Here is a 57279-nt window from a genome sequence, read left to right as displayed (position 1 = left end):
TGAGCTTGTCGTCCTCGATGCCCCGCATCGCGTTGTAGTCCAGCACCACGCAGCCGATGCCCCGGTCGGTCGCCAGCACCCGTGCCTGCGGCTTGATCTCCTGGGCCGCGAAGACGCCCTTCACCGGCGCGAGACGGGGATCGCGGTTCAGCAGCTCCAGATAGCGCGTCAGCTGCTCCACCCCGTCGATCTCGCCGCGCCGCTTGATCTCCACCGCGACCGTCCCGCCGTCGGAGTCCCGGCAGAGGATGTCCACCGGACCGATCGCCGTCGGGTACTCCCGGCGGATCAGGCTGTACCCCGCGCCGAGTGTCTCGATCCGGTCGGCCAGCAGCTCCTGGAGATGCGCCTCCACACCGTCCTTGATGAGCCCGGGGTCCACCCCCAGCTCATGGGACGAGTCGTGGAGGACCTCCTCCATGGTGATGATCAGTTTCTCGCCCGCCTTGTTGACGACCGTCCAGACGCTGCCGTCGCCCTCCTTCAGCGTGCACGGAGGGGACATCCAGTTCAGTGGTTTGTACGCCCGGTCATCCGCGTGGATGGAGACGCTGCCGTCCGCCTTGATGAGGATCAGACGAGGGGCGGAGGGAAGATGGGCGGTGAGCCGGCCCGCGTAGTCCACGGAGCAGCGGGCGATGACAAGACGCATGGTCGGCAACGCTACTCGACGCGGACCCCCGCGCGCGATTCCCCCTACGCACCCCCGCCGCGCGGGCCCACCGCGCCTGGCGCAGACCGCTCGGGACACCTCCGCCCACCCCGCGGGATTCTGGCCGGTTGTCCTCCCCCTCTCCTGGTGCGGCACGCAGCCCGCACTTACCGTTGATGCGGGAGGTCGCCGAGCGCGTACTCTGTGTTGTCATGCGTCATGCGCATGACGTTACTTTTCGGTGCCTTCTTCCCTGCCCAAGGCCCCGGTTCCGGGGTCGCGAGAGGAGAACCCATGTCGCTCGACGTCTCACCGGCTCTGTTGGAACAGGCCGAGCGAGGCGAGGTCGACGAAGCAGCCTTCGTCGACTGCGTCCGGACCTCCCTGCCCTATGCCTGGGAGATGGTCAGTTCCCTGGTGGCCCAGCTGAAGGTGGACGGCGGCCAGTTCGCCGACAACCAGACGCCGCCCCCGGACGAGCAGGCACGCGGCCAGCTGCTGCGCGCGCTCGCGAGTGATGCGATCCGTGGTGCGCTGCAACGGCACTTCGGCGTGCGCCTGGCCTTCCAGAACTGCCACCGCGTCGCGGTGTTCCCGCTGGACCCCTCGGCCGACGAGCGGCTGGCCCGCTTCACCTCCATCCGGGGGCAGCTGCTCAATCAGTCGCCGACACTGCGCGACTGCTGAGATCGTGAGCTGCCGCTCCACGTCGCGGCAGGCGCGGTCGACGGGGAGCGGCAGTGGGCCGGTCAGGGCGAGCCGGGCGGGGCTCGGCCCCGCCGGGCCCCGCCCTCGCGCCCGGCCCGGGCGTCTCCTCCGGGGGACCGGGGGAGGCCCCGTGCTCAGCTCAGCAGGGGCAGTACGTCCTCACCCAGCCGCCGTACGTTCTCCTCCGTCGCCGAGAGATCGCCCGAACCCTCCACGAGCAGTGCGAAACGGCTGATGCCGGTGCGCTCCGAGGTCGCCGCCAGCCGGTCGGCGGCCAGCCGGGGCGGGCCCACGGGATGGAGCCGGCAGAGCAGTTCCGTGTACGCCACGGGATCGCGCATCGCGCGGGCCCGGCCGTCCACGGTGGTGTGCGCGTCCAGTCCCTGCTTCAGCCAGCCCGGCATCGACTTGAGCAGGGTCTCGCCGGCCTCGGCCGCGCTGTCGGCGAGCTGGACCACGCCCGCCGACACATGGGCGGCCCCCGCGACCTCGTCCGCCGGCCGGCCCGCCTCCAGGGCGTGGCGCCGCCAGAGGGCGACCATCTCCGCCTTCTCCTCGTCGCCGCAGTGCATGCCGAGGAGCATCGGCAGCCCGCGCTCGGCGGCCAGCCGCACACTCCCCGGCGAGGTGCAGGCGACTATGACCTCGGGCCCCCGGGGCGGGCCGCCGATCAGCTCGTCGGGCCGGGGCACCACCGGCACCTCGCGGAAGGGGAACCGCTCCGACGCGGAGCCCACGGCGGGCTCGCGCAGCCAGCGCAGCAGCAGGTCCAGGGAGTCGGGGAACCCCGTTTCATATGCCGCGAGGCCCGCTCCGAAGACTTCCAGATCGACCCAGGGCCCGCCCCGGCCCACCCCCAGCGAGAATCTGCCCCCGCTGGTGAGATGGAGCAGTGCGGCCTGCTCGCCGAGGGCCACCGGATGCGCGCTGGGCAGCACGCTCACGGCGGTCCCCACCCGTATCCTCCGGGTGCGGCCGAGCAGCAGGGCGGCGAGTGTCACCGCCGAGGGACAGACCCCGTACGGGACGAAGTGATGTTCGGCCAGCCAGACCGAATCGAGCCCGGACTCCTCCGCGACCTCGGCGGAGCGCACCGCCCGGTGCAGTGCCTCCCCCTGCCCCTGACCCGGGAACTGAGCGGCCAGGACAAACGTACCCACGCGCATCGACTTCTGCCTCCTTGCGGCCCGACGCGTCACTCCCCCTGTCCGCACTAACGTCTGACACGTGCCATGGGCACGGCCGCTCGTAAAATTCTTGCGATTTTCCGGTAACACCCCCGGTGGGGGCGGCGCCTTGTGGGGCGCACCGTACGTGTACCCGGTGGCGCGGCCCGTAGGCTGGACGCGTCAGGAATCGTCCCCACTTGCCCCGTGAGGTGTACAACGTGTCCCCGCGCCGCAACCACCCCAAGGGTGGCGACAAGCTCTCCGCACCGACCGGTGAACCGGGCGACCGGTACGGCGGCTTCGGCCGTACCGAGTCCTGGCAGGGCGAGGAGTGGTCGGTGCGCCATGTCGCCGGCGCGAGCGCCCTCGGCAAGCGCTACCGCTGCCCCGGCTGCGACCAGGAGATCCCGTCCGGTGTGCCGCACGTGGTGGCGTGGCCCGAGCACGGCGGGGTGGACGACCGGCGCCACTGGCACAAGGCGTGCTGGAACGCGAAGGACCGCCGCACCACGAGGGTGCAGCGGTCCCGCAACGCGCCCAGGCGCTGAACGGCCGGCCGGTCCGGGCGTCACCGCCCGCCGGGCCGGGTCAGACGTCGCGCTTGTTCAGGGCCACGAAGGCGGCGGTCAGCGCGGCGGCGGTGACACCGATCGCGATCCACAGCGGCTCCCAGCCCTGCGGTCCCGACTCCGTCACCGTGTTGTCGTAGAGCACCCCGAGCTGGTTGGGGATCGAGTACTCCAGCAGCGCGGTCTGGATCTCGCGCAGCGACTCCCCGTACATGAACATCCCGACCACGAGCGGGAGCAGCAGCACCCCGAGCATGATCGTGATCGCGCCGGCCGAGTGGCGGATCAGCGAGCCGACGGCCATCGCCAGCAGGCCCAGGCAGGCGACGTAGAAGCTGACACCGAAGGTGGCGCGGAACCACTCCTCGCTCGTGGGTGCGGAGCCGCTGCCGATCATCGACGTCTGGAGCGCGCCCACGACCAGGGTGAGCACCAGATGGACGGTGAGCACCAGCAGGAAGTAGACGATCGCCTTCGCGGCCAGCACCCGGCTCCGGGAGGGGCAGGCGGTCAGCGTGGTCCGGATCATCCCGGTGCCGTACTCCGAGGCGATCGTCAGCACCCCGAGCGTGATCACACAGAGGGAGCCGAGCAGGACGCCGAAGAAGCCGAGCGAGAGCACCGACTGGCCGGCCAGATCGGTCTCGCTCCCGCTGATGGCCACCGCGACCAGCAGACCGATGCCGACGACCAGGAGCGCCAGCACACCCAGCGTCCAGATCGTGGACCGCACGGACCGTATCTTGGTCCACTCGGAGGCGAGGGCGTCGCCGAGATGGGCCTTGCGGACCGGGATCGGCGAGGAGTAGGAGGCGACGGGCGCGCCCTGCTGCTGGTAGGGGGTGGTCATCGGGGGTCCTCGGGCTTGGACGGATCGGCGGGCACGGCGGCCGGGGGAGCGGCCGGGGCGGCGGCTCCCTGAGCGCTCGGGCCCGGATCGCCGGCGTACGGATTGCTCCCCGGCTGGGGCGGCGGCGGGGCGTACCAGCCCTGCTGCGGGACCTCGGGGATCTGCTGCTGGGGCGGCGGCGGACCGAAACCGGGCTGCGGCTGCTGCATCAGCCCGGCCTTCTCGTCGGCGGACGAGCGGTAGTCGACCGCGCCCTGGGTCATCCGCATGTACGCCTCCTCCAGCGAGGCCTGGTGCGGCGACAGCTCCCACAGCCGTACGTCACAGCCGTGCGCCAGCTCGCTGATCCTCGGCAGCGGGAGTCCCATGACCCGCAGGGCGCCGTCCGGCTCGGTCATGACCTGGCCGCCGGCCCCGGTCAGCGCGGAGGACAGCTTCTCGCGCAGCGGGGGCTCGGTGTCGGGGGTGCGCACCCGGGCGAAGTCGGCGGAGTTCGCCGAGATGAACTCGCCGACGCTCATGTCCGACAGCAGCTGTCCCCGGCCGATCACGATCAGATGGTCGGCGGTCAGCGCCATCTCGCTCATCAGGTGCGAGGAGACGAAGACCGTACGGCCCTCGGACGCGAGCTGCTTCATCAGATTGCGGACCCACAGGATGCCCTCGGGGTCCAGACCGTTCACCGGCTCGTCGAAGAGGAGCACCTGGGGGTCGCCGAGAAGGGCCGCCGCTATGCCGAGCCGCTGGCCCATGCCGAGCGAGAAGCCCTTGGAGCGCCGCTTGGCCACCTCGTGGAGGCCGACGACACCGAGGACCTCGTCCACCCGGCGGGCCGGGATGCCGGAGAGCTGCGCCAGCGACAGCAGGTGGTTGCGGGCGCTGCGCCCGCCGTGCACGGCCTTGGCGTCGAGCAGCGCGCCGACCTGGCGGGGCGCGTTGGGGGTCTGCCGGAAGGGGCGGCCCCCGATCGTCACACTGCCCTCGGTCGGGGTGTCCAACCCGAGGATCATGCGCATGGTGGTGGACTTGCCGGCGCCGTTGGGGCCGAGGAATCCGGTCACCGCACCGGGCCTCACCTGAAAGGAAAGGTTGTACACGGCCGTCTTGGCGCCGTAGCGCTTCGTCAGGCCGACTGCCTCGATCATTCTCCAGCCCCATCGACTTTCGGTCATCGGGGCACAGGCCACCAGGCCGCACACCCCCGTAAGAGTGAGGAGGATATCCATCCTCCGGCAGTTCCGGCCAAGCGGTAACGGATGGGTCACGATCCTGTCGGTGGTGCGGGCGGGCCCGGCGTGCGGGTCAGGCGTCCCGCTTCTTCAGCACCGCGTACCCCCCGGCCACCGCCACCACCACCCAGAGCAGCATGATCCCGAGTCCGCCCCAGGGCCCGTACGGAGCCTTGTCGCTGCCCAGCGCCTCGGGAACCACCTGCATGATCCTGGAACCCGCCTGGTCGGGGAAGTACCGCGCGACCGTCTTGGCCTTCGGCACCGACGCCAGGATCTGGGAGACCAGGAAGAAGAACGGCATCAGGATGCCGAGCGCCAGCATCGAGCTGCGCAGCATCGTCGCCACCGCCATCGAGAACAGCGCGATCAGCCCCATGTAGAGCCCGCCGCCGATCACCGCGCGCAGCACATTGTCCGCGCCGATCGACGTCCGCAGATCACCCAGGAGCGCCTGCCCCAGGAAGAAGGAGGCGAAGCTCGTCGCCAGACCCACGGCCAGTGCCAGACCCGTGGCCACCGCCAGCTTGCTGAAGAGGAAGGTCCCGCGCTGCGGCACCGCGGCCAGCGAGGTGCGGATCATGCCGGAGCTGTACTCCGTGCCGACCACCAGCACCCCGAAGACCACCATCGCCAGCTGCCCGAGCGTCATCCCCGAGAAGCTCACCAGCACCGGGTCGAAGGTGAGCTGCTCCCGGGTGGAGAGATTGTCGAAGGTCGCGTTGAAGAGCGCGCAGAGAGCGGCGCTCATCGCCACCGTCACCACGAACGCGCTCACCAGCGTCCAGGTCGTGGACGAGACCGAACGGATCTTGGTCCACTCCGAGCGGAGCACCGCGGGTACCGAGGCCATGGGTCAGACTCCTCCCTTACCGCTCTCCTGGCGCCGGCCCCACTGGGGCCCGGGCACCGCCGCCCGCGGCGGCCCCTCGCTCGTACCGTGTGCGTGGTACTCCACCACACCCGCCGTCATCTGCATGAACGCCTCCTCCAGCGAGGCCCGCTGGGCACTGAGCTCATGGAGCACGATCCCGTGCTCGGCGGCCAGCTCGCCCAGCCGCTCGGTCGACACCCCGTCGATCTCCAGGGCGCCGCCCTCGGCGCCCACCGCCGTGAACCCCGCCGTGTGCAGGACATCGCGCAGCCGCTCCGGCTCCGGTGAGCGCAGCCGGGCGTAGCTGCGCGAGTTCTCCTGGATGAAGGTCGCCATCGAGGTGTCCGCCAGCAGCCGGCCCTGCCCGATCACGATCAGATGATCCGCCGTCAGCGCCATTTCGCTCATCAGGTGCGAGGAGACGAAGATGGTCCGCCCCTCGTTCGCGAGCTGCTTCATCAGATGGCGAATCCAGTGGATTCCCTCGGGGTCCAGTCCGTTCACCGGCTCGTCGAACATCAGGATCTCCGGATCGCCCAGCAGCGCGGAGGCGATACCCAGCCGCTGGCCCATGCCGAGCGAGAACCCCTTCGACTTCTTGCGCGCCACCGCCGTCAGCCCGACGACATCCAGCACCTCGGACACCCGCGCGGTGGGGATGCGGTTCGCCTGCGCCAGACAGAGGAGATTGTTGTACGCGCTCCGACCGCCGTGCATCGCCTTGGCGTCCAGCAGCGCGCCGATGTACTTGAGCGGCTCCTCCAGATCGCGGTAGTGCTTGCCGTCGATCCGCACACTGCCGCTCGTCGGATTGTCGAGATCGAGCATCATCCGCATCGTGGTGGACTTCCCGGCGCCGTTCGGGCCGAGGAACCCGGTCACCACCCCGGGTCTGACCTGGAACGAGAGACGGTCGACGGCTACCTTGTCGCCGAAGTGCTTCGTGAGGCCATCCAGCTCGATCATGCGGCCACGGTAAGGGCACGCGAAGCCCCCCGCCAGTTGACCGGCGGGGGGCTCGGCGTAAATTTTTCTGTCGCGGCCCGGCCCCGGAGGGACGGGGCGCCGCGCCCGGGGCGCAGGCTCAGCGGGACTGCTGGGCCGGGACGCCGCGGGAGATCGGCTCGTCGTCGGCGGGGGTGCCCGCCGCGGCGACCGCGGCACCGGTCAGCGTGGCCAGCATCTCGCGGACGTTGGTCAGCTGGGCGTTGATGGAGTCGCGGCGGTTGGTGAGCGCCGCCAGCTCGCGCTCCGATTCGCTGCGGATGCGGTCGGCCTTGGCATTGGCGTCCGCCACGATGTCCTCGGACTGGCGCTGGGCCGTCTCCACGGTCTGACGGGCCCGGCGCTCCGCGTCCGTCCGCAGCTTCTCGGCCTCCAGACGGAGCTGCTCGGCGCGGTGCTCGATCTCCGCGAGACGCTTCTCGGCCTTGGCCTGACGCGACGCCAGATCGCGCTCGGACTGCTCCCGCCGCTTGGCGAGGTTGGTCTCGAAGTCGGCCGCGGCCTGGGCCGCCTTGGCGCGGGTCTCCTCGAAGAGGGCGTCCGCCTCCTCGCGCTTGGACTGCGCGTCCTTCTGCGCCTCGCTGCGCAGCTGCTGGGCCTCGCCCTTCGCCTTGTCGACGATCCGGACGCCCTCGTCCTCGGCCTTCGCCTTGCGGTCGGCGGCGAACGACTCCGCGTCGTTGCGCACCTGCTGAGCGGCGGACTCGGCCAGCTCACGGTGCTGCTCGGCGGCGCGGCGGGCCTCCTCGCGCAGGTCCTTCGCCTCCTCCTCGGCGAGGCGGAGGATCTTCTCGACGCGCGCACCGAGGCCGGCGTAGGACGGCTCGGCGTCGGAGACCTGGGCCTGGGCGTTCTGCGTTTCGAGGTGGAGCTCCTCGATGCGCTTCTCCAGGGAGGTGATCCGGGACAGAGCGCTATCACGGTCGGCAACGAGCTTGGTGATGCGGTCGTCCACCTGGCCGCGGTCGTAACCACGCCGCACGAGCTCGAAGCCGAAGGGGGAGGAAGTGTCGCTCATGGGGTTCCTGTCGAATGAGACCGGTGAGGTGATAGAGGGAATCCTAGGGGCCGGAACGGCGTGTCATCGAGCGGATACCGGTTTGATCTGGAGAATGTCCAGCCTTTTGAGTGGCTAGCCGCCGGAGGACTTGCCGCTGGAACGTGTAACCCCGGCTGTGGCACCGGCTTTGACGCCGCTTCCGGAACCGCCGGACGGCTTGCCGCCGACAGGCGGCGCTTCAAATCCAAGCGCCTCCAATACATCCTGTACGCGGGAAATCTCGGCCTGAATGTCCTCGCGGCGCCGCATCAGTACGTCGAGTTCGCGCTTTCCGTCCTCGACCAGTTGCCTGGCCTCGGCCTCGGCCTCGGCCTTGATGGTCTCACCCTCGCGGGTCAGCCCGGCCTTCTTCTGCTCGGCCTCCTTCAGCAGGCCCTCGGCCCGCTTGACCGCCGAGATCCGCACCCGGCTCGCCTCCGAGTTGGCGTCCGCCAGCAGCTCTTTGGCCTTCTGCTCGGCCTCCTCGCGCTGCTCGGTCGCCGCCTTCATCAGATGGTCGACGCGCTCGCCCGTGGTCCGCATCTGCTCGGAGGTCTCCCGGCGGGCCCGCTCGTGCAGCTCCTCGACCTCGCTCTCGACCCGGGTACGCAGCTCCTCGCCGCGCTCCCTTATGGCCGTGGCGTCCCGGCGGGCGCCGATGAGCAGCTCATCGGCGTCCGTACGGGCCTTCTCCACCAGGGTGTTGCCCTCGACGGTCGCCTCGGCCACCAGCCGCTCGGCCTCCTGGCGGGCCGCGCCCACCATGGTGTCGGCCTGCTCCTCCGCCTCCAGGGCGGCGCGCAGCGCCTCCTCCTGGGCCTTGTTGACGAGCTGGTCCGCCTGCTCGGCAGCGTCCTTGCGGAGCTTGGCCGCCGCTTCCCGGGCCTCGTCCACGGTCCGGTCGGCCGCCGCGCGCGCGTCGGCGCCCAGCCGCTCGGCCGCCGCCTCGGCGTCCGCCCCGGCCCTGCGGCCCTCGGCCCTGATGCGCTCGGCGGCCTGCTGGGCCGCGCCCACCGCCTCGGTGGCGTCCGCGCGCAGCCGCTCCGCCTCCGCGGTCGCGTCGGCCACGAGCCGCTCGGCCCCGGCGCGGGCCTCGGTGCCGATCCGCTCGGCCTCCGTGCGGGCCTTGCCGATGAGCTGGTCCGCCTGCTCCGCCGCGTCCGAACGCTGCTTCCCGGCGGCCTGCCGCGCCTCGTCGAGGGTGCGCGCGCTCTCGGTCCTGATCCGCTCGGACTCCGCCGTCGCCTCGCCCACGAGCCGCTCGGCCTCCGTGGTGGCGGTGGTCACCCGCCGCTCGGCCTCGGCGGTCGCGGTGGTCACCAGCCGCTCGGCCTCGGCGGTGGCCGTGCCCACGAGCCGCTCGGCCTCGCCGCTCGCCTCGGCGATGAGCTGGTCGGCCTGCTCGGCGGCGTCCGAGCGCCGCTTGTCTGCGGCCTGGCGCGCCTCGTCGAGGACCTGCTGGGCCTCGGCGCGCATCCGCTCGCCCTCGGTGGTGGCCTCACCGACGAGCCGGTCCGCCTGGGCCGCGGCCTCGGAGCGGATGCGGTTGGCGTCGTCCCGGGCGTCGGCCCGGGTGCGGGACGCGTCCTGCTCGGCGGAGGCGACCGCGTCGGACGCCTCCGTCCGCATCCGCTGGGCGTACTCGGAGGTGTCCGCGCGCAGCCGGTCCGTCTCCGCGATGGCGTCGCCGACGGTCCGTTCGGCGAGCGCGTTCGCCGCCTCGGCCTCCTCCTGGGCACGGGCCCGCACACTGGCCGCGTCCTCGGCGGCCCGCTCGCGCTCGGCGTGGGCGTCGGAGCGGACCCGGTCCGCCTCGTCCTGCGCCTCGGCGCGGGTGCGCTCGGCCGCGTGCTCGGCCGCCGACCGCAGCCCGGTGATCTCCTGCTCGGCCTGCTCGTGCAGCCCGGCGACCGACTCCCGCACCTGACGGGCGGTCTGCTCGGCGGCCGTCACCAGCTCGGTGGCCCGGCCGTCGGCCTCCTCGACCAGCCGGTGCGCCTCGGTCTGGGCCTCCTCGACCCGCCGGCGCGCGGACCCGAGCAGCTCCTCGCTCTGCTCGCGGGCCCGCTCCCGCTCCTGGTCGGCCTCCGCGCGCGCCGAGGTGAGAATCTCCTCGGCCTCCCGGCGGCGGCGCAGCGCCTCCTCCTGCGCGGCGGCCAGTTCCTCCGCGGCCTCGGCGCCGATGCGCTCGGCGGCGGCGGCGGCCTCGGCGCGCAGCCGGCCGGCGGTCTCCTGGGCCTCGCTCCTGAGCCGCTCGGCCTCGTTCGCGGCGTCGCTGCGCAGCGTCACGGCGAGGCTCTCGGCCTCCGCGCGGGCGGTGGAGGCGTCCGCCGCCGCCTCGGTGCGGAGCCGGTCGGCCTCCTCGTCGGCCTGCGCCTGGAGCACACGGACGCGCTCGGCGGTCTCGCCGCGCAGCCGCTCGTTCTCCTCGGCGGCCTCCCGGCGGAGCCGCTCGCCCTCGGCGCGGGCCTCGGCGAGGCTCCGCTCGGCCGCCTCCAGCCGGGACTCGGCCTCGCCCTGGAGCCTGGACAGCTCCCGCGCGGCCTCCTCCTGACGGGCCGCCACGGCCCGCTCGGTCTCCTCGCGCGCCTCGGCGGCGGCCCGGTCGGCGGCCTCGCGCACCTCGTCGGCCTGCTCCCGCGACTCCTCGCGCAGCCGGTCGGCCTCGGCGCGGGTGCGCTCCAGGGTCTCCTCGGCCTGCCGCCGCAGCGCGGTCGCCCGCTCGATCGCCTCGGTGCGCTTGCGCTCGCTGTCGGCGTTCGCGGAGGAGCGCAGTTCATCGGCGTCGGTACGGGCCTTGGTGAGCAGCTCCTCGGCGGTGCTCGCGGCCTCCTCGATCTGCTGGACGGCCTCCCGGCGGGCCTCGCCCCTGATCCGCTCGCCCTCGGCGACGGCCTCGGAGCGCAGTTGCTCCGCCTCGCCGCGCAGCCGCCGCGCCTCCTCCTGGAGTTCGACGGTCCTGGCGCGGTACTCCTCGGTGTCGTCCTTGGCCGTGTCCTTCAGCTCGTCGGCCTGTTCGGCGGCCTCGCCGCGCAGCCGGTCGGCCTCCGCCTCGGCCTCGCCCCTGATCCGCTCGGCCTCCTCGCCCGCCTTGCGGGTGGTCTCCCGGGCGTCGTCGGAGGCCTTGGTGAGGATCTCCTCGGCGGCCCTGGCCGCCTTGGCGAGCTGGGCGGCGGAGTCCTCGGCCGCGACCGTGCGGGCCTTCTCGGCGGCGGTGGCGAGCTGCTTCTCGGCCTCGGCGCGGGCGTCCTCCAGGACCTGCTCGGCCTCGGTCTTGAGCGCCTCGGTCTCGCTGGTGGCCTCGGCGACCAGCCGGGCGATCTCCGCCTTGGCGGTGCGGGTGCGCTGCTCGGTGTCGGACTCGGCGGCCGTGAGCTGCCTGGTGACGGCGTCCCGGGCCTCGGTGAGCACCTTCTCGGCCTCCGACCGCGCCTCGCGCAGCCGCTCCTCGGCCTCCTGCATCCGCTGCTCGGCGGCCCGGCTCAGCTCCGTCGCCTGCGCACGGGCCTGGTCGGACTCGGCGGCGGTCGACGAGCGCAGCTGCTCGGCGTGGGTGGCGGCCTCCTGCGCCTGGCTGGAGGCGGCGTTGAGCATCCGCTCGGCGTCCTTGCGGGCGCGCAGCAGGATCGCTTCGGCTTCGGAGCGGGCCGCCTCGGTCTCGGCGCCGATCCTCCGGCGGGTCTCGTCGGCGGCCCGCTTGGCCTCCGTGCGGGCCTGCGCGAGCGACTGCTCGGCCTCGGCGCGGGACTCGTCGAGCAGCCGGCGGGCCTGGGACTCGGTGCGGGCGCGGAGCTGCTCGGCCCAGGCGACGTTCTCGTTGACATGCGCCTCGACGGTGTGGCGGCGCTCGGCCAGCTCCTGGTCGAGCCGCTGGCGGCGCTGGTTCGCCTCGGCGTGCAGCTCCGCCTGGAGCCGGGCCTGGTGCTCGGCGTGCTCCTGGAGGATGCGCTGGGTCTGGGCGCGCGCCTCCCGCAGCTCCCGCTCGGCGTCCTGGCGCATCTGGTCGGCCTGCACCTGGGCGTTACGGAGCAGCTGCTCGGACTGGTACCCGAGGTCGGCGCTGTCGTACGCGGGGCGGGACGCGAGGTTGCGGCGCGCCTCATGGAGCTTCGCGCGCAACACCTCGACCTGGTAGCCGAGGTCCTCGGCGTGCTGGACGGCCTTCTCCCGCTCGGTCTTCAGCCGGTCCATCTCGGCTTCGAACCGCGAGAGGTGGTCGTCGTCAGCTCGGTGGCTCTCCTGGCGTTCGTAGCCCCGCACTGCGCGGTCCCATCCGTCCCCTGGTCGCAACTGACTCCACACAAGCACCGTTCGCCCGCGAACGGCCCCCCGGGGAATGGTGACAGATCACTGTGAGAGGCCACGCAACGGCCCCGACCCGGCCCCGGCCCGGAATCGCCCACTCTACCGGGCCGGGAATCCTCAGGTCAGTGCTCTGTTGCAGAGGTGACGAGTTCGGTCAGCACCCCATGGCAGTCCTTGGGGTGCAGAAAGGTGATCCGGGAGCCCATCGAACCGGTCCTCGGCTCGTCGTAGAGGACGCGTACGCCCTTGCCGCGCACGGCCTCCGCGTCCGCGTCCACGTCCGCCGTGCCGAAGGCGATGTGATGGACTCCCTCGCCGTTCCTGGCCAGCCACTTTCCCACCGGGGAGTCCTCCCGGACCGGTTCGAGCAGCTGAATCCAGGAGGCTCCGCCGTCCGAGGTGCCGTTGATCCTCAGCATGGCCTCCCGTACGCCCTGCTCCTCGTTGACCTCCGTGTGGAAGACCTCGAAGCCGTACGTGGCCCGGTAGAACTCGACAGTTGTGTCGAGGTCGTGACAGGCGATCCCGATGTGGTCGATTCGCGTCAGCATCCGCCCAGTGGAGCGCCGCCGGGCCGGTTACGCAACGTGCGCGCGATCACACCGACGGGCCGGTGACCCGTGGCCGAACCGCTCAGTACATTTGAAGTAAACCCTCGTTCACTCCTCGGCCCCCGGGCCGGAAGGGGATCGTGTCTGATGTCTGGAACGACCGGTACCACCTCGGTGATCGTCGCGGGCGCCAGGACGCCCATGGGACGGCTCCTCGGCTCGCTCAAGTCCTTCTCCGGCTCCGACCTGGGAGGTTTCGCCATCAAGGCGGCGCTGGACCGGGCCGGGGTCGCCCCCGACCAGGTGCAGTACGTGATCATGGGCCAGGTGCTCCAGGCGGGCGCCGGGCAGATCCCGGCCCGCCAGGCCGCCGTCGCCGCCGGCATCCCGCTGAGCGTCCCCGCCCTCACGGTCAACAAGGTCTGCCTCTCCGGGCTCGACGCCATCGCGCTGGCGGACCAGCTGATCCGGGCGGGTGAGTTCGATGTGATCGTGGCCGGCGGCCAGGAGTCCATGACCAACGCCCCGCATCTGCTCCCCGGGTCCCGCCAGGGCTTCAAGTACGGCGCCGTCGAGATGCTCGACTCCATGGCCCACGACGGGCTCACCGACGCCTTCGAGAACATCGCCATGGGCGAGTCGACGGAGGCGCACAACACCCGGCTCGGCCTCGGCCGCCAGGAGCAGGACGAACTGGCCGCCCTCTCCCACCAGCGGGCCGCCGCCGCGGAGAAGAACGGCCTCTTCGCCCAGGAGATCACCCCCGTGGAGATCCCGCAGCGCCGGGGCGAGCCGGTCGTCCTCGACCGGGACGAGGGCATCCGCCCCGACACCACCGCGGAGTCGCTGGCCCGGCTCCGGCCCGCCTTCGCGAAGGACGGCACCATCACCGCGGGCAGCTCCTCGCAGATCTCCGACGGCGCCGCCGCGGTCGTGGTGATGAGCCGGGCGAAGGCGGAGGAGCTGGGCCTGGAGTGGATCGCGGAGATCGGCGCGCACGGCAATGTGGCGGGCCCGGACAACTCCCTCCACTCCCAGCCGTCCCACGCGATCCTGCACGCCCTGGGCAAGGAGGGCATCGGCGTCGGCGACCTCGACCTGATCGAGATCAACGAGGCCTTCGCGGCGGTCTCCGCGCAGTCCATGAAGGACCTCGGGGTGTCCCCGGAAAGAGTGAACGTCAACGGGGGTGCCATCGCGCTGGGGCACCCGATCGGCATGTCCGGCGCCCGGCTCGTGCTCCACTTGGCGCTGGAGCTGGGGCGCCGGGGCGGCGGTGTGGGCGCGGCCGCCCTGTGCGGCGGGGGCGGCCAGGGCGACGCCCTGATCCTGCGCGTACCGGCCAAGGGTTAAGGAGCAGCGAGATGGTGGACGTCCCCCAGCTGGTCGCCCAGGCGAGAGAGGGCAGGCCGAGGGCGGTGGCCCGGCTGATCTCGCTGGTGGAGGGGGCGTCCCCCCAGCTGCGCGAGGTGATGGCGGCCCTGGCCCCGCTGACCGGAGGGGCGTACGTGGTGGGCCTGACCGGCTCGCCGGGCGTCGGCAAGTCCACCTCCACCTCGGCGCTGGTGACCGCGTACCGCGGGGCGGGCCGGCGGGTCGGGGTGCTGGCCGTCGACCCGTCCTCGCCGTTCTCCGGCGGGGCGCTGCTCGGCGACCGGGTGCGGATGTCGGAGCACGCGTCCGACCCGGGGGTCTACATCCGCTCGATGGCCACCCGGGGGCACCTGGGCGGTCTCGCCTGGGCCGCCCCGCAGGCGATCCGCGTGCTGGACGCGGCCGGCTGCGAGGTGATCCTCGTGGAGACGGTCGGGGTGGGGCAGTCGGAGGTGGAGATCGCCGCCCAGGCGGACACCTCGGTGGTGCTGCTCGCGCCCGGGATGGGCGACGGCATCCAGGCCGCGAAGGCGGGCATCCTGGAGATCGGCGATGTCTATGTGGTCAACAAGGCCGACCGGGACGGCGCGGACGCGACGGCCCGGGAGCTGAACCACATGCTGGGCCTGGGCGAGGCCCGCGCGCCCGGTGACTGGCGCCCGCCGATCGTGAAGACGGTGGCGTCGCGGGGCGAGGGCATGGACGAGGTGGTCGAGGCCCTGGAGAAGCACCGGGCCTGGATGGAGGAGCACGACGCGCTCACGGCCCGCCGCACCCGCCGTGCGGCGGGCGAGGTGGAGACCATCGCGGTCACCGCCCTGCGGGAGCGCATCGGCGACCTCCACGGCGACCGCAGGCTCGACGCCCTGGCGGCCCGGATCGTCGCCGGTGAGCTCGATCCGTACCGAGCGGCGGACGAGCTGGTGGCGGGGGTGACCGGCTCCTGAGCGTGCGCTGACGCACCGCGCCCCGGCGGCCCGGCCGGGAATCGTGTCCGGGCCGGGCCGCCGGGGCGCGGTGGGTGCGCTGATCAGCTGTCGTCGCGGTCGTCGTTCCGGTCGTCCGCGTCATCGCGGTCGTCCCGGTCGTCGCCGTCCTTGTCGTCGCGGTCGTCGCGGTCGTCGTCCCGGTCGCCCTTGCCGTCGCGGTCGTCGTCCCGGTCATCCCGGTCATCACGGTCGTCGCGGCTGTCGTCCCGGTCGTCCGCGCCGTCGTTGCGGTCGTCGTCCCGCGCCAGCGTCGCCTTCGCCGTGGTCGCGTCGACCCGGACCTCGTGCTCGCCGCCCTTCTCGCCGCGGATCTCGATCTCCCAGTGGCCGTCGTCGAACTCGACCTCGGTCACCGTGCCCGGGCGGAAGGAGAGCGCCGCCGCACTGGCCCGCTCGGCGTCCACGCCGGCCTCGCGCACCGCGTCGTCGCGGTCGTCCCGGCTGTCGTCCCGGTCGTCCTTGTCGTTCCGGTCGTCGTCGCGGTCGTCGTCCTGGACCGGCGCCGAGGCCTTGCCGCTCTCCGCGTCGACCCGCACCTCGTGGCCGCGGCCCCGGGTGTCCACGACCTCGACCTCCCACTGCCCGTCGCCGTCGTCGTCCCGGCCGACCGACTCCACCACGCCCGACTTCTTCTCCAGCGCGGCGCTCACCGCTTCGGCCGCGGTGATCTTCGAGGTGGGCGCCGAGCCGTCCCCGGACGCCGCCACGGCGGTGAAGGCACCCCCGCCCACCAGGGCGGCGACGGCGACGGCGACGGCGATCTTGCGCTTCATGAGGGGTCCTCCCGGATCGGGTTGCTTCGACGGGGACCAATCTGGCCGGGCGAGGCTGAACGCAACCTGAAGCCACCTGAAGCGATCTTCAGCTTCGGTTTGCGACCCTGTGCACATGCGTTTGTTGATCGTGGAGGACGAGAAGCGGCTCGCCATCTCCCTCGCCAGGGGGCTGACGGCCGAGGGCTACGCCGTGGACGTGGTCCACGACGGGCTCGAAGGGCTCCACCGGGCCTCCGAGGGCTCCTACGACCTCCTCATCCTCGACATCATGCTGCCGGGCATGAACGGCTACCGCGTCTGCGCCGCCCTGCGCGCCGCCGGCGACGAGGTCCCCATCCTGATGCTCACCGCCAAGGACGGCGAGTACGACGAGGCGGAGGGGCTCGACACCGGCGCCGACGACTATCTGACCAAGCCCTTCTCGTATGTCGTGCTGGTCGCCAGGGTCAAGGCCCTGCTGCGCCGCCGGGGCCGCTCCGGCGGCTCGCCCGTGCTGACCGTCGGCGATCTGCGGGTGGAGACCTCCGCCCGCCGGGTCTTCCGGGGCGAGGACGAGGTGGCCCTCACCGCCAAGGAGTTCGCGGTGCTCGAACAACTCGCCGTGCGCGCCGGGGACGTGGTCAGCAAGGCCCAGATCCTCGAACACGTCTGGGACTTCGCCTACGACGGCGACCCCAACATCATCGAGGTCTACATCAGCGCCCTGCGCCGGAAGCTGGGCGCCCCGCGCATCCAGACCGTGCGCGGGGCCGGCTACCGGCTGGTGGCCGCGCGATGAGATCCGTACGCGCCCGGGCCGCGCTCGGCGCCACCGTGGTGGTCGCCGTCGCGCTGATCGCCGCCGGCCTCTCCGTCCTGCTGCTGCTCCGGTCCAACCTCATCGGCGCCGCCGACCTCCAGGCCGAGGTCACCGCCCGCGAGACGGCCTCCCGGTTCGCTCTCGACCGCGAGCCCGACCTCTCCGACGGGGAGGAGCGGCCCCTCCAGATCGTGGCCGGGAACGGCTGTGTGCTCGCCGCGAGCCGGGGCCTGGAGAAGATCTCCGGCACCGGCAGCGACCAGCCGCGCGCACAGTCCTGCGACCGGGGCGACGACTCCGGCGACGGGGACCGGGACGACGACCGGGGCGAGGACGACCGGAACGACGACGAGCCCGATCCCGGCCAGATCGAGGCGGGCCCGGCCGCCTTCACCAGCGGCAGCGCCACGGTGCGCGGCGACACCGCCTCGTACCGCTTCGCCGCCGTCGAGGCGACCCGGGGCGACGACGGGACCACCGCCACCGTCTACGCGGGTGCGCCCCTCGCCACCGAGCAGGGCGCGGTGGAGACCGTGCGCGACGCCATGCTGGTCGGCCTCCCGGTGCTGCTCCTGGTCGTCGGATCGGTGACCTGGCTGGTGACCCGGCGCGCGCTGCGGCCCGTCGAGGGCATCCGCGCCGAGATGGCGGCCATCACGGCCTCCGCCGATCTCTCCCGGCGCGTCCCGGTGCCCGGCTCCCGGGACGAGGTGGCCAGGCTCGCCCGTACGACCAATGAGACGCTCGCCGCCCTGGAGTCCTCCGAGGAGCGCCAGCGGCGCTTTGTCGCGGACGCCTCGCACGAGCTGCGCAGCCCCATCGCCTCGCTCCGCACCCAGCTGGAGGTGGGCGCGGCCCACCCCGAGCTGCTGGATGTGCCGGGCGCGGTGGAGGACACCGTACGGCTCCAGCAGCTCGCCGCCGATCTGCTGCTGCTGGCGCGGCTGGACGCCGGGGAGAAGCCGGGTCTGGCCCGGCTGGATCTGGGGGCGCTGGTGTCCGAGGAGGCGTCACAGCGGATGAGCGACCGGATTCCGGTGATGGTGGAGGCGGTTCCGGGCCTGGAGGTGAGCGGTTCGCGCTCCCAGCTCGCCCGGGTGCTCGGCAATCTGCTGGACAACGCCCAGCGGCACGCGGCCACCGCCGTCTCCGCGACGGTCCGCGGGGACGGCCGGCAGGTGGTGCTCGCGGTCGCCGACGACGGCGCGGGGGTGCCGGAGGCGGAGCGGGAGCGGATCTTCGAGCGGTTCGTCCGGCTCGACGACGCCCGCACCCGGGACGACGGCGGCGCCGGGCTCGGCCTCGCGATCGCCCGCGATGTGGCCGAGCGGCACGGCGGCAGCCTCACCGTGGGCGGGGCGGCGGCCGGCGGCGCGCTCTTCGAGCTCCGCCTGCCCGCCGCCCCCGCCGGGCCCGGGCCGGAGGAAGGTTCCCACGACCTCCCGTCCGGATCTCGCCCGGCCCGCCGGCCCGGCCCGCCCGCTCCGGACGGAAGACCCTAGCTCTTGCCGCGCTTGCCGCGGAGGTGGTCGGCGACCGGGGCGAGCGACTGGCGCAGATCGGCCAGTGCCTCCGGCGTCATCAGGTCGATGAAGTGTTTCCGTACGGATGCCACATGGTGCGGTGCCACCTTCCGCATGGTCGTCATGCCGTCGTCGGTGAGGACCGCGTAGAGGCCGCGCCGGTCCGATTCGCAGTTCTCCCGGCGGACCAGACCGGCGCTCTCCATCCGGGTGATCTGGTGGGAGAGCCGGCTCTTGGACTGGAGGGTGGCGGCGGCGAGGTCGCTCATCCGCATCCGGTGCTCGGCCGACTCGGAGAGATTCACCAGGATCTCGTAGTCGTTGTTGGTGAGGCCGAATGGCTGGAGGTCCTTTTCGAGCTGGTGCATCAGCAGCCTGCTGACGTCCAGGTGGGCGCGCCAGGTGCACTGCTCGTCTTCGCTCAGCCAGCGAGTGGCCGTCTCGGTCTCCATATATGGATTCTACCTAAGAAGTTGAAATGCGGACAAAATTGGGGAGGAGAATTTCGGAGGCTCGGGGATCTCCGAGGGTGCCGCGCCGGACGCCCGCGATGGCGGGACCGCCCGGCCGCCTGCACAGGGGCTCAGTACGGTGCCCGCAGCGTACTGGGGGCGCAGGCGTTCGACGTCACACTCCGCAGATTACCGCTCACAGGCCGAAGCGGCGCTGGAGATCACCCAGCTGGCCCGGGAGCCGGGGCGCCGCCCCGGGATGACCCGCCCCGCCCCCGGCTCCCCCGGGCACCCCCGGCTGCCCGGGCGGCGCGCCCGTCGCGGTCTCCGGCAGCAGCGCCTCCGTCGACTGGAGCAGCACCGTCCCCGCGCCCGCGAACTCGAACTGGTGCTCCTCCCCGGAGGCCCCGCCGAGCCCCGTCAGCGCCCGCACCCCGCCCATCACCCCGGTCATATAGCCGTGGTCGTAGTGATGACAGGGGGAGGGGCAGTCCGCCCAGCCCACCAGCGCCTGCGGGTCCACCCGGATCGGCGGCTCCATGAACACCACCGGGCCGTTCGAGGCGGCCACGAACCTCCCCGTCCCGATCAGGGTGAGAAAGCCCGGCACGATCGACTGCTTCAGCGCCAGCGAGGGCTGGTACGCCAGCAGATTCCCGGCCCGGATCGTCAGATTCCCCTCGTCCAGGTCGAAGGAGTTCACATCGAACGCGCGGTCCGCGAGCAGCATCTTCCCGCTGCCCTCCGCCACCACCCAGTCCCCGGCGTGCAGCGGCGAGTGGAACGAGGTCCGCAGCAGCCGGTCGAGCCGGCCGTGGCCGATGCCGTTGAAGTCGATCCGCCCGTAATAGGCGATCATCTTCCCCTTCTGGAGGAACCACTGCCCGCCCTTCAACTCCACACAGAAGGTGTACGGGTTGACGTTGTCGTCACTCGGCAGGGTCATCGGGTCCCAGATCACCGGTGTGCTCACAGCTTCTCCTCCGACGCCTGGACGAACACCGCACCGCTGCCGCTCAGCTCCAGCTGGAACGCCTCGCCCGAGCCGCGCCCCACCATGTCGCGCCAGCCCAGCGCCGTGGAGAGCCTGTTCCGCACCTCGCCGTGGTGGGCCACATACGCCTGGGGATCGACATGGACCGGGCGCTCCGGCCGGATCGGCAGCTCGATCACCCCGCCGTGCGCCATCACCGCGACCGTGCCGTGGCCGCGCAGCGTGGTGGTGAAGAGCCCCTGGCCGCTCACCTGTCCGCGCACCATGCCCATGACCCCGCCCTGCGAGCCCAGGAACAGCGTCCCCTGCTCCAGCGAGCCGTCGAAGGCGAGCAGCCGGTCCGCCTCCACGCAGAGGGTGTCACCGGTGAGGCCGATGAGCTGGATGTGGTGGCCGCCGTGGCCGAAGAGAACGGTGCCGGCCCCCTCCACGGTCATCAGGGGTGTCGCCTCGTTCGCCACCCGGCGGCCGATCATCGACGCCAGACCGCCCTGGCCGCCCTGGGTGTTCGGGGTGAAGGAGACCTCGCCCCGGTACGCCAGCATCGCGCCGCGCTGGCTGTACAGCCGCTGCCCGGGGGTGATCGTCGCCTCCACCATCCGGGAGTTGATCTCGCGGAACGGCATCAGACCTCCCCTCCGACCGTGTTGCGCTCGCTCGGCTGGACGTAGACGAGCCCCTCGCCCTCGAACCGGATCTGGAACGCCTCGCCGCCGCCCTCGCCCATCAGCGTGCGGAAGGTCACACCGGACTGGAAGCTCTGCCGCAGGCCGCCCTGGTGGGCGATGTACGCGCCGGGGTCCACCGAGAGCGGGTACCGCTCGGTCACCCGGAGCGCCACCGCCGGGCCGTCGGACATGATCGCGACCTGGCCGCTGCCCTCGACGGTGGTGGTGAAGAGGCCGTTCCCGCTCGCCCCGCCGCGCAGCCCGGTGAAGCTGGTGCCGGTGCGCAGCGCGGCGTCCGCGCAGAGGAGGTTGCTGGACTCGACATGGAGTCTGTCGCCGTCCAGCCGCACGAGGTTGATCTCCGAGGCGCGGTCGGCGAACCAGCAGGTGCCCTCCCCCTTCACCTCCATCAGCGTCATCTGCTCGCCGGTGATCCGGCGGGTGACCATGCCGCGGATGCCCTCACCGCCGCCGGACAGCTTCTTGAAGGCCATCCGGCCGTCGTAGGCGACCATCGACCCGTTCTTCGCTTTGACGGCGTCGCCGGTCATGCCGACCGCGAGCACCTTGCTCCCCTGGAGCCGGAACGTTGCCACCCAGCGAAGGTAACCGGTCGATGCCGACCCCGCACAAAGCCCTGGCAAAGGCGGCTGAGACAATGGCGAGGCGCTTGTGAGCGCATTCACAAGATCGTCTCCCGTCGTCCCCTCCGAAGGTGCCTCCGTGGACATCAAGACCGCCTCGTCCCTCCACCGCCTCCGTCTGGTCTCCGCCCCGGAGGCCATCTCCTTCATCCTGCTGATGATCGCCTCGGTGCTGAAGCGCACGACGGAGTTCAACGCGGTTCCGGCGCTCGGCATGATCCACGGCATTCTCTTCGTCATCTACGTGCTGTTCTGGCTGGACGCCTGGAACCGCACCAAGTGGGACCTGAAGACGGCGGCGCTGTACTTCATCCTCTCCGTCATCCCCTTCGGCGGCTTCGTGGCCGAGCGCAAGCTCAAGCGCGCCGCCGACGACGAGGTGATCGCCTCGCGCGCCCGCCAGGTCGGCAACGCCACCGCGTAACCGGCGCACTTCCCGGTACGGGCGTGAGCGGGGCGGGCCGCGCTCACGCCCGTACGCATGTCCGCCGCCGTGCCCGTGGGGCGGGGAGGACCGAAGGGCGAGACAAGGCGTACCGGCACGTGGTCGCTGGGTAGGGTCGACGCGTGTCCAAGCCGCTCAGCCTCGCCTTCGACCCCATCGCCCGCGCCGACGAACTGTGGCGGCAGCGCTGGGGCCCCGTCCCCTCCATGGCCGCCATCACCTCGATCATGCGCGCGCACCAGATCCTCCTGGCCGGGGTCGATGCCGTGGTCAAGCCGTACGGACTGACCTTCGCGCGGTACGAGGCGCTGGTGCTGCTCACCTTCTCCAAGGCCGGTGAGCTGCCCATGTCCAAGATCGGCGAGCGGCTGATGGTCCATCCGACATCGGTGACCAACACCGTGGACCGGCTGGTCAGATCCGGTCTCGTCGGCAAGCGGCCCAACCCCAACGACGGCCGGGGCACCCTCGCCGCCATCACCGACAAGGGGCGGGAGGTCGTGGAGGCGGCCACCCGGGACCTGATGGAGATGGAGTTCGGACTCGGCGCCTACGACGCCGAGGAGTGCGCGGAGATCTTCGCGATGCTCCGCCCGCTGCGGGTCTCGGCGCAGGACTTCGAGGAGCGCTAGCGCGCCCCCGGCCGGTGCCGCCCCGGGCGCGGGACGGCCGGTACGTCCCGTTACGCTCGGGGCCATGAAACAAACCGTGCTGACCCGCTACCGGGTGATGGCGTACATCACCGCCGTCTGGCTGCTCGTCTTCACCGTCGCCATCGTGCTGAAGTACGGCTTCGAGACCGGCGACACCATGATGATCTCGCAGATCCACGGTGTTCTCTTCATCGTCTATGTCATCTTCGCCTTCGATCTGGGCTCCAAGGCGAAGTGGCCCTTCGGCAAGCTGCTCTGGGTGCTGGCCGCCGGCTGCATCCCCGTGGCCTCGTTCTTCGTCGAGCCGAAGATCACCCGTGAGGCGCGCGCGCTGATCGCGGACGGCAGCGCCGTGAAGGCCGGGGCGTAGGGGTCCCGAGCGGACCCCGGACCCCGGACCCCGGGCCCCGGGCCCCGGCACCCCGGACCCGCGGCACCCCGGCCCCCCGGCGGACCCGGTGGTCCGGCCCGCGCGGGCTCCCGCCGCCGCAGGCGCACGGCCTGCGGCGGAGCGATCCCTGTGGTGATCGTCCGCCCCTCCCGCCACTCCCACGGCGCGTTTCCATCGACATTTACTAGGACGTCCTAGTAAATTTGTTTCCATGGACGCTGAAGCGATGGAGGAAGGCCGCCGGCGCTGGCAGGCCCGCTACGACACGGCACGGAAGCGGGACGCCGATTTCTCGACGCTCTCCGGCGACCCGGTGGAGCCCGTCTACGGCCCCCGGCCGGGCGACACCTACGAGGGATTCGAGCGCATCGGCTGGCCCGGCGAGTACCCCTTCACCCGGGGACTCCACCCGACCGGCTACCGGGGCCGCACCTGGACCATCCGCCAGTTCGCCGGCTTCGGCAACGCCGAGCAGACCAACGAGCGGTACAAGATGATCCTCGCGGCCGGCGGCGGCGGGCTCTCCGTCGCCTTCGACATGCCGACCCTCATGGGCCGCGACTCCGACGACGCCCGCTCGCTCGGCGAGGTCGGCCACTGCGGGGTCGCCATCGACTCCGCCGCCGACATGGAGATCCTCTTCCAGGGCATCCCGCTCGGCGAGGTCACCACCTCCATGACGATCAGCGGCCCGGCCGTCCCCGTCTTCTGCATGTACCTGGTCGCCGCCGAGCGCCAGGGCGTCGACCCCGCCGTGCTCAACGGCACCCTCCAGACGGACATCTTCAAGGAGTACATCGCCCAGAAGGAGTGGCTCTTCCAGCCCGAGCCCCATCTGCGCCTCATCGGCGACCTGATGGAGCACTGCACCCGCGCCATCCCCGCGTACAAACCGCTCTCGGTCTCCGGCTACCACATCCGCGAGGCGGGGGCGACGGCCGCGCAGGAGCTGGCGTACACCCTCGCCGACGGCTTCGGCTATGTGGAGCTGGGGCTCAGCCGGGGCCTGCCGGTGGACACCTTCGCCCCCGGTCTCTCCTTCTTCTTCGACGCCCATCTCGACTTCTTCGAGGAGATCGCCAAATTCCGCGCGGCCCGCCGCATCTGGGCCCGGTGGATGCGCGATGTCTACGGCGCGAAGACCGACAAGGCGCAGTGGCTCCGCTTCCACACCCAGACCGCCGGGGTCTCGCTCACCGCGCAGCAGCCCTACAACAACGTGGTGCGCACCGCCGTCGAGGCCCTCTCCGCCGTCCTCGGCGGCACCAACTCGCTCCACACCAACGCCCTGGACGAGACCCTCGCCCTCCCCAGCGAGCAGGCCGCCGAGATCGCCCTGCGCACCCAGCAGGTGCTGATGGAGGAGACCGGCGTCGCCCATGTCGCCGACCCGCTCGGCGGCTCCTGGTACGTCGAGCAGCTCACCGACCGGATCGAGGCGGACGCCGAGCGGATCTTCGACCGGATCAGGGAGCGCGGGGAGCGGGCCCACCCCGACGGCCGGCACCCCATCGGGCCGATGACCTCAGGCATCCTGCGCGGCATCGAGGACGGCTGGTTCACCGGCGAGATCGCCGAATCGGCCTTCCGCTACCAGCGCTCGCTGGAGAAGGGCGAGAAGCGGGTGGTGGGCGTCAATGTCCACCACGGCTCGGTCACCGGCGACCTGGAGATCCTGCGGGTCAGCCACGAGGTCGAGCGCGAGCAGGTCCGGTCGCTGGCGGAGCGCCGGCAGCACCGCGACGACTCGGCCGTCCGCTCGGCGCTGGAGGCGATGCTCGCGGCGGCCAGGGACGGGACGAACATGATCGAGCCGATGCTGGCGGCGGTCCGCGCGGAGGCGACCCTCGGCGAGATCTGCGACGCGCTGCGGGTGGAGTGGGGCACCTACACCGAGCCGCCCGGCTTCTGAGGCCCGCGGCCGGGGGCCCGGCTCACCACCGCGGGGACGTGAGCCCCGACAGCAGCAGCAGGGTGAAGGCCCGGGCCCAGGCAGCGTCCACCGGCTCCGCGCTCACCAGCGTCCGGTGGACGACGGCGCCCGCGATCACATCGAAGACCAGATCCGCGTTGCGCTCGGCCGCCGCCGGATCGTCCTCGTACGGCAGCTCGCCGCGCGCCTGCGCCCGTTCCCGGCCCTGGAGGACCAGCCGCTTCTGCCGGTCCACGATCGCCGAGCGGATGCGCCGGCGCAGCGCCTCGTCCCGGGTGGCCTCGGCGACCACCGCCATCAGCGCCGTGCGCGCCTCGGGGCGCTGGAGCAGCGCGGCGAACTGGAGCACCATGGCCTCGACCTCGGCGGTGAGGCTGCCGAGGTCGGGCAGGGCGAGTTCGTCGAAGAGCACCGCGACGGCGTCCACCACCAACTCGCTCTTCCCCGGCCAGCGGCGGTAGAGGGTGGTCTTGGCGACCCCGGCCCGGGTGGCCACATCGCCCATGGTCAGCTTCGACCAGCCCAGTTCGACCAGTGCGGCCCGGGTCGCGTCGAGGATGGCGCCGTCGGCCCCGGCGCTGCGGGGCCGCCCCGGGAGTCCGGTGCGCGTCGGTTCACGAGCGGGCTGGCTGTGCATGACGGCGACCATACCGGTGGGTACGCCCCCCGGTGTGAGCCAGTTCACCGGGGGGATCTCACAGGTCGCGGGGGCGGGGGAGTTACGCTACGAGGCGTAGCGAAAGCCCTCACCGGCTCCGCGACAACCACTGGGCGCGGGGTGGGGACCCCGCGCCGCCGGAGCACGACTGTCCGGCCCGGTGGCCGCACTTTTCCCATGCGCGCGCGGAAGGGGGAGGATGTACTCATGCAGCCTAGGAACATGTCCATGAGCGGCGTCGTCGACCTCGCCGCAGTGAAGGCGGCCGGAGAGGCCAAGGCGAAGGCGGAAGCGGCCCGCGCCGAGTCCGCCCGCACGGGTGGTGCCCCCGCCGTGTCGCCCGCCAGTCTGGTGATCGACGTCGATGAGGCGGGCTTCGAGCGCGAGGTGCTCCAGCGGTCCGCCGAGGTCCCGGTCGTCCTCGACTTCTGGGCCGAGTGGTGCGGTCCGTGCAAGCAGCTCAGCCCGCTGCTGGAGCGGCTGGCACAGGAGTACAACGGCCGTTTCGTGCTGGCCAAGGTCGATGTCGACGCCAATCAGATGCTGATGCAGCAGTTCGGTATCCAGGGAATTCCCGCCGTCTTCGCGGTGGTCGCCGGCCAGGCGCTGCCCCTCTTCCAGGGCGCGGCACCCGAGCAGCAGATCCGCCAGACGCTCGACCAGTTGATCCAGGTGGCCGAGGAGCGCTTCGGCCTGACCGGGATCGCGGTGGACCCGGAGGCGGCCGGCGCCGAGTCCGGTGCCGCCGACGAGGCCCCCGTCCCGGCCGGTCCCTACGACGCGCTCCTGGAGGCCGCCGTGGCGGCCCTGGACGCCGGAGACTTCGGCGGCGCGGTCCAGGCGTACCGGAATGTGCTCTCCGACGACCCCGGCAACACCGAGGCCAAGCTCGGTCTGGCGCAGGCCCAACTCCTCGGCCGGGTGCGCGACATGGATCAGCAGAAGGTCCGCGAGGAGGCCGCCGGGAAGCCGGCCGATGTGGCCGCGCAGCTCGCCGCCGCCGATCTGGACCTGGTCGGCGGCCATGTGGAGGACGCCTTCGGCCGGCTGGTCGAGACGGTGCGCCGCACGGCGGGCGACGACCGGGACGCGGCGCGGGTGCGGCTGCTCGAACTCTTCGAGGTGATCGGCCCCGACGATCCCCGGGTGACGGCGGCCCGGCAGGCGCTCGCCAGGGTGCTGTTCTGAGCCATATTCCTCAACTCCCGCGCGGACGTTCCGTTCTGTCGGGAGTGTGGTGATTCACGGCGGTGGTGCTGATCGGGCACCACCGCCGTTCTGGCGAAAGGGTGACACCGGGCGCCCGCTCTTTCTCCGGATTTGATCATTCCGGTCCCTGTTACTCGTGGTAAGTCAACAGGATTTCTCTGTCCGTTTATCGATGGCATTGGCCCCTTCTGGTGCCACACTCGGCTTCACCCTGTGTGGCCGCTCGGCAACTGTCGTCGGTGGCGTGGTGATCGACCCGTTACCAGTGGGTAACGACCCCCCTTGTGCCCCGGCCGGGAATGGACCACGATCGGTGACGCTCGGTCCACTTCCGCACCAGCCCGGCACCCAGCCGCGCCCGCGGTCCTGGGTCCCCACCGGGCCGGCCGGCGCCAGTGACGCGGGCCGTGGACAGGGGGGTTCCCGCCGAACCGGGCGGGGCCTGTCCGATTCGGTTGTGCGTGATGCGTCAGGCGCGACCAGTGGTTGTCGCTCGGGGGTGATCGCCGGTGTTTCGGACGCGGTACGTGGCTGAAAGCGCGGGCGCTCTCCTTCCCGAGGACGTAGCACTTCTCCCATCCCAGGACGGACGTCCGCGTCCGGACCGGAGATGTACGTCCGAGAAGGAGGAAAGTCATGGAGTCTGTGACTCGTGGCGGAACCAGATGGAAGCGGTTCGCCCTGGTCATGGTGCCGAGTGTGGCCGCGACGGCCGCGATAGGCATCGGTCTGGCACAGGGGGCGCTGGCAGCGTCGTTCGCGGTGTCGGGCCAGGAGTTCAAGGTCTCGACCGGGTACCTCGACGGTGCCGGGTTCTCCCAGTACGGCGGCGTCGACGTCGGCTACAAGGAGATGGAGGGAGACGAGAAGGTCCCGCGCGCGGTGGCCGTCTCCACCTTCAAGAGCGCGAAGATCGAGGACATGTGTCAGTCGGTCGTCACCGACGTGCCGATTCTCGGGAAGATCACCCTCAAGCTGAAGGCGGGCGAGGACCGGGCCAAGCCCGTCCGCGCGGAGAACCTCTACCTGGACATCTCGCAGCTGGACGCGGACGCCAAGTTCACGAACATCGACATCGGTGTCGCCGCCAAGGACACCGACAAGCCCGGGACCGGCAAGGGTCCCGCCGTGGCCGATGGCACCGGCAACGGCTTCGCCCAGCAGGCCGACCGGGCCCAGCTGTGGGGCGTCAAGCAGAAGGCGTGGGCGACCACGGCCGGAAGTTTCACCCTCAACGGTCTGAGCATGCGCCTCCACCGCGGCAGCGGTGAAGGTGTCGAGTGCTTCTGACGGTGACCCCGTCGCGGGTGGGCGGGGAGCGCTCCCCACCCACCCGCTCACCTCCTCACACAGCAACACCAGTTCCAGGGAGCTGTTTTCATGAGCGCCGAGTCCATGGCCACGGAGCAGAACGAGCACTTTCTCCGCGTCTTCCGGCGTCGGTTCCGTGACTGGCGGGGCCAACGGCCCTTCTGGGCGGGCCTCTTCACCCTCCTCGGCGGCATCCCGATCGCCTACTTCCCCTACGCGAGCATGGAGTTCGGCAATCTGACGCTCTCCATGACGACCACCACGGGGTCGGGCGCGCTGATCATCGGTGTGCTGTTGGTCACCCTCGGGCTGACGATGTGGTTCCACCACATCGTGCGGGTCTTCGCGGGGGTCGCGTCGATCCTGCTCGCCCTGGTCTCGATTCCCATCGCCAATCTGGGCGGATTCATCGTCGGCTTCCTCTTCTCGCTGGTGGGCGGTGCCCTCTCGATCTCCTGGGCGCCCGGCGGGGAGCGGCCCGCCGAACCGGGGAGCAGAGCGCAGGCCGGCCCGGCCCGGCCGTGGGACGCGACCGGGTCCGACGCGAGAACACCCGGGACCACCACCGAACCCGACGGCGGGAGGAACAGTGCAGGGTGAGCCCACACGGTCGGCGGACACCGGGGACGACGGCGCCCGCACCAGAAGAGGTCCACGGCACGCGGCCCCCCGCAAGTCCCTGCTCGCCAAGCTCCAGCGCCCGGCCGGCAAGGCGATAGCCCTGGCGGCGATGCCGACCGCGGTCCTGGTGGGCATGGGGCTCACACCCCGGCCGGCGCTCGCGGAGGACAAGGACATCCCCTACGCGCCCGGCCCCTGTGTGACCCGCTCCGACGAGCCGTCCGCGCCGGCGTCCCCGCCGGATTCGGCGAAGCCCTCGCAGAGCCCTTCGCCGTCGCCGTCCGCCACCCCCACCGCTTCTCCTCCCGCTCCGACCCCGGGTGAGCCGTCCGGCGGGCCGTCGGGCGAACCGTCCGGCGGGCCGACCGCGGCCGGGGAGCCGGAGCCCGCCGGGAGCCCCTCCGCGTCGCGGTCCGGGGGCGCGGGGCCGGAGCACCCGGCGAGGGACCCCGCCCCCGGCCGGCCGGGGGCGGCCTCGGCGGCACCGGCCCGCTCCCCGTCCGCCGCCGGGGCGGAGCCCGGCGGGGAACGGCCCCGCGACCCGCTCGATCCGGGCGAGGCGCTCGGGGAGATCCTCGGCCGCCCGGGCGGCCAGCCGCCCCCCGCCTCCTCCCCGTCCACCGCCCCCGCCACCGGGAAGCCGCCCGGGAAACCCGCCCCGAGCCCGTCCCGGAATCCCTCCGGGAGTCCCTCCGGGAGTCCTTCCCCGAGTCCGTCGGCGAAGCCCTCCGCCGCGTCCTCCGGGCGGCCGGGGACCGACGAGGCCGCGGAGAAGACCCGGAAGGCCATCGAGGACGCCGCCGGCGCGGCGGGCGCGACCGTCGAGGAGCTGCCCGAGGAGGCCAGGGGCACCGAGCCCAGGAAGGACGAGGCCATCCCCGAGGGTGCCAAGCCCCGCTTCCCCTGCCCCACCCCCGACCCTCAGGCGCTCGCCGACGCCCGCGCCGAACCCGGCATCCCCCTGGTCCCCGACGACCCCTGGGTGCTGGAGAGTTCCCTGCTCACCCTGACCGGCCTGGACTACCACGGCATCGTGGAGGTCACCACGGGCGGCGGCAAGGTCAAGAAGGCCCTCAAGTTCACCGCGCGCGCCGTCGACATCAAGGATCTGCACCAGCTGGTGAGGGGCCCTATCGGCACCACCATCCACGTCGAGGCCCGCAAGGGCTCCACCTCGACCATCCGCGACAGCACGGTGACGATGTACACCGAGGAGCTGAAGGGCAATCTCTTCGGTCTGATCCCGGTCACCTTCAGCCCCCGGACCCCGCCGCCCGTCAATGTCCCCTTCGCCTTCTTCACCGATGTCCGGGTGGTGCAGGCCGGACAGTTCGGGGGGACGCTGACGGTGCCGGGGCTGAGCAACCACCTCACGGGCGGTGACGCGGGCCGCTGAGCCGCGGGGCGCCGGGAAGACCAGTGGGCCGTGCCCTCCCCGTACCGGCGGTACGGGGAGGACACGGCCCACGGCGGACGTGCGCGGCGGCTACGCCTCGCGGCCCAGGTGGTGCACCCGCACCATGTTCGTCGTACCGGGGACGCCGGGGGGCGAGCCGGCCGTCATCACCATGGTGTCGCCGTCGTTGTAGCGCTGGAGCTTCAGCAGCTCGGCGTCGACCAGGTCGACCATCTCGTCGGTGTTCGCCACATGCGGCACCACGAAGGACTCCACGCCCCAGCTCAGCGAGAGCTGGTTGCGTGTCGACTCCTCGGTCGTGAAGGCCAGGATCGGCTGACACGCGCGGTAGCGGGAGAGCCGGCGGGCCGTGTCGCCGGACTTGGTGAAGGCGATCAGGGCCTTGCCGTCCAGGAAGTCCGCGATCTCACAGGCGGCGCGGGCGACCGAACCGCCCTGGGTACGGGGCTTCTTGCCGGGGACCAGGGGCTGGAGGCCCTTGGACATCAGCTCCTCCTCCGCCGCCGTGACGATCTTCGACATCGTCTTGACCGTCTCGATGGGGTAGGCGCCCACGGACGACTCGGCGGAGAGCATCACCGCGTCCGCGCCGTCCAGGATCGCGTTGGCCACATCGGAGGCCTCCGCGCGCGTCGGACGGGAGTTGGTGATCATCGACTCCATCATCTGGGTCGCCACGATCACCGGCTTGGCGTTGCGCCGGCAGAGCTCGATCAGACGCTTCTGCACCATGGGGACCTTCTCCAGCGGGTACTCCACCGCCAGGTCGCCGCGGGCCACCATCACACCGTCGAACGCCATCACGACGTCCTCCATGTGGGCGACGGCCTGCGGCTTCTCCACCTTGGCGATGACGGGGACCCGGATGCCCACCTCGTCCATCACCTTGTGGACGTCCTTGATGTCATGGGCGTCCCGGACGAAGGAGAGCGCCACCATGTCGCAGCCCATCCGCAGGGCGAAGCGCAGGTCCTCGATGTCCTTCTCGGAGAGCGCGGGGACATTGACCGCCGCGCCGGGCAGGTTGATGCCCTTGTGGTCGGAGATGACACCGCCCTCGACCACGATCGTCTTCACCCGGGGGCCCTCGACCCCGACCACGCGCAGCTCGACATTGCCGTCGTTGATCAGGACCTGGTCGCCCTTGGAGACATCGCCCGGCAGCCCCTTGTAGGTGGTGCCGCAGATCGACTTGTCGCCCGCCACGTCCTCCGTGGTGATGGTGAACTCATCGCCGCGGATCAGCTCCACGGGCCCCTCGGCGAAGGTCTCCAGGCGGATCTTCGGGCCCTGGAGGTCGGCGAGCACGCCCACCGCGCGGCCGGTGTCCGCGGATGCCTTGCGGACGCGGTGGTAGCGGTCCTCGTGCTCGGAGTGGGAGCCATGGCTCATGTTGAAGCGGGCCACGTTCATTCCGGCCTCGATGAGCGTCTTCAGCTGCTCATACGAGTCGACGGCGGGGCCCAGTGTGCAGACGATTTTGGAACGGCGCATAAGGCTGATCCTATCCGTTTGTTTCGAGTCGGAATATTCAGGCCGATGGAATGGACAAATGGGCGGGACTCCGCTCAGCCGAGTGGCCCATCGGACACCAGCGCAAACGTCTGACGGGCGATCTCCAGCTCCTCGTCCGTCGGCACCACCGCCACCGCGACCCGTGCGTACGGTGCGGAAACGATCCGGGCCTCGTCCGACCGCTCCGCGTTCAGCGCGCCGTCCAGCGCGAGCCCCAGCTCCTCCAGACCGGCCACGGCGGCCTCGCGCACCGGCGCCGCGTTCTCCCCGACCCCGGCCGTGAACGCGATTGCGTCGACCCGGCCCAGTACCGCGTAGTACGCGCCGATGTATTTCTTCAGACGGTGTATGTAAATGTCGAAAGCGAGCCGGGCCCGCTCATCGCCCTCGTCGATCCGGCGGCGGATCTCCCGCATGTCATTGTCGCCGCAGAGGCCGACGAGACCGCTCTTCTTGTTCAGCAGTACGTCGATGTCATCAGCCGACATCCCCGCCACCCGCATCAGATGGAAGGTGACGGCGGGGTCGATGTCGCCGGAGCGGGTGCCCATCACCAGCCCCTCCAGCGGGGTCAGCCCCATCGAGGTGTCCACACACCGCCCGCCGGCCACCGCCGACGCGGAGGCGCCGTTGCCCAGGTGCAGCACGATCACATTGACGTCCTCCGGCGCCTTGCCCAGCAGCCGTGCCGTCTCCCGGGAGACATAGGCGTGCGAGGTGCCGTGGAAGCCGTAGCGGCGGATGCGGTGCGCGTCCGCCGTCTCCACGTCGATGGCGTAGCGGGCCGCCGACTCCGGCATCGTCGTGTGGAACGCCGTATCGAAGACCGCCACCTGCGGCAGATCGGGCCGCAGCGCCCGCGCGGTGCGGATGCCGGTGATGTTCGCCGGGTTGTGCAGCGGCGCCACCGGCACCAGCCGCTCCACCTCCGCGAGCACCTCGTCGTCGATCACCGTCGGCTCGGTGAACCGCAGTCCGCCGTGCACCACCCGGTGGCCGATCGCCGCCAGCTCGGGCGAGTCCAGCCCCAGACCGTCGGCGGCCAGCTCGCCGGCGACCGCCTTCAGCGCGGCGCCGTGGTCGGCGATCGGGGCCGTGCGCTCCCGCTTGCCGCCGCCCGCGCCGCCGGTGAGCGGGGTGTGCACCAGCCGGGAGGTCTCCTCGCCGATCCGCTCGACCAGGCCGACGGCCAGCCGCGCGCCGCCCCTCATGTCGAGAAGCTGGTACTTCACCGACGAGGAGCCGGAGTTGAGGACGAGGACTCGGGTCGCTGTCATGGGGCCTTCTGTGTGGTGCGGGTGTGCTGCGGAGGTCATGGGATGAGGACCGGGATACGGATACGGATACGGATACGGATCAGGGCCGGGGTTCCGGCTGGGCCTGGATGGCGGTGATCGCCACCGTGTTCACGATGTCGCTCACCAGCGCTCCCCGGGACAGGTCGTTCACGGGCTTGCGCAGCCCCTGGAGCACCGGGCCCACCGCCACCGCGCCCGCCGAGCGCTGCACGGCCTTGTAGGTGTTGTTCCCGGTGTTGAGGTCGGGGAAGATCAGCACGGTCGCCCGCCCCGCCACCTCGGAGTCCGGCAGCTTGGTCGCGGCCACGGTCGGCTCCACCGCCGCGTCGTACTGGATCGGGCCCTCGGTGCGCAGCTCCGGGTGGGAGCGGCGGACCAGCTCGGTGGCCTCCCGGACCTTGTCGACATCGGCGCCCGAGCCGGAGGTGCCGGTGGAGTAGGAGAGCATCGCGATCCTCGGCTCCACGCCGAACCGGGCCGCCGTGGCCGCCGACTGGACGGCGATGTCGGCGAGCTGCTCGGCGTTCGGGTCCGGGTTGACCGCGCAGTCCCCGTACACCAGCACCTTGTCCGCCAGGCACATGAAGAAGACCGACGACACGATCTTGGCGTCGGGCTTGGTCTTGATGATCTCGAACGCCGGGCGGATGGTGGCCGCCGTGGAGTGCACCGAGCCCGAGACCATGCCGTCCGCGAGGCCCTCCTGCACCATCAGCGTGCCGAAGTAGTTCACGTCGGCGACCACGTCGTACGCCAGCTCCACCGTCACACCCTTGTGGGCGCGCAGCTCCGCGTACCGCTCGGCGAAGCTCTGGCGCAGCTCGGAGGTGTTCGGGTCGATGAGCTGGACGCCGCCCAGGTCGATGCCGAGGTCGGCGGCCTTCTTGCGGATCAGCTCGATGTCGCCGAGCAGGGTCAGATCGCAGACGTCCCGGCGGATGAGCACATCGGCGGCCCACAGCACCCGCTCCTCGCTGCCCTCGGGCAGCACCACCCGCCGCCGGTCCGCGCGGGCCTGCTCCAGCAGCTCGTGCTCGAACATCATCGGGGTGACATGGCCGCTGCGGGCCACCGCCAGCCGGGCCAGCAGCTCACCGGTGTCGACATGGCGCTCGAAGAGGCCGAGCGCCGTCTCGGCCTTGCGCGGCGTCGAGGCGTTCAGCTTCCCTTCGAGGCCGAACAGCTCGGCCGCCGTGGGCCAGCTCGTGGAGGGCACCGAGATCACCGGGGTGCCGGGCGCGAGCCGGGAGGCGAGGGTGAGGACCTCGTCGCCGGGGCGCTCGTCCAGGGTGAGCAGCAGGCCCGCGATCGGCGGGGTGCCGGCCGAGTGGGCGGCCAGCGCGCCGACCACCAGATCGGCGCGGTCGCCGGGGGTGACCACCATGCAGCCGGGGGTCAGCGCCTTGAGGAAGTTCGGCAGCATCGCACCGCCGAAGACGAAGTCCAGGGCGTCCCTGGCGAGCCCGGAGTCGTCGCCGAGCAGCACGGTGCCGCCCAGGGCGTGGGTGATCTGGGCGACGGTCGGGGCGGAGAGCGCCGGCTCGTCGGGGAGTACGTAGCAGGGGACGGGGAGCCGCGCCGCGAGCCGCTCGGATATGACCGCGCGGTCGGCGGGGGAGACCCGGTTGACGACCATCGCGAGCACCTCGGCGCCCAGGGCCTCGTACGCCCGGTGGGCGTTGCGGGCCTCGGCCCGCACCGATTCGGCGGTCTGGCCCTTGCCGCCGACGACGGGGATCACGGAGGCGCCGAACTCATTGGCGAGCCGGGCGTTGAGCGCCAGCTCGTCGGGGAGCTGGGTGGCGGCGAAGTCGGTGCCGAGGACCAGCACCACCTCGTACTCCCTGGCGACCTGGTGGAAGCGGTCGACCAGCCGGGAGACCAGCTCGTCGGTGCCCTTCTCGGCCTGGAGCGCGGAGGCCTCGTGGTAGTCGAGGCCGTAGACGGAGGCCGGGTCCTGGGTGAGCCGGTACCGCGCCCGCAGCAGTTCGAACAGCCGGTCGGGTCCGTCGTGCACCAGGGGGCGGAAGACCCCGACCCGGTCCACTTGGCGGGTGAGGAGCTCCATGACTCCCAGCTCGACGACCTGCCGGCCGTCCCCCCGGTCGATCCCGGTCACGTACACGCTGCGCGTCACGCGTGCTCTCCTGTCCGTCTTCGCTCGCTGGTGCTGTCGTACGGGTCCCGTACGGACACCTCTACCGTGCGACCGCTCGCACAAACGGCCGTACAAAAAAACCGCTGGTCGGCGGCTTTACCTCTTGACAATACCTCCGAGGCTGGATAAGGCGCCTGCCGGACCGGTGTCATCGGGGACGGAGGGGGCACCCGGGCGGTAGGGCAGCGCCCCGTGGCCCATGGAACAATTGGCCCCAGGGTCACGTGTACCACCCGACGAGCAGGAGACACAGCACGATGCGTATCGGAGTTCTCACCGCAGGGGGCGACTGCCCCGGACTGAACGCAGTGATCCGGTCGGTCGTGCACCGGGCGATGACGGGACACGGGGACGAGGTCATCGGCTTCGAGGACGGCTTCAAGGGCCTCCTCGACGGGCACTACCGCCCGCTCGACCTCAACGCGGTCAGCGGGATTCTCGCCCGTGGCGGCACGATCCTGGGCTCGGCCCGGCTGGAGCGCAACCGGCTCCGCGAGGCCGCCGAGAACTGCGGGGAGATCCAGCGGCGGTACGGGATCGATGTGCTCATCCCGATCGGCGGGGAGGGCACCCTCACCGCGTCCCGGATGCTCTCCGACGCGGGGATGCCGGTCGTCGGCGTGCCGAAGACCATCGACAACGACATCTCCGCCACGGACCGCACCTTCGGCTTCGACACCGCCGTGACGGTCGCCACCGAGGCGATCGACCGGCTGAAGACCACCGCCGAGTCGCACCAGCGCGTGATGGTCGTCGAGGTCATGGGCCGGCACGCCGGGTGGATCGCCCTGGAGTCCGGGATGGCGGGCGGGGCGCACGGGATCTGCCTGCCGGAGCGGCCCTTCCAGGTCGAGGATCTGGTGAAGATGGTGGAGGAGAGGTTCTCCCGGGGCAAGAAGTTCGCCGTGATCTGCGTCGCCGAGGGGGCGCACCCCGCCGAGGGGTCGATGGAGTACGGCAAGGGGGAGATCGACCAGTACGGCCACGAGCGCTTCGAGGGGATCGGCAACCGCCTGGCGACCGAGCTGGAGCACCGCCTCGGGAAGGAGGCGAAGCCGGTGATCCTCGGGCATGTCCAGCGCGGAGGGGTGCCGACGGCGTACGACCGGGTGCTGGCGACGCGGTTCGGGTGGCATGCGGTGGAGGCGGCGCACCGGGGGGACTTTGGCAAGATGACTTCGTTGCGGGGGACGGATGTGGTGATGGCTCCGCTGGCGGATGCGGTGACCCGTCTGAAGACGGTTCCGACGGAGCGCATGTACGAGGCGGAGTCCGTCTTCTAGCCCGCCCCGGGCGGCCCCGGCGCCACAGGTGCCCCGAGCAAACCCAGCCCGTCCGGCATTTGAGGACGGACCCCGCGCTACAGGTGCCCCGAGCAAACCCAGCCCGTCCGGCGTTTGAGGACGGACCCTGGTCCACAGGTGGCCCGAGCAAACCCAGCCCGTCCGGCGTTTGAGGACGGACCCTGGTCCACAGGTGGCCCGAGCAAACCCAGCCCGTCCGGCGATTGAGGACGGACCCTGGTCCACAGGTGGCCCGAGCAAACCCAGCCCGTCCGGCGATTGAGGACGGACCCTGGTCCACAGGTGGCCGCATGCTGCGGGTCGCGGTCGGGGGCCAGCCCCCGAACCCCCGCGCCTCAATCGCCGGCGGGGCTGGGGTGGCGTGCCTCAAGCGCCGGCGGGGCTGGGGTGGGGCGCCTCAAGCGCCGGAGGGGCTGGGCTCGCTCAGCTTGCCGGCGGGGCTGGGGTGGGCGGCGGGCAGGAATTCGAACGGGCCGGGGCACCCGGACTACCCCTTGACCGCCCCGCCCAGCGCGAACCCCGCCCCCAGGCGGCGGGCGATCAGCAGGTACAGCAGCAGCACCGGGGTTGAGTACAGCATCGAGAACGCCGCCAGCTGCCCGTACACCACCGTCCCGTAATTCCCGAAGAACGTGAAGATCGACACCGACGCGGGCAGCCGGTCCGGAGTCAGGATCAGCATGAACGGAACAAAGAAGTTCCCCCACAGCTGGATAAAGGTGTAGATCGTCACCACCCCCACCCCCGGCCCCATCAGCGGCAGCACCACCCGCACCAGCGCCTGCCTCCCCGACGCCCCGTCCGTCCACGCCGCCTCCTCCAGCGCCACCGGGACCGAGTCCATGAAGTTCTTCATCAGCCAGATGGAGAAGGGGAGCTGGGAGGCGGCCAGGAAGAGCCCCGTCCCGTACATCGTGTCGATCAGGTTCACCTGGACGAAGAGCCCGTAGACCGGGACCATCACGGCCGTCACCGGCAGACAGGTCGTGAAGAGGATCGTCAGCAGATAGGCCCGCCCCCACCGCCCGCCGTGCCGCGACAGCGGATACGCGGCGAGCGCGGCGCACCCCACCGTCAGCGCCGTCGCCCCGCCGCACAGCAGCAGACTGTTCAGCATCGGGGTGAAGGTGATCTCCTCCGTGAGCACCGCTCCGAAGTTCTCCCCGCCGACCGACGACGGCAGCCGGACCCGCATGTCCGCCGCCGGGTCCACCGACGCCAGCACCAGCCACACCAGCGGGACGGCGAACGCGCAGGCGGTCAGCAGCAGGGCGGCGTCCGCCGCCCGCCGTGCCCGGCGGGCCCGGGCCGGGCCGGCTCCGGGGCGCATCAGACCTCCGCCCGCAGCAGCCGCAGATACACCGCCGAGAACACCGCGCCCACCAGCAGAAGCAGCAGCGCCACCGCCGTCCCGTACCCGATCAGGCTCTTCAGGAAGGCCTGGTCGTACATGAACACCGGCAGCGTCCGGCTGCGGTTCCCGGGGCCGCCCCGGGTCATCGCCCAGATCAGCCCGAAGACCGAGAGCGTGGAGAGCGTGTTCAGCATCAGATTCGTGCCGATCGAGCGGCGGATCATCGGCAGGGTGATGTGCCACAGCCGGCGCACCCCGCTCGCCCCGTCCACCTCGGCCGCCTCCACCACCTCACGCGGGATGTCCGAGAGCGCGGCCGAGTAGATCAGCATCGAGAAGGCCGTGCCGCGCCACACATTGGCGAGGGAGACCGCCAGGATCGGCAGGGTGTACAGCCAGTTCTGCGCGGGGAGATGGAGCCACTCCAGCAGCGCGTTCAGCGTTCCCTCGCGGCGGAAGAAGACATAGAGCAGAAACGCCGCGACGATCTCCGGCAGCACCCAGGCCGTGACCACCAGCGCCCCGGTGACCGTGCGCACCGGACGGGACGCCGAGCGCATCAGCGCCGCCAGCGCGAGACCCAGGGTGTTCTGCCCGACGACGGCGGAGACAAAGGTGAAGACCAGCGTCAGCCACACGGCGTCGCGGAACCCGTCGTCCGCGAAGGCCCGGCGGAAGTTGTCGAACCCGACGAACTCCGCCCCCGACGAGCCCGTCAGCTGCATATCGGTGAAGGCGATCCAGACGCAGTACCCGATCGGCCCGGCCAGGAAGAGCAGCAGCAGGACGGTGGCGGGCGTCACCGGCGCCCACCGCCGCAGCGCGGCGCGGACCGGCGCCGCCCCGGGTGCCCCGGTGGCGCTCACCCGGTCGTGACCGCGCCGTCGGCGATCGTCCTCAGTTCGTCGTCGTACGCCCGGGCCGCCTCGGCCGCCGAGGCGTCGCCCGTCGTCACCTTCTCCAACGCCTCCCCGATCGCCGACGACACCCGCGGGTAGACGGGCAGCGCCGGCCGGTAGTGGGTGTACCGGACCAGTCCGGTGAAGAAGCCGACGCCCGGCATGGAGGAGAGATACGCCGGGTCGGCCGCGACATCCCTCCGGACCGCGATCTGCGCGCCGACCACGCACCAGCGGGTCGCGTTCCGTCTGCTCTGGAGCGTGCGGATGAACCGCCAGGCCAGATCGGCGTTGCTCGCCCTCCGCGGGATCGACCAGGCCCAGCCGCCGGACATCGAGACCTTCCCGGGTGCCTGCCCGCGCTGCGTCGGCATCGCCGCCCGGCCCAGCTCCTCGCTCCAGCCGGGCCACTTCCTCGCACCCGACGCGATCCAGTGCTGGCCCATCCACGAGCCGTCGAGCGCGATCGCCAGCTTCCCCTCCGGGAGCCACTCGGTGGCGACCCGTGTGCCCACGTTCGGGTCGAGGGCGTCGGAGACCTCGGGGCCCAGCTTCTCCGCGTACACCGTCCGGACGAAGTCGAGGGCGTCCCTGAAGCCCCGGCCGCCGGCGACCCACTTGCCGTCGTGGTGGAGCGGATCGGCCCCGGTCCCGTACAGCAGCATCTCGAAGCCCTGCATCACCGCCGCCTCGCCCGGGCCCTTGCCGGTGTAGACATTGAGCGGGATGACGCCCGGGACCCTCTCCTTGACGGTACGGGCGGCCTCCAGCAGCTCCGCCCAGCTCCGGGGCTGCCAGTCGGCGGGCAGACCGGCCCTGGCGAAGATCGCCTTGTTGAACCAGAGCCCCCGGGTGTCGGTGCCGTCCGGGACGCCGTAGGTCTTTCCGTCGCCGCCCCCGGCCGCCGCCTTCGCGCCGTCCTCGAACTGCGCCCACTCCTTCCAGTTCGAGAGATAGCCGTCCAGCGGTCTCAAATACCCGGCCTCGATATCGGAGTTGACGCGGAAGGTGTCCTCGTACACCAGATCCGGCGCGGTTTTCGCGGAGCGCATCATCTGCTGCGCCTTGGTGCCGTAGTCGCTGTCCGGGGCCTGCACCGGAATGAGTTCAACCCTCTTTCCCGGGTTGGCCTTCTCGAACTCCTCCCGGACCGTGTCGAGATGGCGGTCCATGAAACGGTTCTTGTTGTCGGTGGAGCGCTTGTAGACCACTTTCACGGTGTCGGGATCGCGGTCCGATCCGCTGCCGCAGGCGGTGAGCGCCGATCCCGAGACGGTGAGCGCGATGACGAGGGCCAGTGGGGCGGTGGGGCGCACAGGCACGACCTCCTCTGAGCCGGGCTCCGGGCCGCGGGGCCTCGGAGGGCTGCCGTGCGACCGTAGGTCCGGCCCGCTGAGGGGGTCAATCCCCGTGCAGGGCGGTCGTCAGTGCGTCGGCCGCCCGTCCGGGCGCGGGCTCCCGTCCCCGCCCGGCGGGCGGTTCGGCGGGTGGCCCGGCGGGTGGTTCAGCGAGTGGCGGGAATCCATCGGTACTGGAGCTCCGGCCGGCCGATCTGGCCGTACTGCGGACTGCGCGCCGCCCGGCCCTCGCCCACCAGGTGCTCCAGATAACGGCGGGCGGTGATCCGGGAGATCCCCACCGCCGTGCCCGCCTCCGCCGCCGTCAGACCCCCCGGCGCGTCCCGCAGCGTACGGGTGACGGACTCCAGCGTGGGACTGCTCAGCCCCTTCGGCAGCGCGCCCCCCTGCGGTGCCCGCAGCGCCCCCAGCGCCCGGTCCACCTCGTCCTGCCCGCTGGCCTCCCCGGCCGCCGCGCGGAACTCCGCGTACCGCGCGAGACGGTCCCGCAGGGTCGCGAAGGTGAACGGCTTCAGGACGTACTGCACCACCCCCAGCGACACGCCCTCGCGCACGATCGCCAGATCGCGGGCGGAGGTGACGGCGATGACATCGGCGTGGTGGCCGGCCGCGCGCAGCGACCGCACGAGATGGAGCCCGTGCCCGTCCGGGAGATAGAGATCGAGCAGCAGCAGATCGACCCGGGTCCGCTCCAGCACCCGTACCGCCTCCGAGCGCGAGTGGGCCACGCCCGCCACCCGGAAGCCGGTGACCCGGCCGACGTAGAGCGCGTGGGCGTCGGCGGCCACCGGATCGTCCTCCACCACCAGGACCCGGATCGCCTCGGGGTCCTCGCCGCCGGGGCCGGCCGGCGGACGGGGCGCGCTCACGCGGACACCTCCGCGCGCAGCGGCAGCCGTACGCTGAACCGCGCGCCGCCGTCCGGACCCCGGTCCAGCTCCACCGCGCCCCCGCTCCGGTGCACCGCCTGCCGCACCAGCGCGAGGCCGAGGCCCCGGCCGGCGCCGTGGGTGGACCAGCCCCGGCGGAACACCTCGTCCACGCGCGCCGGGTCGACGCCCGCGCCCGTGTCGTACACCTGGATCAGCAGCCCGTCCTCGTCGGCGCGGGCGGTGACGGTGACCCTGGCCCTCGGCGCGGCCGCCGCTCCGTCACCGGGCCCGGGGCGCGGCTCCTGGCAGGCCGCCGCGTCCACCGCGTTGTCGATCAGATTGCCGAGGATCGTCACCAGGTCCCGGGCGGGCAGCGAGGCCGGGAGCACCCCGTCGTCGATCCGGCTGTCCGGGGCGAGCACCAGCTCCACCCCCCGCTCGTTGGCCTGCGCCGCCTTGCCCAGCAGCAGCGCCGCCAGCACCGGTTCGCCGACCGCGCCCACCACCCGGTCGGTCAGCACCTGCGCCAGCTCCAGCTCCGCCGTCGCGAACTCGACGGCCTCCGGGACCCGGCCCAGCTCGATCAGCGACACCACCGTGTGCAGCCGGTTCGCCGCCTCGTGGGCCTGGGAGCGGAGCGCCTGGCTGAATCCGCGCTCGGAGTCCAGCTCCCCGGAGAGCGCCTGGAGTTCGGTGTGGTCGCGCAGGGTCGCGACCGTGCCGCGCTGCTCGCCGCCGACCACGGGGCTGGTGTTGACGACGATGACCCGGTCGGCGGTGAGATGGACCTCGTCCACCCGGGGTTCGGAGGCCAGCAGCGCGCCGGTGAGCGGGGCGGGCAGCCCCAGTTGGTCCACCGGGCGGCCGACCGCGTCCGGGCCCAGGCCCAGCAGCTCCCGCGCGCCGTCGTTGACCAGGGCGATCCTGCGCCGGCCGTCGAGCATCAGCAGCCCTTCGCGGACCGCGTGCAGCGCGGCCTCGTGGTAGTCGTGCATCCGGCTCAGCTCGGACGCGTTCATGCCGTGGGTGTGCCGCCGCAGCCGTGCGTTGATCACATAGGTGCCGAGTCCGCCGAGCGCCAGCGCCCCGCCCGCGACCACGAGCAGCGCCGCCACCTGCTCGCGCACCTGCTCGGTGATCTTCTGGATGGTGATCCCGGCGCTGACCAGGGCGACGATGCGCCCGCCGTCGCCGTACACCGGTACCACCGTACGGATGGAGGGGCCGAGCACACCCGGATGCCGTTCGCTGTGGATCTCGCCGTTCAGGGCCTGTTCGGTGTGGCCGAGATAGGTGCGCCCGATCTCCCCGGGTTCGGGGTGGGTCCAGCGGGTGCCGTCCGGGGCCATGACCACGATGAAGTTGACGCCCGCGTCGCGGCGCAGCCCCTCCGCGTACGGCTGGAGCGCCTCGGTGGGGCGGGGGGAGCCGGCGGCGGCGATGACCGAGGGGGAGTGGGCGACGGCGGTCGCCGCGGCCCTGGACTGGAGCCGCGCGGTCTCCTCGGCCTGGGTGCGGTCGGTGAGGTAGGTGAAGAGGGCACAGACCGCCACGATCGCGGCGACCAGGACAACCTGCATCGCGAAGAGCTGTCCCGCGAGGCTGCGGGGGCGGGGTATGCGCATGGCCTAAGTCTGCCTGCCGGATTTCGTATGAACGAAACGCACGTAAGCGTGACCGGGGTCACAGGGTGATGGATAGTCGCGGAAATCCATATGGGACATGGACCGGCTTTCTTTTGTATGAGGAGGGACCCCCGTGGCTGCTGTTGCAGGCAGAAGGGACCGTACGCACTATCTGTACATCGCCGTTATCGCGGCGGTGGTGCTGGGCATCACCGTGGGCTTCGTGGCACCGGGAGTCGCCGTCGAGCTGAAGCCGATCGGCGCGGGGTTCGTCAACCTCATCAAAATGATGATCTCGCCGGTGATCTTCTGCACGATCGTGCTGGGGATCGGGTCGGTCCGCAAGGCGGCCAAGGTCGGCGCGGTCGGCGGTCTCGCGCTGGGGTACTTCCTGGTGATGTCGACCGTGGCGCTGGCGATCGGTCTGCTGGTCGGCAACTTCGTGGAGCCGGGCTCCGGGCTCCAGATCACCGAGGCCGCGAAGGCGGCGGGCGACAAGGCCGCCGAGGGCGCGGGCGGCGAGTCCACCGCCGACTTCCTGCTGGGGATCATCCCCACGACGATGGTCTCCGCCTTCACCGAGGGCGAGGTGCTCCAGACGCTGCTGGTGGCGCTGATGGCCGGGTTCGCGCTCCAGGCGATGGGAGCGGCGGGTGAGCCGGTGCTGCGCGGGATCGGGCACATCCAGCGGCTGGTCTTCCGCATCCTGGCGATGATCATGTGGGCCGCTCCGGTGGGTGCCTTCGGCGCCATCGCCGCCGTGGTCGGCGAGACCGGGATGGACGCGCTGAAGTCGCTCGCGGTGATCATGATCGGCTTCTATGTGACCTGCGCGCTCTTCGTGTTCGTGGTGCTGGGCGCGCTGCTGAAGCTGGTCTCCGGGGTGAATCTGCTCGCCCTGATGAAGTACCTGGGCCGGGAGTTCCTGCTCATCGTCTCCACCTCGTCGTCGGAGTCGGCGCTGCCGAGGCTGATCGCGAAGATGGAGCACATGGGCGTCAGCAAGCCCGTGGTCGGCATCACCGTGCCGACGGGCTACTCCTTCAACCTCGACGGCACGGCGATCTATCTGACGATGGCCTCGCTCTTCATCGCCAACGCGATGGGCGACCCGCTGAGCGCCTCCGAGCAGATCTCGCTGCTGATCTTCATGGTCATCGCGTCGAAGGGCGCGGCGGGCGTCACGGGCGCCGGGCTCGCGACCCTCGCGGGCGGCCTCCAGTCGCACCGGCCGGAACTGGTCGACGGGGTCGGGCTGATCGTCGGCATCGACCGCTTCATGAGCGAGGCGCGGGCGCTGACCAACTTCGCGGGCAACGCGGTGGCGACGGTGCTGGTCGGCACCTGGACGAAGGAGATCGACAAGGAGCGGGTCCGCGAGGTGCTGGCCGGGCGGATTCCGTTCGACGAGGAGACCCTGCTGGACGACGGGCACGGCGGGCCGGTGGAGTCCGCCGCGCCCGGGGCGGCGGAGCCCGCTCCCGGCCCGGAGAAGAAGAAGGTCGTGACCACCAAGGTCTGATCCGGGCCCGGCCCGCTCCCCGGGACGCCCGCGTCCACCCTCCGCTTCCCCCACGGCGGAGGGTGGGCGCGGGCTTTCGCGGTGCGGCCGGCGCGGGGTCTCGCGCGGTGCGCGGGGGCGGGCGGAGGCTCCCCGAGGGTCCCGGAGGCTCCCCGGGGGTCCCGGGGGCGGGCGGGCCTTCGCGTTCCCGGGGCCGGGGGCGGGTGCCGGGTGCGGGGTGCGGGTGCGGGTGCGACCACTTGACCTCAACCTTGGTCGAGCTTCTACGGTCGTTCCCATGAAGACCTACACAGAGCGGCAGTTGGCCGCCCAGCCCGTCGGCTACTGGACCGGTGAGGCGTACCGCACGATCGTCGCCCGCATCCGCGCCGGACTCGCCGAGGAGCGGCTCACCCAGCCCCACTGGTGGATTCTCAACCATGTCTCGGGCCGCCCGGGCCACTGGCGGCGCGCTCCCCTCGCCGCCTGGCTGGTCACCTTCGACGACCAGGACACCGACTTCCCCGCCGTCCTCGACGACCTGGTGGCGCGCGGCTGGCTCACCGAGGCGGAGAGCGGCGAGCTGACCCTCACGGACCAGGGGGAGGCGGGCCGGGCCCGCGCCCGGGAGCGGACGGCGGCGACGACCCGGCTGATCCACCAGGGCATCGACACCGCGGAGTACGTCGCCGCGCTCCAGGTGCTGCGCCGGATGATCGACAACCTGGGCGGCCGGAGCGACCTCCCCTGACCCCGCCGCACGGGGGCCGGCCCCGGGACACGGCCGCGTCAGCCGGGCACGACCCGTGGGTCGCGCGTGCCGGGGGCCGCCGGACACAGCGCGGTCACAGGGCATCAGGAGGGTGACCGGCCGGGCCATCGGGCGGGGTCACGCGCAGGACGACCGGGCGAGCGCCCACGAGGCGATCGTCCGTCCCCGGCCTCCCCCGTGCCCGTCCGTTTGCCCTGCCGCCGACGTCAAGGTCTACGGTCGCCTCCATGCGAATCGGCGAGCTGGCGCGGCGGGCCGGCACCACCACCCGCACCCTGCGCTACTACGAGTCACGCGGGCTGCTGCCCGCGCGGCGCGCGGCGAACGGATACCGCGCCTACGACGAGAGCGATCTGCGGCTGCTCCAGCAGATCAGGACCCTTCAGGACTTCGGGTTCGACCTGGAGGAGACCCGCCCGTTCGTGGAGTGCCTGCGCGCGGGCCACCCGTCGGGCGACTCCTGCCCCGCCTCGCTCGCCGTCTACCGGGCCAAGCTCGGCGAACTGGACACGCTCATCGAGCAGCTCCGGTCCGTCCGTGACCAGCTCGGTTCGCAGCTCGCCCGGGCCGAGTCGGAGCTGACCGCCGGCCCGGAACCACGATGCGCATTCGGAGGATGACGGATGATCAGAGCAGAAGGCGTCGCCATGGTGACGGACGCTGACTTCGCCGCGGAGGTACTGAAGGCCGACCACCCGGTCCTGGTCGAATTCACCGCCGCCTGGTGCGGCCCCTGCCACCAACTGGCCCCGGTCCTGAGCGCGGTGGCGAAGGAGGAGGCCGCCCGCCTCAAGGTGGTCCAGATCGACGTGGACCGGAACCCGGAGACGAGCGTGCGGTACGGAGTCCTCTCCACGCCGACCCTGATGGTCTTCCGCGCCGGCGAACCCGTCCACTCCCTGGTGGGCGCCCGCCCGAAGGCCCGGCTGCTGCGCGAACTGGACGCGGTGCTGACCGCCTGACCGGGTCGCGATGCCCATCGCCTCCGCCAGGAGGCGCAGCTGGACGGCGTTCGCGCTCGGAGCCGAGCGCGAACGCCGTCCTCCACACGGGGAGCGGTGCCGAAGCCGGAACCTTCGAGGTCCGCCTCACGCCCACCGGGCGCCACATCCTGACCGCGGTCGCCGGCACCGGAGCGTCGGCCGGAGTGCCGCGCGTCCAGTGCCCCGACGGGGAGAACACGCGCGGACGGGGACCGGGCATGGTGAGTGCCCTCGCCGACCGGGTCGAGATTCGCGGCGGCGCCGACGGCACGGTCACCGCGCGGCTGACCCGGGTGCTGGTTCAACCCGGGGGTGGCGATGGGCCGGCGGGGTCCCCGGACCCGGCGGACCCGGCGGTGTCAGTGCCCGTTGGTAGAAAGGAGGCACCGGCACGGCGCACCCACCAGCAGGAGGAACCCCATGGGCACCTGGGGCAGTGGCAATTTCGACAGTGACACGGCCGCCGATCATCTCTCCGGGCTCACCGGGGGGCTGATCGCGGAGATCACGGAGTTCATGGCGGGTGACCCCGTCGAGCTGGAGGCCGATGAGTACGGGGGGACGGTCGTGCCCTGCAATCTGGAGCTGCTGGGGCTGATCGCGCGCCAGGGGTATGTCGGGGCGCTGTTGCCGGAGGCCGGTGTGGTGGAGGAGTGGCGGGAGCGGTACATGCGGGCCTGGGAGGGGAGCATCGACGATCTGGAGCCCGTGGCGGGGCACAAGGAGGCCCGGCGGGAGCGGTTGACGCAGGTGTTCGACACGGTGGCGCGGGTGGCGCGGGAGCGGGACGAGGCGGTGGCGGCGGGGTAGCGCGAAGGGCGCGGGGCACGCCGACCTGAGGGACGGCCCCGGCTGCTCCACCGGGACAGCCCCGGCCCCGGAGCCGCCGGCCCGTCTCCGGATTCCGGGGCGGGCCACCCGGCCCTCACCCCCGGCCTCCGAATCCGGGCATAAAAATAACCCCACCGAATGGACGGATGGGGGTGCGCACTGGGTATATTGGGTGTTTCCATGTTCAGATTTTCTCTGGACATGGACATACTCACTGGTGAGACCATAACGCGTCTGGAGCTGAATTGTCAAGCGTGGAATTGCGGAACGAACAGCAATTCGTCTCCCTCCTCTATGAGCGCCTCGACGCCCTCCGGGAGCGGGCCGAGCAGAGCGTGCGCACCACCGTCCGGCAGACCGGCACGGGCCACCAGGCCCGCGTCGAACGCGATGTCGGCGTCGCCGAGTGCTCCGCCCATCTCGCCGCGCTCAACGCCGTCGACAGCGGCCTCTGCTTCGGCCGCCTCGACCTGCGCGACGGCGTCCGCCACCACATCGGCCGCATCGGCATCCGCGCGGACGACCCCGAGCGCACCCCGCTGCTCATCGACTGGCGCGCCCCCGTCGCCCGCCCCTTCTACCTCGCCACCGGCCATGAACCCATGGGGCTGAGCCGGCGCCGCCACATCACCACCGAGGGGCGCACCGTCACCGCGCTCCACGACGAACTGCTCGACCTCCGCGACGACTCCCGCACCGGACACGAGGACCCCGGCGGCGACGCCGTCCTCCTCGCCGCGCTCGGCGCCGCCCGCACCGGCCGGATGGCCGACATCGTCCGCACGATCCAGGCCGAGCAGGACCGCGTCATCCGCGCCCCGCGCCACGGCGTCCTGGTGGTCGAGGGCGGCCCCGGCACCGGCAAGACCGCCGTCGCCCTGCACCGCGCCGCCTATCTCCTCTACGCCCACCGCGAGCAGCTCGCCCGCCGCGCCGTCCTCATCGTCGGGCCCAACCCCGCCTTCCTCGGCTACATCGGCGAAGTGCTGCCCGCCCTCGGCGAGACCGGCGTGCTCCTCGCCACCCTGGCCGAGCTCTTCCCCGGCGTACGGGCCACCGGCACCGACACCCCCGCCGCCGCCGAGGTCAAGGGCCGCGCCGCCATGGCCGGCGCGCTCGCCGCCGCCGTACGGGGCCGCCAGACCCTCCCCGAGTCCTTCCCCGATGTCGACTTCGAGGACGAGGGCACGGTCCCCGAGGCCGCCCTGGAGATCGACCACGAGCAGTACGGCGGCCTCCTGCTGTACCGGGAGATGGCGTACGAGGCCCGCGACCGGGCCCGCGCCACCGGGCTGCCGCACAATCTCGCCCGGCCCGCCTTCGCGTTCCGGATCATCGACGCCCTCACCGCGCAGCTCGCCGACCGGCTGGGCGCCGACCCCTACGGCGGGCCCAATCTGCTCGGCCCCGACGACCTCGCCCAGCTCGGCAAGGAGATCGCCACCAGCTCCGCCGTCCACGCCGCCATCGAGGAACTCTGGCCGGCCCTCACCCCCGAGGAACTGGTCACCGGCTTTCTCGCGGAGCCGGAGCGGCAGCTCCCGGAGGCCGAGGCCGCCCTGATCCGCCGCTCCGGCGGTGACTGGACCCCCGCCGATGTGCCGCTGCTCGACGAGGCCGCCGAACTCCTCGGCCACGACGACACCGCCGAGCGCGCCGCCGCCGAGGCCGCGCGCCAGGAGCGGATCGCCTACGCGCAGGGCGTGCTCGACCTCTCCGAGGGCTCCAAGACCTATGAGTTCGAGGACCAGGAGTCCGAGCTGCTCTCGGCGCACGACATCATCGACGCCGAGCGGATGGCCGAGCGCCACGACGAGAGCGATGAGCGCAGCGCCGCCGAGCGCGCGGCGGCCGACCGCACCTGGGCCTTCGGGCACATCATCGTCGACGAGGCCCAGGAGCTGTCCGCGATGGCCTGGCGGCTGCTGATGCGCCGCTGCCCGACCCGCTCCATGACCCTGGTCGGCGACCCCGCCCAGACCGGAGACCCGGCCGGCCTCGGCTCCTGGGAGAAGATCCTCCAGCCGTATGTGGGCGACCGCTGGCAGCACACCCGGCTCGGGGTCAACTACCGCACACCCGCCGAGATCATGGAGCTGGCGGCGGCCGTCCGCCGGGAGGGTCACCCGGGCTTCGAGCCGCCGCGCTCCGTCCGCTCCACCGGAGCCGTCCCCCGCACGGTGCGGGCGAAGGACCGGGAGACCCTCGGTGACGCGGTCCTCGCCGCCGTGGCCGAGGAGACCGCCGCGGCCGGGGAGGCCGCGGGCCCCGGAGAGGGCGGCGGCCGGCTCGCGGTCATCGCCCCGCGCGAACTCCACGGCCTGCTCCGCCCCCTCCAGGGCCCCGTCGACCTCACCCGCCCCGTGGTGCTGCTCGACCCCCGGCAGGCCAAGGGCCTCGAATTCGACACCGTGATCGTCGTCGAGCCCGCGCTCCTCGGCACCAGCGATCTCTATGTCGCGCTCACCCGGGCCACCCAGCGCCTCGGCATCGTCCACACCGGTGAGCTGCCCCGGGCGCTCACCCCGGCCCCCGCCGCGGAGCGGTGAACGGCCGGGCGCCCGGCGCGCCCCGCGCTCACACCGGCCGCAGCCAGAGGGTCGCCAGCGGCGGCAGCGCGAGCCGCAGCGAGGAGCCCCGGCCGTGCGCCGGGACCGGCTCGGCCTTCAGCGGATCGGCGTTGCCCACCCCGCCGCCCCCGTACCGGACCTCGTCCGTGTTGAGCAGCTCCGCCCAGCACTCCACGTGCTCCGGCACCCCGATCCGGTACTCGTGCCGCACCACCGGCGAGAAGTTGCTCACCGACAGCAGCGGCCCGCCCGAGGCGTCGAACCGGAGGAACGCGAAGACATTGTCGTCGGCGGCGTCCCCGTCCACCCAGGAGAACCCCTCCGGGGCGCCGTCGCGCTGCCAGAGCGCCGGGGTCCGTCCGTACACCGCGTTCAACTCGGTGACCAGCAGCCGCACACCCCGGTGGTCCGGCTCGGCCGCGTAGGACGGGTCGAGCAGCCACCAGTCGGGGCCATGGCTCTCCGACCACTCCGCGCCCTGCGCGAATTCCTGCCCCATGAAAAGGAGCTGTTTGCCGGGGTGGGACCACATCATGCCGAGATACGCCCGGTGGTTGGCGCGCTGCTGCCACCAGTCGCCGGGCATCTTGCTCACCAGCGAACGCTTTCCGTGCACCACCTCGTCGTGCGAGATCGGCAGGATGTAGTTCTCGCTGTACGCGTACACCATCGAGAAGGTCATCTCGTGGTGGTGGAACTTGCGGTGCACCGGCTCGTGCGCGGCATAGCCCAGCGAGTCGTGCATCCACCCCATGTTCCACTTCAGCCCGAAGCCCAGCCCGCCGAAGCCCCCGGGGCCCACATGGTGGGTGGCGCGGGTGACCCCGTCCCAGGCGGTGGACTCCTCCGCGATGGTCACCACCCCCGGGCAGCGCCGGTAGACGGTGGCGTTCATCTCCTGGAGGAAGGCCACCGCGTCCAGGTTCTCCCGGCCGCCGTGCTCATTGGGCGTCCACTGGCCGTGCTCGCGCGAGTAGTCGAGGTAGAGCATCGAGGCGACCGCGTCCACCCGCAGCCCGTCGACATGGAACTCCTCGCACCAGTAGACCGCGTTGGCCACCAGGAAGTTCCGCACCTCCGTGCGGCCGTAGTCGAACTCCAGCGTGCCCCAGTCCGGGTGGGCCGCCCGGGACGGGTCGGCCGGCTCGTACAGCGGGCGCCCGTCGAACTCGGCCAGCGCCCAGTCGTCGCGCGGGAAGTGCGCGGGCACCCAGTCCACGATCACCCCGATGCCCGCCCGGTGCAGCGCGTCGACCAGGTACCGGAAGTCGTCCGGGGTGCCCAGCCGGGAGGTGGGCGCGTAGAAGCCGGTGACCTGGTAGCCCCAGGAGCCGCCGAACGGATGCTCGGCCACCGGCATCAGCTCCACATGGGTGAAGCCGAGGTCCCGTACGTAGTCCGGGAGCTGACGGGCGAGCTGGCGGTAGGTGAGCCCGGGCCGCCAGGAGGCCAGATGCACCTCGTAGACCGAGAAGGGCGACTCGTGCACCGGGCGGTCGCCCCGGTGCGCCATCCACTCCTCGTCCCGCCACACATGGTGGGACTCGGTCACCACCGACGCCGTCGCGGGCGGCACCTCGGTCCGGCGGGCCATCGGGTCGGCGCGCAGGGTGAGCGAGCCGTCCGGGCGCATGATCTGGAACTTGTACAGCGCCCCCTCGCCGACCCCCGGCAGGAACAGCTCCCACACCCCCGACGAGCCCAGCGAGCGCATCGGGCACCCGGTGCCGTCCCAGTGGGTGAAGTCCCCGGTGACCCGCACGCCGCGCGCGTTCGGCGCCCAGACGGTGAACCGGGTCCCGGTGACCCGCTGATGGGTCATCGGCCGTGCGCCCAGCGCCCGCCACAGCTCCTCGTGCCGGCCCTCGCCGATCAGATGCAGGTCGAGTTCGCCGAGCGCGGGCGGGAAGCGGTACGGATCGTGCGCCTCGGTCTCCCACCGGCCCCCGCCGCCGTCGCCGTCGTCGTACGCCACGAGCAGCCGGTACTCCGGCGCGGCGGCGGAGAGCGGCGGCAGCGCCAGCACCCCGGCGAAGAGCCCATCGCCCTCGCTGTGCAGCCCCCCGGCCGTCAGCCCCGGAGCGAGGACGGTCACGGCGCGGGCGAAGGGCCGCAGCACCCGCACCACCACCCCGCCGTCGCCGGGGTGCGCGCCGAGGACGGAGTGCGGGTCGTGGTGGCCGCCGGAGAGCAGCCGCTCCCGTTCGCCCGGGTCGAGCGGCGGCGCCGGGCGCGCGGCGGCGTGAGCCGGGCCGGGGTCCGGGGCGGGTGCGGCCCGGGGCTCGGGGGCCGCCGGGGCAGGCGCGGGAGCCGGGGCCGGGGCGGGTACGGGCGAGGAGGAGGTGCGGGACGGGGGGCGGGCGGTCACGGGGGTCGGGCCTCCTAGGCGGGTGGGGCGGGGCGGGGCAGTGGGGTCGGGGCCGGGTCTCGGGGTGTGCGCCCGGGTCCCGGGTCCCGGTCCCGCTCTCGGTCTCGGGGTACCGGAGCCGGGGTGCCGGGGGCGGGGGTGTCAGTCCCGGGGGCGGAGCAGCGCCGACGCGGCCAGCCGGTCGATCGCGGCCATCGGCACCGGCAGCCAGTCGGGGCGGTGCCGGGCCTCGTAGACGACCTCGTACACCGCCTTGTCCGTCTCGTACGCGCGCAGCAGCTCGGGCTCCTCGCGCGGGTCGGCGCCCGAGGTCTCGGCGTATCCCTCGCAGTACGCGGCCCGGCAGCGCTCCGCCCAGGCCGGGTTCCAGGGGCGGTGGGTGCGGGCCGCGTAGTCGAAGGAGCGGAGTATCCCGGCGATGTCCCGGACCGGGGGCTGCGGGCGGCGCCGCTCGGCGAGGGGGCGGGCGGGCTCGCCCTCGAAGTCGATCAGCGACCATCCGCCGCCGGCGGCCGGCGAGGTGTCGTGCAGCGCCTGGCCGAGGTGGAGATCCCCGTGCACCCGCTGGGCCCGCCGGGCGCGCCCCGTGCCGCCGAGTTCGGCGACGGCCCCGTACGCGGCCCGCAGCCGGGGCGCGTACGGCAGCAGCGCGGGCACCGCGCGGGCGGCCTCGTCGAGCCGCCGGCTCATGCCGTCGGCGAGCCGCTGGGTGTGCGGCCGGCCGAGCGCGACGGTCGGCAGCTCGGCGGCGAGCGCGGTGTGCACCTCGGCGGTGACCCGGCCGAGCGCCCGCGCCTCGTCGGTGAAGGGCGCCCCGCCGGCCAGCGCCTCCAGCGCGAGGAGCCAGCCGTCCCGGGAGTCGCGCAGATAGGGCTGGAGCACGCCGAGGGTGTACGGTCGCGGCGCGGCGGACTCGTACCAGGCGACCGGCACCGGGACCCGGGCGCACCCGGCGCGGGCCAGCGCCAGCGGCAGTTCCAGGTCGGGGTTGGGGCCCGGCTGGACGCGCCGGAAGACCTTGAGGATGTACGCGTCCCCGTACACCAGCGAGGTGTTGGACTGCTCGGTGGCCAGCGGCCGGGCGCGCAGCCCCCCGGGGACGGCCGGGCCGCCGTCGAAGCGGTCGAAGCGCAGCGGTCCGAGCGCGCCCGGGGTGCGCAGCCGCTCCAGGATCAGCTCGGCGAGCCGGGGATCGTACAGCCCCTCGTACACCGTCCGTCCGGCGAGCGGTCCGTCCGCCGGGCGGCCGATGAGGGCGGGGGCGAGCGGGGGCGGCAGGGTGCGGCGCACGCCCAGGAGGAGTTGGTAGCAGTCCCGGGCGGCCCGCCGGGCGGTGCCGGGCTGCCGGACGGCGATCAGCAGATGGAGCAGTCCGGGGCCGGCGCCGGTGCCGGAAACCGGCAGCAGTTCGGTGGCCGAGACCAGGGAGAAGCCGGTGACCGGCTGTCCCTTGCCGGCGAACCAGCGCTGGCGGGGCAGCCAGGCGTGCAGCAGCGGCGCGAGGGACGGGAGCAGACCGGTGGAGGTCCGGGTGGATGCAGCCTCCGACATGGAATCGCGTCCTTTCTCCGGGTACACATAAATTGCGCCGAATGCGCAGAGTGTTCCGGATCATGGCGTTGACTGTCCGGCGGCGCGCGGGGGTGGGGGGCGAGTGCCCGGCGCGGGGCGGTGGAAACCGCCCCGCACGGGGGTCCGTCCCGGGACCGGGGTACCAGGGGCACCGGGGGTCCCGGGGCGCACCGGGAGGGCCGCCCGCCCCTCCGGTGTCAGGCCGCCGTGGTGCTCTTCCTGAGGCGGAACCAGTAGAAGCCGTGGCCCGCCAGGGTGAGCAGATAGGGCCACTGGCCGACCGGCGGGAAGCGCACCCCGCCGATCAGCTCGACCGGGTGCCGTCCGGTGAACTGCCGCAGATCCAGCTCGGTGGGCTGGGCGAACCGCGAGAAGTTGTGGACGCACATCACCAGGTCGTCCTTGTGCTCGCGGGTGAAGGCGAGCACGGCGGGGTTGGACGAGGGCAGTTCGTTGTACGAGCCGAGCCCGAAGGCGGGGTTCTGCTTGCGGATCTCGATCATCCGCCGGGTCCAGTGCAGCAGCGAGGAGGGGCTGCTCATGGACGCCTCGACATTGGTCACCTGGTAGCCGTAGACCGGGTCCATGATGGTCGGCAGATAGAGCCGCCCGGGGTCGCAGGAGGAGAATCCCGCGTTCCGGTCGGGGGTCCACTGCATGGGGGTGCGCACCGCGTCGCGGTCGCCGAGCCAGATGTTGTCCCCCATCCCGATCTCGTCGCCGTAGTAGAGGATCGGCGAGCCGGGCAGCGACAGCAGCAGCGCGGTGAAGAGTTCGATCTGGTTGCGGTCGTTGTCCAGCAGGGGCGCGAGCCGGCGGCGGATGCCGATGTTGGCCCGCATGCGCGGATCTTTGGCGTACTCCGCGTACATGTAGTCGCGCTCCTCGTCGGTGACCATCTCCAGGGTCAGCTCGTCGTGGTTGCGCAGGAAGATGCCCCACTGGCAGTTGCGGGGGATCGCCGGGGTCTTGGCGAGGATCTCCGAGACCGGGTAGCGGGACTCGCGCCGCACGGCCATGAAGATGCGGGGCATCACCGGGAAGTGGAACGCCATGTGGCACTCGTCGCCGCCGGCCCCGAAGTCCCCGAGGTACGCGGCCACGTCCTCGGGCCACTGGTTGGCCTCGGCGAGCAGCACGGTGTCGGGGTAGTGGGCGTCGATCTCCCCGCGGACCCGTTTGAGGAAGGAGTGGGTGGCCGGGAGGTTCTCGCAGTTGGTGCCCTCCTCCTGGTAGAGGTAGGGCACCGCGTCGAGGCGGAAGCCGTCGATGCCCAGGTCGAGCCAGAACCGCAGGGCGGAGATGATCTCCTCCTGCACCGCCGGGTTCTCGTAGTTGAGATCGGGCTGGTGGGAGAAGAACCGGTGCCAGTAGTACTGCTTGCGCACCGGGTCGAAGGTCCAGTTGGAGGTCTCCGTGTCGACGAAGATGATCCGGGCGTCCTGGTACTGCTTGTCGTCGTCGGCCCAGACGTAGTAGTCGCCATAGGGGCCCTCGGGGTTGCCGCGCGACTGGAGGAACCACTCGTGCTGATCGCTCGTATGGTTCATGACAAAGTCGATGATCACGCGCATCCCGCGCTGGTGGGCGGCGTCGACGAACTCCACGAAGTCGGCGAGATCGCCGAACTCCGGCAGTACGGAGGTGTAGTCCGCCACGTCGTAACCCCCGTCCCGCAGGGGTGACTTGAAGAACGGCGGCAGCCAGAGGCAGTCCACCCCCAGCCACTGGAGGTAGTCGAGCTTGGCGGTGATGCCCTTGAGGTCTCCGACGCCGTCCCCGTTGCTGTCCTGGAAGGACCGCACGAGGACCTCGTAGAAGACCGCCCGCTTGAACCAGTCGGGATCGCGGTCCTTGGCGGGGGTGTCCTCGAACAGGTCGTGGACGGGCTCATTGACGATCATGATGTGGGTGACCCTCCGATCGGCGGGGACGGTCGCAGAACCACGATGTGCGCGGGCGTACGGCCCGGCTCCAGACGCACATACGCGGATCTGCCCCAGTGATAGGTCTCGCCGGTGAGCTCGTCGCGCACCGGGGCGGTCTCGTGCCAAGCGAGGCCGAGTCGCGGCATGTCCAACGAGACCGTCGCCTCCTGGGTGTGGTGGGGGTCGAGGTTCACGACGACGATGACCGTGTTCGAGGAGGAACGTTTCGAATACGCGATGACCGCGTCGTTGTCGGTGTGGTGGAAGTGCAGCGAGCGGAGCTGCTGGAGCGCGGGGTGCCGCCTTCTGATCCGGTTGAGGGCGGTGATCAGGGGCGCGATGGTGCGTCCGGTGCGCTCGGCGGCCTCCCAGTCGCGCGGGCGCAGCTCGTACTTCTCCGAGTGCAGATACTCCTCGCTGCCCGGCCGGAGCGCGGTGTTCTCGCACAGTTCGTAACCGGCGTACACCCCCCAGCTGGGGGACAGGGTGGCGGCCAGGACCGCGCGCGCCTCGAACGCCGGCCGGCCGCCGTGCTGGAGATAGCCGTGCAGGATGTCGGGCGTGTTCACGAAGAGGTTGGGGCGCAGATACGCGGCGGTCTCGCCGGACAGCTCGGTGAGGTACTCCGTCAGCTCCCGCTTGCCGTTGCGCCAGGTGAAGTAGGTGTACGACTGCTGGAAGCCGACGGCGGCCAGCGTCCGCATCATGGCCGGCCGGGTGAACGCCTCCGCCAGGAAGATCACATCCGGGTCGGTGCGGGCGATGTCCGCGAGGACCTGCTCCCAGAAGACCACCGGCTTGGTGTGCGGATTGTCCACCCGGAAGATCCGCACCCCCCGGTCCATCCAGAACCGCAGCAGCCGCACCGACTCGCGCACCAGGCCCCGCATGTCCCGGTCGAAGGCGAGGGGGTAGATGTCCTGGTACTTCTTGGGCGGGTTCTCGGCGTACGCGACCGTGCCGTCGGGGCGCCGGCGGAACCACTCGGGGTGCTCGCTCACCCAGGGGTGGTCGGGGGAGCACTGGAGCGCGAAGTCGAGGGCGACCTCCATCCGCAGGGAGCGGGCGGTCGCCACGAAGTGGTCGAAGTCCTCGAAGGTGCCGAGATCCGGGTGGAGGGCGTCGTGGCCGCCGTCCGGGGAGCCGATCGCCCAGGGCACGCCGACATCGTGGGGGCCGGGGGAGAGGGAGTTGTCGGGGCCCTTGCGGAAGGTGGTGCCGATGGGGTGGACCGGCGGCAGATAGACCACGTCGAAGCCCATCGCGGCCACGGCGGGCAGCCGCCGGGCGGCGGTGCGGAAGGTGCCGGAGACGGGCGGGGCGCCCGGGGTGACCACGGCACCCTCGGAGCGCGGGAACAGCTCGTACCACGATCCGAAGAGCGCCCGGCCGCGCTCCACCAGGAGCGGCAGCGGGCGCGAGAGGGTGACCCGCTCCCGCAGCGGATGGCGGTCGAGGGCCTCGGTCGCGTCGGGCGCGAGCGCGGCGGCCAGCCGGGCGGCCGGGGGGCGGCCGGGGTCGCGCAGCGCGTCCACCACCGCGAGCACCGCCTCCCGGCCGTCGCTCTTGGGGACGCCCTCGGCCGCCCGCTCGTACAGCCCCGCGCCCTCGGCGAGGACGAGCGCGGTGTCGATGCCCGCCGGGATCTTGAGCCGGGCGGTGCGGAGCCAGCCGGCGACCGGGTCGCTCCACGCCTCGACGGCGAAGCTCCAGTGGCCCTCCGCGTCGGGGGTGATCTCCGCGCTCCAGCGGTCGGTGCCGGGGTCCCGTTCCCGCATGGGGGTCCAGGGGCCGGGCCGGCCGCTGGGGTCCCGCAGGACGACATTGGCGGCGACAGGATCGTGTCCCTCGCCGAAGACAGTGGCGCTGACCTCGAAGGTCTCGCCGACGACAGCTTTCGCCGGCCTCCTTCCGCAGTCGATTCGGGGGCGGACGTCCAGGACGGGAATGCGACCGATCATGGGCTCACCTGAGGGCTGTGCGGGCAGGGCAGGTTGAGACAAAGGTGATGCTTTGAAAGTTTTACCTGATATTTGTGACGGTTTGGTCGAAGGCTGGCGGGCTGGGGGCATGACCGCTCCTGTCCGCGTTCACTCGGGTGGGCGGATGACGGCTGGCGGTACGGGCGGAACAGCTGGCGCGACGGCGGCCGGGCGGCCGGCGGAGAGCGGGTGGCCGGCCGGGCCGGGTCGGGCCGGGTCGGGCCGGTCGGCGCGGACATCCCGGGACGCGGGTGAGGACGCGTACCGGGGGAGCCTTCCCCTGCCCTCCGGGCGGGCAATCCGGTGTATTCCTGCCTACTGGGGCGCCGCTGTGCGCACAAGAGTTGCGCCGGTACGCGAGGGCGGCGCGCGGGACCGGCACGGCACGGTGGCACAGGGCCACGGCACGGGGCGGGGCCTTATGCCGGTGGCATAGGGGTCCGGCACTCCGGGGGCGGCGGCGGGGCCGGGCGCTCGGCGGTCCGCGCCGCTGGTCCGCGCGGCCGGGCGGCGCCCGGCGGCCACGGGCGGGCCGTCCCGGTGCGAGGCCGGGCGAGGGGGGGGGGGGCCGGGGGGGGCCG

48 protein-coding genes (1 of these 48 only partly in view) are annotated in these 57279 nt (G+C 72.1%); 21 read left to right on the top strand and 27 right to left on the bottom strand.

Features of this window, described 5'->3' with window-relative positions:
• Positions 1-652, bottom strand: partial view of an endonuclease NucS gene (gene nucS / locus ABT122_RS13785; protein ID WP_351550199.1) — the 5' portion only. 11 nt of this gene lie to the left of the window's left edge; 652 of the gene's 663 nt are visible here — the first part of the coding sequence; it begins with the start codon at positions 650-652; the stop codon falls past the left edge of the window.
• A gap of 294 nt (positions 653-946) precedes the next feature.
• On the opposite strand from nucS, the gene ABT122_RS13780 reads away from it, so the two are divergent.
• Positions 947-1339, top strand: coding sequence for an SCO5389 family protein (locus tag ABT122_RS13780; protein WP_351550196.1), 393 nt, complete (start codon positions 947-949; stop codon positions 1337-1339).
• A 155-nt stretch (positions 1340-1494) separates the two neighbouring features.
• Here the strand turns inward: ABT122_RS13780 and ABT122_RS13775 are convergent, their stop codons facing one another.
• A complete protein-coding gene (locus tag ABT122_RS13775; protein ID WP_351550193.1) occupies positions 1495-2526 on the bottom strand; it encodes an LLM class flavin-dependent oxidoreductase in 1032 nt (343 codons plus the stop codon).
• Between the two features lie 221 nt (positions 2527-2747).
• Here ABT122_RS13775 and ABT122_RS13770 point away from each other — a divergent pair, with 221 nt between their 5' ends.
• Positions 2748-3077: an Rv1322 family protein gene (locus tag ABT122_RS13770; protein ID WP_351550293.1), complete on the top strand. Its 330-nt coding sequence runs from the start codon at positions 2748-2750 to the stop codon at positions 3075-3077.
• 40 nt (positions 3078-3117) lie between these two features.
• Here ABT122_RS13770 and ABT122_RS13765 read toward each other — a convergent pair whose 3' ends face one another.
• The 7 genes from ABT122_RS13765 to mce all read right to left on the bottom strand — a co-directional run bounded on the left by ABT122_RS13765 (position 3118) and on the right by mce (position 12951).
• Positions 3118-3948 (bottom strand): DUF2705 family protein, encoded by an 831-nt coding sequence (locus ABT122_RS13765; RefSeq protein WP_351550191.1) that lies wholly within the window; start codon positions 3946-3948, stop codon positions 3118-3120.
• Complete coding sequence (locus tag ABT122_RS13760; RefSeq protein WP_351550188.1) at positions 3945-5093, bottom strand: ABC transporter ATP-binding protein; 1149 nt, start codon at positions 5091-5093, stop codon at positions 3945-3947. Before ABT122_RS13760 ends, ABT122_RS13765 begins: the two co-directional genes overlap by 4 nt.
• A gap of 157 nt (positions 5094-5250) precedes the next feature.
• Positions 5251-6030 carry an ABC transporter permease gene (locus tag ABT122_RS13755; RefSeq protein ID WP_351550185.1) on the bottom strand — a complete coding sequence of 260 codons (780 nt, stop codon included), beginning with the start codon at positions 6028-6030 and terminating at the stop codon, positions 5251-5253.
• Positions 6031-6033: 3 nt separating this feature from the next.
• Complete coding sequence (locus ABT122_RS13750; protein WP_351550182.1) at positions 6034-7017, bottom strand: ABC transporter ATP-binding protein; 984 nt, start codon at positions 7015-7017, stop codon at positions 6034-6036.
• A gap of 118 nt (positions 7018-7135) precedes the next feature.
• Positions 7136-8074 carry a coiled-coil domain-containing protein gene (locus tag ABT122_RS13745; protein WP_351550179.1) on the bottom strand — a complete coding sequence of 313 codons (939 nt, stop codon included), beginning with the start codon at positions 8072-8074 and terminating at the stop codon, positions 7136-7138.
• Between the two features lie 114 nt (positions 8075-8188).
• Entirely contained in the window at positions 8189-12355 is a 4167-nt protein-coding gene (scy, locus tag ABT122_RS13740; RefSeq protein WP_351550177.1) for a polarized growth protein Scy, read from the bottom strand.
• Between the two features lie 167 nt (positions 12356-12522).
• Complete coding sequence (mce, locus tag ABT122_RS13735; RefSeq protein WP_351550175.1) at positions 12523-12951, bottom strand: methylmalonyl-CoA epimerase; 429 nt, start codon at positions 12949-12951, stop codon at positions 12523-12525.
• Positions 12952-13098: 147 nt separating this feature from the next.
• Between mce and ABT122_RS13730 the strand changes: the two genes are divergently transcribed.
• Positions 13099-14304, top strand: a complete 1206-nt coding sequence (locus ABT122_RS13730) for an acetyl-CoA C-acetyltransferase (RefSeq protein ID WP_351550173.1) — start codon at positions 13099-13101, stop codon at positions 14302-14304.
• An 11-nt stretch (positions 14305-14315) separates the two neighbouring features.
• Positions 14316-15272, top strand: coding sequence for a methylmalonyl Co-A mutase-associated GTPase MeaB (gene meaB, locus ABT122_RS13725; protein ID WP_351550170.1), 957 nt, complete (start codon positions 14316-14318; stop codon positions 15270-15272).
• 83 nt (positions 15273-15355) lie between these two features.
• Here meaB and ABT122_RS13720 read toward each other — a convergent pair whose 3' ends face one another.
• The gene (locus tag ABT122_RS13720; protein ID WP_351550167.1) at positions 15356-16087 is read right to left on the bottom strand and encodes a PepSY domain-containing protein; all 732 of its coding nucleotides are present in this window, start codon (positions 16085-16087) and stop codon (positions 15356-15358) included.
• 115 nt (positions 16088-16202) lie between these two features.
• On the opposite strand from ABT122_RS13720, the gene ABT122_RS13715 reads away from it, so the two are divergent.
• Positions 16203-16868, top strand: coding sequence for a response regulator transcription factor (locus ABT122_RS13715; RefSeq protein ID WP_351550164.1), 666 nt, complete (start codon positions 16203-16205; stop codon positions 16866-16868).
• A complete protein-coding gene (locus tag ABT122_RS13710) occupies positions 16865-18391 on the top strand; it encodes a sensor histidine kinase (protein ID WP_351550161.1) in 1527 nt (508 codons plus the stop codon). The genes ABT122_RS13715 and ABT122_RS13710 overlap by 4 nt, the downstream gene beginning before the upstream one ends.
• On the opposite strand, the gene ABT122_RS13705 is transcribed toward ABT122_RS13710, so the two are convergent.
• From ABT122_RS13705 to ABT122_RS13690, 4 genes are all read right to left on the bottom strand, one after another.
• Positions 18388-18864, bottom strand: a complete 477-nt coding sequence (locus ABT122_RS13705; RefSeq protein ID WP_351550159.1) for a MarR family winged helix-turn-helix transcriptional regulator — start codon at positions 18862-18864, stop codon at positions 18388-18390. The two genes, ABT122_RS13710 and ABT122_RS13705, sit on opposite strands and share 4 nt — an antisense overlap.
• A 196-nt stretch (positions 18865-19060) precedes the next feature.
• Positions 19061-19837: an AIM24 family protein gene (locus ABT122_RS13700; protein ID WP_351550156.1), complete on the bottom strand. Its 777-nt coding sequence runs from the start codon at positions 19835-19837 to the stop codon at positions 19061-19063.
• Complete coding sequence (locus ABT122_RS13695) at positions 19834-20484, bottom strand: AIM24 family protein (RefSeq protein WP_351550153.1); 651 nt, start codon at positions 20482-20484, stop codon at positions 19834-19836. The genes ABT122_RS13700 and ABT122_RS13695 overlap by 4 nt, the downstream gene beginning before the upstream one ends.
• Positions 20484-21122 (bottom strand): AIM24 family protein, encoded by a 639-nt coding sequence (locus tag ABT122_RS13690; protein WP_351550150.1) that lies wholly within the window; start codon positions 21120-21122, stop codon positions 20484-20486. Before ABT122_RS13690 ends, ABT122_RS13695 begins: the two co-directional genes overlap by 1 nt.
• 127 nt (positions 21123-21249) lie before the next feature.
• Here ABT122_RS13690 and ABT122_RS13685 point away from each other — a divergent pair, with 127 nt between their 5' ends.
• The 4 genes from ABT122_RS13685 to icmA all read left to right on the top strand — a co-directional run bounded on the left by ABT122_RS13685 (position 21250) and on the right by icmA (position 24571).
• Positions 21250-21594: a DUF3817 domain-containing protein gene (locus ABT122_RS13685; RefSeq protein WP_351550147.1), complete on the top strand. Its 345-nt coding sequence runs from the start codon at positions 21250-21252 to the stop codon at positions 21592-21594.
• Positions 21595-21737: 143 nt separating this feature from the next.
• On the top strand, positions 21738-22247 hold the full coding sequence (locus tag ABT122_RS13680; protein WP_351550144.1) for a MarR family winged helix-turn-helix transcriptional regulator: 510 nt from the start codon (positions 21738-21740) through the stop codon (positions 22245-22247).
• A 64-nt stretch (positions 22248-22311) separates the two neighbouring features.
• Positions 22312-22638 (top strand): DUF3817 domain-containing protein, encoded by a 327-nt coding sequence (locus tag ABT122_RS13675; RefSeq protein WP_351550141.1) that lies wholly within the window; start codon positions 22312-22314, stop codon positions 22636-22638.
• Positions 22639-22870: 232 nt separating this feature from the next.
• Positions 22871-24571 (top strand): coenzyme B12-dependent isobutyryl-CoA mutase large subunit, encoded by a 1701-nt coding sequence (icmA, locus tag ABT122_RS13670; protein ID WP_351550138.1) that lies wholly within the window; start codon positions 22871-22873, stop codon positions 24569-24571.
• Between the two features lie 22 nt (positions 24572-24593).
• Here the strand turns inward: icmA and ABT122_RS13665 are convergent, their stop codons facing one another.
• Positions 24594-25241 carry a TetR/AcrR family transcriptional regulator gene (locus tag ABT122_RS13665; protein ID WP_451067044.1) on the bottom strand — a complete coding sequence of 216 codons (648 nt, stop codon included), beginning with the start codon at positions 25239-25241 and terminating at the stop codon, positions 24594-24596.
• Between the two features lie 216 nt (positions 25242-25457).
• On the opposite strand from ABT122_RS13665, the gene ABT122_RS13660 reads away from it, so the two are divergent.
• From ABT122_RS13660 to ABT122_RS13645, 4 genes are all read left to right on the top strand, one after another.
• On the top strand, positions 25458-26438 hold the full coding sequence (locus ABT122_RS13660; protein WP_351550132.1) for a tetratricopeptide repeat protein: 981 nt from the start codon (positions 25458-25460) through the stop codon (positions 26436-26438).
• A 657-nt stretch (positions 26439-27095) separates the two neighbouring features.
• Positions 27096-27749 (top strand): DUF6230 family protein, encoded by a 654-nt coding sequence (locus ABT122_RS13655; RefSeq protein ID WP_351550129.1) that lies wholly within the window; start codon positions 27096-27098, stop codon positions 27747-27749.
• Positions 27750-27839: 90 nt separating this feature from the next.
• The gene (locus ABT122_RS13650; protein WP_351550128.1) at positions 27840-28370 is read left to right on the top strand and encodes a DUF6114 domain-containing protein; all 531 of its coding nucleotides are present in this window, start codon (positions 27840-27842) and stop codon (positions 28368-28370) included.
• Positions 28360-29787 carry a hypothetical protein gene (locus tag ABT122_RS13645; protein WP_351550125.1) on the top strand — a complete coding sequence of 476 codons (1428 nt, stop codon included), beginning with the start codon at positions 28360-28362 and terminating at the stop codon, positions 29785-29787. The genes ABT122_RS13650 and ABT122_RS13645 overlap by 11 nt, the downstream gene beginning before the upstream one ends.
• 90 nt (positions 29788-29877) lie before the next feature.
• Here the strand turns inward: ABT122_RS13645 and pyk are convergent, their stop codons facing one another.
• From pyk to pta, 3 genes are all read right to left on the bottom strand, one after another.
• On the bottom strand, positions 29878-31302 hold the full coding sequence (gene pyk / locus ABT122_RS13640; RefSeq protein ID WP_351550123.1) for a pyruvate kinase: 1425 nt from the start codon (positions 31300-31302) through the stop codon (positions 29878-29880).
• Between the two features lie 74 nt (positions 31303-31376).
• On the bottom strand, positions 31377-32600 hold the full coding sequence (locus ABT122_RS13635) for an acetate kinase (RefSeq protein ID WP_351550120.1): 1224 nt from the start codon (positions 32598-32600) through the stop codon (positions 31377-31379).
• A gap of 79 nt (positions 32601-32679) precedes the next feature.
• Positions 32680-34758, bottom strand: a complete 2079-nt coding sequence (pta, locus tag ABT122_RS13630) for a phosphate acetyltransferase (RefSeq protein WP_351550117.1) — start codon at positions 34756-34758, stop codon at positions 32680-32682.
• 278 nt (positions 34759-35036) lie between these two features.
• Between pta and ABT122_RS13625 the strand changes: the two genes are divergently transcribed.
• A complete protein-coding gene (locus ABT122_RS13625; protein ID WP_351550114.1) occupies positions 35037-36062 on the top strand; it encodes an ATP-dependent 6-phosphofructokinase in 1026 nt (341 codons plus the stop codon).
• Between the two features lie 508 nt (positions 36063-36570).
• On the opposite strand, the gene ABT122_RS13620 is transcribed toward ABT122_RS13625, so the two are convergent.
• The 5 genes from ABT122_RS13620 to ABT122_RS13600 form a co-directional block, all read right to left on the bottom strand.
• Positions 36571-37413 (bottom strand): carbohydrate ABC transporter permease, encoded by an 843-nt coding sequence (locus ABT122_RS13620; RefSeq protein WP_351550111.1) that lies wholly within the window; start codon positions 37411-37413, stop codon positions 36571-36573.
• Complete coding sequence (locus ABT122_RS13615) at positions 37413-38303, bottom strand: carbohydrate ABC transporter permease (protein WP_351550108.1); 891 nt, start codon at positions 38301-38303, stop codon at positions 37413-37415. Before ABT122_RS13615 ends, ABT122_RS13620 begins: the two co-directional genes overlap by 1 nt.
• On the bottom strand, positions 38300-39652 hold the full coding sequence (locus ABT122_RS13610; protein ID WP_351550105.1) for an extracellular solute-binding protein: 1353 nt from the start codon (positions 39650-39652) through the stop codon (positions 38300-38302). The genes ABT122_RS13615 and ABT122_RS13610 overlap by 4 nt, the downstream gene beginning before the upstream one ends.
• A 188-nt stretch (positions 39653-39840) precedes the next feature.
• The gene (locus ABT122_RS13605) at positions 39841-40563 is read right to left on the bottom strand and encodes a response regulator (protein WP_351550102.1); all 723 of its coding nucleotides are present in this window, start codon (positions 40561-40563) and stop codon (positions 39841-39843) included.
• Positions 40560-42191 (bottom strand): sensor histidine kinase, encoded by a 1632-nt coding sequence (locus tag ABT122_RS13600; RefSeq protein WP_351550099.1) that lies wholly within the window; start codon positions 42189-42191, stop codon positions 40560-40562. The genes ABT122_RS13605 and ABT122_RS13600 overlap by 4 nt, the downstream gene beginning before the upstream one ends.
• Positions 42192-42324: 133 nt before the next feature.
• Between ABT122_RS13600 and ABT122_RS13595 the strand changes: the two genes are divergently transcribed.
• The 6 genes from ABT122_RS13595 to ABT122_RS13570 all read left to right on the top strand — a co-directional run bounded on the left by ABT122_RS13595 (position 42325) and on the right by ABT122_RS13570 (position 48827).
• Positions 42325-43713: a cation:dicarboxylate symporter family transporter gene (locus ABT122_RS13595; RefSeq protein ID WP_351550096.1), complete on the top strand. Its 1389-nt coding sequence runs from the start codon at positions 42325-42327 to the stop codon at positions 43711-43713.
• Between the two features lie 277 nt (positions 43714-43990).
• On the top strand, positions 43991-44443 hold the full coding sequence (locus ABT122_RS13590; protein ID WP_351550093.1) for a winged helix DNA-binding protein: 453 nt from the start codon (positions 43991-43993) through the stop codon (positions 44441-44443).
• Positions 44444-44691: 248 nt separating this feature from the next.
• Positions 44692-45084: a MerR family transcriptional regulator gene (locus tag ABT122_RS13585; RefSeq protein ID WP_351550091.1), complete on the top strand. Its 393-nt coding sequence runs from the start codon at positions 44692-44694 to the stop codon at positions 45082-45084.
• Positions 45085-45087: 3 nt separating this feature from the next.
• A complete protein-coding gene (trxA, locus tag ABT122_RS13580) occupies positions 45088-45426 on the top strand; it encodes a thioredoxin (protein WP_351550089.1) in 339 nt (112 codons plus the stop codon).
• A gap of 441 nt (positions 45427-45867) precedes the next feature.
• A complete protein-coding gene (locus ABT122_RS13575) occupies positions 45868-46257 on the top strand; it encodes a DUF4259 domain-containing protein (protein ID WP_351550087.1) in 390 nt (129 codons plus the stop codon).
• A 281-nt stretch (positions 46258-46538) separates the two neighbouring features.
• Positions 46539-48827, top strand: coding sequence for a HelD family protein (locus ABT122_RS13570; RefSeq protein WP_351550290.1), 2289 nt, complete (start codon positions 46539-46541; stop codon positions 48825-48827).
• Positions 48828-48855: 28 nt separating this feature from the next.
• On the opposite strand, the gene glgB is transcribed toward ABT122_RS13570, so the two are convergent.
• From glgB to ABT122_RS13550, 4 genes are all read right to left on the bottom strand, one after another.
• A complete protein-coding gene (gene glgB, locus ABT122_RS13565) occupies positions 48856-51216 on the bottom strand; it encodes a 1,4-alpha-glucan branching enzyme (RefSeq protein WP_351550086.1) in 2361 nt (786 codons plus the stop codon).
• Between the two features lie 141 nt (positions 51217-51357).
• A complete protein-coding gene (locus tag ABT122_RS13560) occupies positions 51358-52767 on the bottom strand; it encodes a maltokinase N-terminal cap-like domain-containing protein (RefSeq protein WP_351550084.1) in 1410 nt (469 codons plus the stop codon).
• A gap of 218 nt (positions 52768-52985) precedes the next feature.
• On the bottom strand, positions 52986-54692 hold the full coding sequence (gene treS, locus ABT122_RS13555; RefSeq protein ID WP_351550082.1) for a maltose alpha-D-glucosyltransferase: 1707 nt from the start codon (positions 54690-54692) through the stop codon (positions 52986-52988).
• The gene (locus ABT122_RS13550) at positions 54689-56677 is read right to left on the bottom strand and encodes an alpha-1,4-glucan--maltose-1-phosphate maltosyltransferase (protein WP_351550079.1); all 1989 of its coding nucleotides are present in this window, start codon (positions 56675-56677) and stop codon (positions 54689-54691) included. Before ABT122_RS13550 ends, treS begins: the two co-directional genes overlap by 4 nt.
• Positions 56678-57279 lie beyond the last annotated feature (602 nt).

This window comes from Streptomyces sp. NPDC001985, from assembly GCF_040296845.1.
Taxonomy (GTDB): Bacteria; Actinomycetota; Actinomycetes; order Streptomycetales; family Streptomycetaceae; genus Streptomyces.
The sequence above is the reverse complement of the archived record's forward strand: the minus strand, read 5'-3'. Positions and strand labels throughout refer to the sequence as shown.

Excerpts from the sequence above, each read along its gene's own strand:
- ABT122_RS13755 (WP_351550185.1), bottom strand. The coding sequence starts at position 6,030 with ATGGCCTCGGTACCCGCGGTGCTCCGCTCGGAGTGGACCAAGATCCGT.
- trxA (WP_351550089.1), top strand. The coding sequence starts at position 45,088 with ATGATCAGAGCAGAAGGCGTCGCCATGGTGACGGACGCTGACTTCGCC.
- ABT122_RS13655 (WP_351550129.1), top strand. The coding sequence starts at position 27,096 with ATGGAGTCTGTGACTCGTGGCGGAACCAGATGGAAGCGGTTCGCCCTG.
- mce (WP_351550175.1), bottom strand. The coding sequence starts at position 12,951 with ATGCTGACGCGAATCGACCACATCGGGATCGCCTGTCACGACCTCGAC.
- ABT122_RS13720 (WP_351550167.1), bottom strand. The coding sequence starts at position 16,087 with ATGAAGCGCAAGATCGCCGTCGCCGTCGCCGTCGCCGCCCTGGTGGGC.
- meaB (WP_351550170.1), top strand. The coding sequence starts at position 14,316 with ATGGTGGACGTCCCCCAGCTGGTCGCCCAGGCGAGAGAGGGCAGGCCG.
- ABT122_RS13775 (WP_351550193.1), bottom strand. The coding sequence starts at position 2,526 with ATGCGCGTGGGTACGTTTGTCCTGGCCGCTCAGTTCCCGGGTCAGGGG.
- ABT122_RS13550 (WP_351550079.1), bottom strand. The coding sequence starts at position 56,677 with ATGATCGGTCGCATTCCCGTCCTGGACGTCCGCCCCCGAATCGACTGC.
- pyk (WP_351550123.1), bottom strand. The coding sequence starts at position 31,302 with ATGCGCCGTTCCAAAATCGTCTGCACACTGGGCCCCGCCGTCGACTCG.
- ABT122_RS13660 (WP_351550132.1), top strand. The coding sequence starts at position 25,458 with ATGCAGCCTAGGAACATGTCCATGAGCGGCGTCGTCGACCTCGCCGCA.
- ABT122_RS13750 (WP_351550182.1), bottom strand. The coding sequence starts at position 7,017 with ATGATCGAGCTGGATGGCCTCACGAAGCACTTCGGCGACAAGGTAGCC.
- ABT122_RS13590 (WP_351550093.1), top strand. The coding sequence starts at position 43,991 with ATGAAGACCTACACAGAGCGGCAGTTGGCCGCCCAGCCCGTCGGCTAC.
- ABT122_RS13705 (WP_351550159.1), bottom strand. The coding sequence starts at position 18,864 with ATGGAGACCGAGACGGCCACTCGCTGGCTGAGCGAAGACGAGCAGTGC.
- ABT122_RS13665 (WP_451067044.1), bottom strand. The coding sequence starts at position 25,241 with ATGGTCGCCGTCATGCACAGCCAGCCCGCTCGTGAACCGACGCGCACC.
- ABT122_RS13560 (WP_351550084.1), bottom strand. The coding sequence starts at position 52,767 with ATGTCGGAGGCTGCATCCACCCGGACCTCCACCGGTCTGCTCCCGTCC.
- ABT122_RS13635 (WP_351550120.1), bottom strand. The coding sequence starts at position 32,600 with ATGACAGCGACCCGAGTCCTCGTCCTCAACTCCGGCTCCTCGTCGGTG.
- ABT122_RS13675 (WP_351550141.1), top strand. The coding sequence starts at position 22,312 with ATGAAACAAACCGTGCTGACCCGCTACCGGGTGATGGCGTACATCACC.
- ABT122_RS13780 (WP_351550196.1), top strand. The coding sequence starts at position 947 with ATGTCGCTCGACGTCTCACCGGCTCTGTTGGAACAGGCCGAGCGAGGC.
- ABT122_RS13695 (WP_351550153.1), bottom strand. The coding sequence starts at position 20,484 with ATGCCGTTCCGCGAGATCAACTCCCGGATGGTGGAGGCGACGATCACC.
- ABT122_RS13585 (WP_351550091.1), top strand. The coding sequence starts at position 44,692 with ATGCGAATCGGCGAGCTGGCGCGGCGGGCCGGCACCACCACCCGCACC.
- ABT122_RS13760 (WP_351550188.1), bottom strand. The coding sequence starts at position 5,093 with ATGATCGAGGCAGTCGGCCTGACGAAGCGCTACGGCGCCAAGACGGCC.
- ABT122_RS13765 (WP_351550191.1), bottom strand. The coding sequence starts at position 3,948 with ATGACCACCCCCTACCAGCAGCAGGGCGCGCCCGTCGCCTCCTACTCC.
- ABT122_RS13745 (WP_351550179.1), bottom strand. The coding sequence starts at position 8,074 with ATGAGCGACACTTCCTCCCCCTTCGGCTTCGAGCTCGTGCGGCGTGGT.
- ABT122_RS13650 (WP_351550128.1), top strand. The coding sequence starts at position 27,840 with ATGAGCGCCGAGTCCATGGCCACGGAGCAGAACGAGCACTTTCTCCGC.
- ABT122_RS13710 (WP_351550161.1), top strand. The coding sequence starts at position 16,865 with ATGAGATCCGTACGCGCCCGGGCCGCGCTCGGCGCCACCGTGGTGGTC.
- ABT122_RS13730 (WP_351550173.1), top strand. The coding sequence starts at position 13,099 with ATGTCTGGAACGACCGGTACCACCTCGGTGATCGTCGCGGGCGCCAGG.
- ABT122_RS13715 (WP_351550164.1), top strand. The coding sequence starts at position 16,203 with ATGCGTTTGTTGATCGTGGAGGACGAGAAGCGGCTCGCCATCTCCCTC.
- icmA (WP_351550138.1), top strand. The coding sequence starts at position 22,871 with ATGGACGCTGAAGCGATGGAGGAAGGCCGCCGGCGCTGGCAGGCCCGC.
- ABT122_RS13620 (WP_351550111.1), bottom strand. The coding sequence starts at position 37,413 with ATGCGCCCCGGAGCCGGCCCGGCCCGGGCCCGCCGGGCACGGCGGGCG.
- ABT122_RS13575 (WP_351550087.1), top strand. The coding sequence starts at position 45,868 with ATGGGCACCTGGGGCAGTGGCAATTTCGACAGTGACACGGCCGCCGAT.
- ABT122_RS13625 (WP_351550114.1), top strand. The coding sequence starts at position 35,037 with ATGCGTATCGGAGTTCTCACCGCAGGGGGCGACTGCCCCGGACTGAAC.
- ABT122_RS13600 (WP_351550099.1), bottom strand. The coding sequence starts at position 42,191 with ATGCGCATACCCCGCCCCCGCAGCCTCGCGGGACAGCTCTTCGCGATG.
- treS (WP_351550082.1), bottom strand. The coding sequence starts at position 54,692 with ATGATCGTCAATGAGCCCGTCCACGACCTGTTCGAGGACACCCCCGCC.